This window comes from Herbiconiux ginsengi, from assembly GCF_900107435.1.
Classification (GTDB): Bacteria; Actinomycetota; Actinomycetes; order Actinomycetales; family Microbacteriaceae; genus Herbiconiux; species Herbiconiux ginsengi.
In genome coordinates this window covers 90,909-147,341 of record NZ_FNPZ01000001.1, presented here as the reverse complement: position 1 = coordinate 147,341, position 56,433 = coordinate 90,909, and the positions used below count along the sequence as shown (strand labels likewise).

General features: G+C 69.1%; 55 protein-coding genes, 1 tRNA gene and 1 riboswitch (2 of these 57 running past the window's edge). Of the genes, 31 read left to right on the top strand and 25 right to left on the bottom strand.

Features of this window, described 5'->3' with window-relative positions; all coding sequences use genetic code 11:
- From BLW00_RS00680 to BLW00_RS00645, 8 genes are all read left to right on the top strand, one after another.
- A protein-coding gene (locus BLW00_RS00680) for an ROK family transcriptional regulator (protein WP_092547801.1) crosses the window boundary here: on the top strand, positions 1-694 show its 3' portion. Its footprint begins 461 nt before the window's first position; only the last 694 of its 1,155 coding nucleotides appear in the window; its start codon lies off the left edge, out of view; its stop codon occupies positions 692-694.
- Positions 695-742: 48 nt separating this feature from the next.
- Positions 743-2,023, top strand: a complete 1,281-nt coding sequence (locus tag BLW00_RS00675; RefSeq protein WP_092547797.1) for an extracellular solute-binding protein — start codon at positions 743-745, stop codon at positions 2,021-2,023.
- Between the two features lie 127 nt (positions 2,024-2,150).
- On the top strand, positions 2,151-3,140 hold the full coding sequence (locus tag BLW00_RS00670; protein ID WP_092547794.1) for a carbohydrate ABC transporter permease: 990 nt from the start codon (positions 2,151-2,153) through the stop codon (positions 3,138-3,140).
- Positions 3,137-4,018, top strand: a complete 882-nt coding sequence (locus tag BLW00_RS00665) for a carbohydrate ABC transporter permease (RefSeq protein WP_175494070.1) — start codon at positions 3,137-3,139, stop codon at positions 4,016-4,018. Before BLW00_RS00670 ends, BLW00_RS00665 begins: the two co-directional genes overlap by 4 nt.
- On the top strand, positions 4,015-5,517 hold the full coding sequence (nagZ, locus tag BLW00_RS00660) for a beta-N-acetylhexosaminidase (protein ID WP_092547791.1): 1,503 nt from the start codon (positions 4,015-4,017) through the stop codon (positions 5,515-5,517). The genes BLW00_RS00665 and nagZ overlap by 4 nt, the downstream gene beginning before the upstream one ends.
- Complete coding sequence (locus BLW00_RS00655; RefSeq protein WP_092547788.1) at positions 5,514-6,557, top strand: ROK family protein; 1,044 nt, start codon at positions 5,514-5,516, stop codon at positions 6,555-6,557. The genes nagZ and BLW00_RS00655 overlap by 4 nt, the downstream gene beginning before the upstream one ends.
- Positions 6,545-7,333, top strand: a complete 789-nt coding sequence (locus BLW00_RS00650; RefSeq protein WP_092547786.1) for a glucosamine-6-phosphate deaminase — start codon at positions 6,545-6,547, stop codon at positions 7,331-7,333. Before BLW00_RS00655 ends, BLW00_RS00650 begins: the two co-directional genes overlap by 13 nt.
- A 38-nt stretch (positions 7,334-7,371) precedes the next feature.
- On the top strand, positions 7,372-8,595 hold the full coding sequence (locus BLW00_RS00645; protein ID WP_092547784.1) for an alpha/beta hydrolase family protein: 1,224 nt from the start codon (positions 7,372-7,374) through the stop codon (positions 8,593-8,595).
- Between the two features lie 28 nt (positions 8,596-8,623).
- On the opposite strand, the gene BLW00_RS00640 is transcribed toward BLW00_RS00645, so the two are convergent.
- Together BLW00_RS00640 and BLW00_RS00635 are read right to left on the bottom strand one after the other, a co-directional pair.
- Positions 8,624-9,493 carry a MurR/RpiR family transcriptional regulator gene (locus BLW00_RS00640; RefSeq protein ID WP_092547782.1) on the bottom strand — a complete coding sequence of 290 codons (870 nt, stop codon included), beginning with the start codon at positions 9,491-9,493 and terminating at the stop codon, positions 8,624-8,626.
- Between the two features lie 2 nt (positions 9,494-9,495).
- Complete coding sequence (locus BLW00_RS00635) at positions 9,496-10,590, bottom strand: serine hydrolase domain-containing protein (protein WP_092547780.1); 1,095 nt, start codon at positions 10,588-10,590, stop codon at positions 9,496-9,498.
- A gap of 134 nt (positions 10,591-10,724) precedes the next feature.
- Between BLW00_RS00635 and BLW00_RS00630 the strand changes: the two genes are divergently transcribed.
- The 6 genes from BLW00_RS00630 (at position 10,725) to nagB (ending at position 16,890) form a co-directional block, all read left to right on the top strand.
- On the top strand, positions 10,725-11,663 hold the full coding sequence (locus BLW00_RS00630) for an N-acetylmuramic acid 6-phosphate etherase (RefSeq protein WP_092551741.1): 939 nt from the start codon (positions 10,725-10,727) through the stop codon (positions 11,661-11,663).
- A 69-nt stretch (positions 11,664-11,732) separates the two neighbouring features.
- Positions 11,733-13,022, top strand: a complete 1,290-nt coding sequence (locus BLW00_RS00625) for an ABC transporter substrate-binding protein (RefSeq protein WP_245741173.1) — start codon at positions 11,733-11,735, stop codon at positions 13,020-13,022.
- 41 nt (positions 13,023-13,063) lie between these two features.
- Complete coding sequence (locus BLW00_RS00620; RefSeq protein ID WP_092547778.1) at positions 13,064-14,005, top strand: carbohydrate ABC transporter permease; 942 nt, start codon at positions 13,064-13,066, stop codon at positions 14,003-14,005.
- On the top strand, positions 14,005-14,856 hold the full coding sequence (locus BLW00_RS00615; protein WP_092547776.1) for a carbohydrate ABC transporter permease: 852 nt from the start codon (positions 14,005-14,007) through the stop codon (positions 14,854-14,856). Before BLW00_RS00620 ends, BLW00_RS00615 begins: the two co-directional genes overlap by 1 nt.
- A complete protein-coding gene (locus BLW00_RS00610) occupies positions 14,853-15,992 on the top strand; it encodes an N-acetylglucosamine kinase (RefSeq protein WP_175494069.1) in 1,140 nt (379 codons plus the stop codon). The genes BLW00_RS00615 and BLW00_RS00610 overlap by 4 nt, the downstream gene beginning before the upstream one ends.
- Before the next feature lie 112 nt (positions 15,993-16,104).
- Positions 16,105-16,890: a glucosamine-6-phosphate deaminase gene (gene nagB, locus BLW00_RS00605; protein WP_092547771.1), complete on the top strand. Its 786-nt coding sequence runs from the start codon at positions 16,105-16,107 to the stop codon at positions 16,888-16,890.
- A 212-nt stretch (positions 16,891-17,102) separates the two neighbouring features.
- Here nagB and purU read toward each other — a convergent pair whose 3' ends face one another.
- Entirely contained in the window at positions 17,103-17,960 is an 858-nt protein-coding gene (purU, locus tag BLW00_RS00600) for a formyltetrahydrofolate deformylase (protein WP_092547769.1), read from the bottom strand.
- A gap of 226 nt (positions 17,961-18,186) precedes the next feature.
- On the opposite strand from purU, the gene BLW00_RS00595 reads away from it, so the two are divergent.
- From BLW00_RS00595 to BLW00_RS00580, 4 genes are all read left to right on the top strand, one after another.
- Complete coding sequence (locus BLW00_RS00595) at positions 18,187-19,425, top strand: MFS transporter (protein WP_245741172.1); 1,239 nt, start codon at positions 18,187-18,189, stop codon at positions 19,423-19,425.
- Positions 19,426-19,433: 8 nt separating this feature from the next.
- Positions 19,434-19,516: riboswitch (ZMP/ZTP riboswitch) on the top strand.
- Positions 19,517-19,562: 46 nt separating this feature from the next.
- Complete coding sequence (gene glyA, locus BLW00_RS00590) at positions 19,563-20,837, top strand: serine hydroxymethyltransferase (RefSeq protein WP_092547767.1); 1,275 nt, start codon at positions 19,563-19,565, stop codon at positions 20,835-20,837.
- Positions 20,831-21,712 (top strand): bifunctional methylenetetrahydrofolate dehydrogenase/methenyltetrahydrofolate cyclohydrolase, encoded by an 882-nt coding sequence (locus tag BLW00_RS00585; RefSeq protein WP_092547765.1) that lies wholly within the window; start codon positions 20,831-20,833, stop codon positions 21,710-21,712. The genes glyA and BLW00_RS00585 overlap by 7 nt, the downstream gene beginning before the upstream one ends.
- Positions 21,713-21,849: 137 nt before the next feature.
- The gene (locus tag BLW00_RS00580; RefSeq protein ID WP_092547761.1) at positions 21,850-22,776 is read left to right on the top strand and encodes an aldose 1-epimerase family protein; all 927 of its coding nucleotides are present in this window, start codon (positions 21,850-21,852) and stop codon (positions 22,774-22,776) included.
- Positions 22,777-22,907: 131 nt separating this feature from the next.
- On the opposite strand, the gene BLW00_RS00575 is transcribed toward BLW00_RS00580, so the two are convergent.
- Genes BLW00_RS00575 through BLW00_RS00555 form a run of 5 tightly spaced genes read right to left on the bottom strand, consistent with a single transcriptional unit; the run spans position 22,908 to position 28,417 of the window.
- The gene (locus BLW00_RS00575; protein ID WP_092547758.1) at positions 22,908-23,285 is read right to left on the bottom strand and encodes a DUF4190 domain-containing protein; all 378 of its coding nucleotides are present in this window, start codon (positions 23,283-23,285) and stop codon (positions 22,908-22,910) included.
- A gap of 54 nt (positions 23,286-23,339) precedes the next feature.
- Positions 23,340-24,026, bottom strand: coding sequence for an organomercurial lyase (merB, locus tag BLW00_RS00570; protein ID WP_092547757.1), 687 nt, complete (start codon positions 24,024-24,026; stop codon positions 23,340-23,342).
- A 55-nt stretch (positions 24,027-24,081) separates the two neighbouring features.
- Positions 24,082-26,085: an ABC transporter ATP-binding protein gene (locus tag BLW00_RS00565; protein WP_092547756.1), complete on the bottom strand. Its 2,004-nt coding sequence runs from the start codon at positions 26,083-26,085 to the stop codon at positions 24,082-24,084.
- Complete coding sequence (locus BLW00_RS00560; RefSeq protein ID WP_092547755.1) at positions 26,082-27,818, bottom strand: ABC transporter ATP-binding protein; 1,737 nt, start codon at positions 27,816-27,818, stop codon at positions 26,082-26,084. The genes BLW00_RS00565 and BLW00_RS00560 overlap by 4 nt, the downstream gene beginning before the upstream one ends.
- Entirely contained in the window at positions 27,815-28,417 is a 603-nt protein-coding gene (locus BLW00_RS00555) for a TetR/AcrR family transcriptional regulator (protein WP_245741171.1), read from the bottom strand. The genes BLW00_RS00560 and BLW00_RS00555 overlap by 4 nt, the downstream gene beginning before the upstream one ends.
- A 105-nt stretch (positions 28,418-28,522) precedes the next feature.
- Between BLW00_RS00555 and BLW00_RS23225 the strand changes: the two genes are divergently transcribed.
- The 4 genes from BLW00_RS23225 (at position 28,523) to BLW00_RS00540 (ending at position 31,084) form a co-directional block, all read left to right on the top strand.
- Positions 28,523-28,708 (top strand): DUF7882 family protein, encoded by a 186-nt coding sequence (locus BLW00_RS23225; RefSeq protein WP_456077561.1) that lies wholly within the window; start codon positions 28,523-28,525, stop codon positions 28,706-28,708.
- A 44-nt stretch (positions 28,709-28,752) separates the two neighbouring features.
- Positions 28,753-29,412, top strand: coding sequence for an MSMEG_1061 family FMN-dependent PPOX-type flavoprotein (locus BLW00_RS00550; RefSeq protein WP_092547751.1), 660 nt, complete (start codon positions 28,753-28,755; stop codon positions 29,410-29,412).
- Positions 29,409-30,338, top strand: a complete 930-nt coding sequence (locus BLW00_RS00545) for a DUF4436 family protein (RefSeq protein WP_139256562.1) — start codon at positions 29,409-29,411, stop codon at positions 30,336-30,338. The genes BLW00_RS00550 and BLW00_RS00545 overlap by 4 nt, the downstream gene beginning before the upstream one ends.
- Before the next feature lie 83 nt (positions 30,339-30,421).
- Positions 30,422-31,084, top strand: coding sequence for a TetR/AcrR family transcriptional regulator (locus tag BLW00_RS00540; protein WP_092547746.1), 663 nt, complete (start codon positions 30,422-30,424; stop codon positions 31,082-31,084).
- Between the two features lie 154 nt (positions 31,085-31,238).
- Here the strand turns inward: BLW00_RS00540 and BLW00_RS24340 are convergent, their stop codons facing one another.
- The 6 genes from BLW00_RS24340 to BLW00_RS00510 form a co-directional block, all read right to left on the bottom strand.
- Positions 31,239-31,412: an alcohol dehydrogenase catalytic domain-containing protein gene (locus BLW00_RS24340; RefSeq protein ID WP_092551732.1), complete on the bottom strand. Its 174-nt coding sequence runs from the start codon at positions 31,410-31,412 to the stop codon at positions 31,239-31,241.
- A 118-nt stretch (positions 31,413-31,530) separates the two neighbouring features.
- Positions 31,531-32,469: a nucleoside hydrolase gene (locus BLW00_RS00530; protein ID WP_217634260.1), complete on the bottom strand. Its 939-nt coding sequence runs from the start codon at positions 32,467-32,469 to the stop codon at positions 31,531-31,533.
- Positions 32,470-32,569: 100 nt separating this feature from the next.
- A complete protein-coding gene (locus BLW00_RS00525; protein WP_092547741.1) occupies positions 32,570-33,673 on the bottom strand; it encodes a BMP family lipoprotein in 1,104 nt (367 codons plus the stop codon).
- Positions 33,674-33,795: 122 nt separating this feature from the next.
- On the bottom strand, positions 33,796-34,566 hold the full coding sequence (locus BLW00_RS00520) for a VOC family protein (RefSeq protein ID WP_092547739.1): 771 nt from the start codon (positions 34,564-34,566) through the stop codon (positions 33,796-33,798).
- On the bottom strand, positions 34,563-36,182 hold the full coding sequence (locus BLW00_RS00515; protein ID WP_092547737.1) for an amidohydrolase family protein: 1,620 nt from the start codon (positions 36,180-36,182) through the stop codon (positions 34,563-34,565). The genes BLW00_RS00520 and BLW00_RS00515 overlap by 4 nt, the downstream gene beginning before the upstream one ends.
- 409 nt (positions 36,183-36,591) lie before the next feature.
- Positions 36,592-36,664, bottom strand: a tRNA-Lys gene (locus BLW00_RS00510).
- 135 nt (positions 36,665-36,799) lie between these two features.
- Between BLW00_RS00510 and BLW00_RS00505 the strand changes: the two genes are divergently transcribed.
- The 3 genes from BLW00_RS00505 to BLW00_RS00495 all read left to right on the top strand — a co-directional run bounded on the left by BLW00_RS00505 (position 36,800) and on the right by BLW00_RS00495 (position 39,085).
- The gene (locus tag BLW00_RS00505; RefSeq protein WP_092547727.1) at positions 36,800-37,429 is read left to right on the top strand and encodes a DNA-directed RNA polymerase subunit beta; all 630 of its coding nucleotides are present in this window, start codon (positions 36,800-36,802) and stop codon (positions 37,427-37,429) included.
- A gap of 205 nt (positions 37,430-37,634) precedes the next feature.
- Entirely contained in the window at positions 37,635-38,222 is a 588-nt protein-coding gene (locus tag BLW00_RS00500; RefSeq protein WP_407650936.1) for a sigma-70 family RNA polymerase sigma factor, read from the top strand.
- Positions 38,219-39,085: an anti-sigma factor gene (locus tag BLW00_RS00495; RefSeq protein ID WP_092547721.1), complete on the top strand. Its 867-nt coding sequence runs from the start codon at positions 38,219-38,221 to the stop codon at positions 39,083-39,085. Before BLW00_RS00500 ends, BLW00_RS00495 begins: the two co-directional genes overlap by 4 nt.
- 81 nt (positions 39,086-39,166) lie before the next feature.
- On the opposite strand, the gene pstB is transcribed toward BLW00_RS00495, so the two are convergent.
- From pstB to BLW00_RS00450, 9 genes are all read right to left on the bottom strand, one after another.
- Entirely contained in the window at positions 39,167-39,946 is a 780-nt protein-coding gene (gene pstB, locus BLW00_RS00490) for a phosphate ABC transporter ATP-binding protein PstB (RefSeq protein WP_092547719.1), read from the bottom strand.
- Between the two features lie 30 nt (positions 39,947-39,976).
- Positions 39,977-41,080: a phosphate ABC transporter permease PstA gene (pstA, locus tag BLW00_RS00485; protein ID WP_245741170.1), complete on the bottom strand. Its 1,104-nt coding sequence runs from the start codon at positions 41,078-41,080 to the stop codon at positions 39,977-39,979.
- Positions 41,077-42,219, bottom strand: coding sequence for a phosphate ABC transporter permease subunit PstC (gene pstC, locus BLW00_RS00480; protein ID WP_092547715.1), 1,143 nt, complete (start codon positions 42,217-42,219; stop codon positions 41,077-41,079). Before pstC ends, pstA begins: the two co-directional genes overlap by 4 nt.
- 144 nt (positions 42,220-42,363) lie before the next feature.
- A complete protein-coding gene (pstS, locus tag BLW00_RS00475) occupies positions 42,364-43,491 on the bottom strand; it encodes a phosphate ABC transporter substrate-binding protein PstS (protein WP_092547713.1) in 1,128 nt (375 codons plus the stop codon).
- A gap of 184 nt (positions 43,492-43,675) precedes the next feature.
- Complete coding sequence (locus BLW00_RS00470) at positions 43,676-44,605, bottom strand: NUDIX hydrolase (RefSeq protein ID WP_092547710.1); 930 nt, start codon at positions 44,603-44,605, stop codon at positions 43,676-43,678.
- A complete protein-coding gene (locus BLW00_RS00465) occupies positions 44,602-46,782 on the bottom strand; it encodes an RNA degradosome polyphosphate kinase (protein WP_092547706.1) in 2,181 nt (726 codons plus the stop codon). Before BLW00_RS00465 ends, BLW00_RS00470 begins: the two co-directional genes overlap by 4 nt.
- 149 nt (positions 46,783-46,931) lie before the next feature.
- A complete protein-coding gene (locus BLW00_RS00460; protein WP_092547703.1) occupies positions 46,932-49,148 on the bottom strand; it encodes a glycosyl hydrolase family 8 in 2,217 nt (738 codons plus the stop codon).
- Between the two features lie 45 nt (positions 49,149-49,193).
- Positions 49,194-50,105, bottom strand: coding sequence for a mycothiol synthase (mshD, locus tag BLW00_RS00455; RefSeq protein WP_092547701.1), 912 nt, complete (start codon positions 50,103-50,105; stop codon positions 49,194-49,196).
- Entirely contained in the window at positions 50,074-50,766 is a 693-nt protein-coding gene (locus BLW00_RS00450; protein ID WP_092547699.1) for a response regulator transcription factor, read from the bottom strand. The genes mshD and BLW00_RS00450 overlap by 32 nt, the downstream gene beginning before the upstream one ends.
- 66 nt (positions 50,767-50,832) lie before the next feature.
- Here BLW00_RS00450 and BLW00_RS00445 point away from each other — a divergent pair, with 66 nt between their 5' ends.
- From BLW00_RS00445 to BLW00_RS00425, 5 genes are all read left to right on the top strand, one after another.
- Positions 50,833-51,099 (top strand): hypothetical protein, encoded by a 267-nt coding sequence (locus tag BLW00_RS00445; RefSeq protein WP_139256561.1) that lies wholly within the window; start codon positions 50,833-50,835, stop codon positions 51,097-51,099.
- A 135-nt stretch (positions 51,100-51,234) separates the two neighbouring features.
- Positions 51,235-51,837 carry a nitrobindin family protein gene (locus tag BLW00_RS00440; protein WP_092547693.1) on the top strand — a complete coding sequence of 201 codons (603 nt, stop codon included), beginning with the start codon at positions 51,235-51,237 and terminating at the stop codon, positions 51,835-51,837.
- A gap of 5 nt (positions 51,838-51,842) precedes the next feature.
- Positions 51,843-53,015, top strand: a complete 1,173-nt coding sequence (ygfZ, locus tag BLW00_RS00435) for a CAF17-like 4Fe-4S cluster assembly/insertion protein YgfZ (RefSeq protein ID WP_092551726.1) — start codon at positions 51,843-51,845, stop codon at positions 53,013-53,015.
- 6 nt (positions 53,016-53,021) lie between these two features.
- A complete protein-coding gene (locus BLW00_RS00430; protein ID WP_092547691.1) occupies positions 53,022-54,140 on the top strand; it encodes an FUSC family protein in 1,119 nt (372 codons plus the stop codon).
- A gap of 42 nt (positions 54,141-54,182) precedes the next feature.
- On the top strand, positions 54,183-54,608 hold the full coding sequence (locus BLW00_RS00425) for a hypothetical protein (protein ID WP_092547689.1): 426 nt from the start codon (positions 54,183-54,185) through the stop codon (positions 54,606-54,608).
- A gap of 6 nt (positions 54,609-54,614) precedes the next feature.
- Here BLW00_RS00425 and BLW00_RS00420 read toward each other — a convergent pair whose 3' ends face one another.
- Positions 54,615-55,439: a class I SAM-dependent methyltransferase gene (locus BLW00_RS00420; RefSeq protein WP_217634259.1), complete on the bottom strand. Its 825-nt coding sequence runs from the start codon at positions 55,437-55,439 to the stop codon at positions 54,615-54,617.
- A gap of 68 nt (positions 55,440-55,507) precedes the next feature.
- Between BLW00_RS00420 and BLW00_RS00415 the strand changes: the two genes are divergently transcribed.
- Positions 55,508-56,260 (top strand): phosphoglyceromutase, encoded by a 753-nt coding sequence (locus BLW00_RS00415; protein ID WP_092547687.1) that lies wholly within the window; start codon positions 55,508-55,510, stop codon positions 56,258-56,260.
- 83 nt (positions 56,261-56,343) lie between these two features.
- On the opposite strand, the gene phoU is transcribed toward BLW00_RS00415, so the two are convergent.
- On the bottom strand, positions 56,344-56,433 hold the 3' portion of the coding sequence (gene phoU / locus BLW00_RS00410; RefSeq protein ID WP_092547685.1) for a phosphate signaling complex protein PhoU. Its footprint extends 567 nt past the window's final position; 90 of the gene's 657 nt are visible here — the last part of the coding sequence; the start codon falls outside the window, past its right edge — the gene reads right to left on this strand; the stop codon is at positions 56,344-56,346.

Here is a 56,433-nt window from a genome sequence, read left to right as displayed (position 1 = left end):
GGCGACCGTGCCGATCCTCGGCATCGGCGTCGGCTCGCCGGGTGTGGTCGACCTCGGCGGCGTGGTCTTGAGCGCTCCGAACCTGGGCTGGAACGGGATGCCGCTGCAGAGCATCCTGAACGCCCGATTCGGAGTTCCCGTGCTGGTGGCCAACGACGCGAACGCGGCCGTGCTGGCCGAGCACAGCTTCGGCGGCGCCGACAGCGACGCGATGCTGATCAAGATCGGCCATGGCGTCGGCGCCGGACTGCTGCTCGGCGGCACACCCCTATTCGGCAGCCGCTTCGCCGCGGGCGAGATCGGCCACGTCGTGGTCGGCACCGATGGGGGAGCCGTGTGCGCCTGCGGCAAGCGCGGCTGCCTCGAGACGTGGCTGAGCATCCCGAACCTGATCGAACGACTCGAGGAGGAGGGGGACGCCGCGCGAACGGCCGTCCTCCGCGAAGCCGGCGAACGCCTCGGCATCGCCCTCGCCCCGGTGGTCGGCGCGCTCGACCTCAGCGAGGTCATCCTCGCCGGCCCCACCGAACTTCTCGACGGGCCGCTCGCGGCCGCCACCGTCGAGACGCTCCGAAACCGAACGATGGCCGAGTTCCACGGCTCCGTGACGCTTCGGATGACCACGCTCGGGCAGGACATCGTCTTGCGCGGCGCGGCCGTCATGGTCCTCTCCGGCCAACTCGGGGTCTCGTAAGAGCCCTTCGCACCCAGATATCCATCGCCCTAGGAAAGGTAGAACACAATGAGGAAGACGACACTCGCTGTCACCGCCCTCGGCCTCACGGCAGCCCTCGCGCTCGCCGGATGCGCCGGTGGAACTTCATCGGGAGGCAGCACCGACGCGGCCGACGGCGCGGACATCCGCGTCTGGCTGAACGGCACCGACACCCCGGATGCCGCGCGCGAGTACCTGAAGACGACCTTCGAGAGCGAGCATCCCGGCTCGACGCTCACCATCGAGGAGCAGAGCTGGACGGGCCTGGTCGACAAGCTCACCACGAACCTCTCGGGCTCCGACAGCCCCGACGTCGTGGAGGTGGGCAACACCCAGGCCGCGGCCTTCACCTCGGCAGGCGCCTTCCTCGACCTCAGCGACAAGTACGAGGAGCTCGGCGGCGACGACCTGCTGCCCGGCTTCGTAGAGGCCGGCAGCTATGACGGCACCTTCTATGCCGCGCCCTACTACTCGGGCGCCCGTCTGGTGTTCTACAAGAAGGACCTGCTCGCGAACGCGGGTCTGACGGTTCCGACCACCCTCGACCAGTACGTCTCCAACGGCGTCGCGCTGGCCCAGGCGAACCCGGGCGTCTCGGGCATCTACTTCCCCGGCCAGGACTGGTACAACGCCCTGCCCTACATCTGGGAGGCCGGCGGCGAGATCGCCACGCAAGACGGCGACACCTGGACCTCGACCTTCTCGAGCCCCGAGTCGATCGAAGGGCTGAAGCAGGTGCAGGAGGTCATGACCAAGGCCTCCGTGGCTCCGAAGGACGGCAACGAGACCGACCCGCAGGTGCCGTTCTGCGAGGGCACCGTCGCCAACCTGTCGGCGCCCAGCTGGGTGAAGGGATCGATCCTCGCCCCGGCCGACGCGGATGCGCCCGGCTGCCCCGATCAGGAAGCCAACCTCGGCGTCTACGCCCTCCCGGGCAAGGACGGTGGCGCGGCACACGTCTTCGCCGGTGGCTCGAACATCGCCGTGGCGGCCAAGTCGGCTCATCCCGACCTCGCCACCGACGCGCTCGAGATCATGCTGAGCGACGACTACCAGACGATCCTCGGCGAGAACGGTCTCGTTCCCGCCAAGCTCTCGCTGGCGTCCACCCTCGGCACCGACGACGTCGCGAAAGCGATCGCCGAGGCCGCGGCCAACGCCAAGCTCACCCCGGCCTCGCCGAAGTGGGCCGACGTCGAGGCCTCCGGAGCGCTCACCGACTTCTTCGTGTCGATCGCCGAGGGCGGCGACGTGGAGCAGCTCGCGAAGGCGCTCGACGAGAAGATCGACGGCATCCTGAATTCCTAGCCTCCCGGCTCCTCGGAGCCGAGAGAAACGGCGGTGGCCGCTGCGCGAACAGCGGCCACCGCCGGTCCAGACGCCCATCGCCCTAGGAAGGTGAGAGGCACACCGCAATCTTAACGGGAGGACCCCGATGAGCTCGTCCGTGACCCTGATCAGGGAGCACGAGTCGGGTGGCTTGCAGGAGCTGCCGCCCGAGCTCGGCCCGAAGAGCAGGCGGCTGCAACGACGCACCCGCCCGGGCCGCTTCACCCCCATCGTGCTGCTCGTGCCGGCGCTCGTGATCCTGGCCGTGGTGATCGGCTGGCCGCTCATCCAGCTGTTCGTGATGTCGTTCCAGGAATTCGGCCGATCGCAGGTGTTCGGTGCACCCGCTCCCTTCGTCGGATTCGACAACTACGTGCGCGTGCTCACCGATCCCCAGTTCTGGGCGGTGCTCGGCCGCAGCATCCTGTTCTGCGCGGCCAACGTGGTGACCGCGATGGTGCTGGGCACCCTGGTCGCGCTGCTGATGCACCGCGTCAACAAGTTCTTCAAGGTGCTCGTGAGTGTGGGCCTGCTGCTGGCCTGGGCGATGCCCGCGCTCACCGCCACCATCGTCTGGGGCTGGATGTTCGACACCCAGTACGGCGTGGTGAACTACCTGCTCGAAGCCGTGAGCGGCCAGGACTTCACCAACCACTCCTGGCTGATCGACCCGTTCTCGTTCTTCGTGGTGGCCACCATCATCGTCACCTGGGGTGCCGTGCCGTTCGTGGCATTCACCATCTTCGCCGGCCTCACCCAGGTTCCCGACGAGGTGCTGGAGGCTTCGCAGCTCGACGGCGCGGGCGCCTGGCAGCGCTTCCGCCTCATCGTCTTCCCGTACCTCCGGAGCATCTTCGTGGTCGTGATCATCCTGCAGGTGATCTGGGATCTGCGCGTCTTCACGCAGATCTTCGCCCTGCAGGGCATCGGCGGCATCAAGGAGCAGACCTCCACGCTCGGCGTGTACATCTATCAGATCTCGCTCGGCAAGGGCGACTACGGCACCGGCGGCGCGATCGCCGTGATCATGGTCATCCTCATGGTGGGCATCTCGATCTTCTACGTGCGCCGCAGCCTCAAGGAGGAGGAACAGTGACCGCCATCACCGCCCGGCCCGCCCGACGCCGGGTCAGTCCTCGCAAGCGCACCACCGGCATCCTGCTCGGCGTCGCCTCCGTCGTCGTGTTCCTGTTCTCGGTGTTCCCCGTCTACTGGATGGTGAACACCTCGCTGCAGCCCAACAACGAGATCCGCGGCAGCGTGCCGAACTTCGTGCCCCAGCACCTCACCACGGCGAACTACGAGACGGTGATCTTCGATCCGGGTCGGGCACCATTCCTGCCCGCGCTCGGCAATTCGCTGATGGTCACCCTCTCGACCGTGGTCATCGCCCTGGTGTTCGCCTTCCTCGCCTCGCTCGCCGTGACCCGCTACCGCTTCAAGAGTCGCAAGACGTTCATCTTCGCCATCCTCATCATCCAGATGATCCCGGCCGAGGCCATGATCGTCTCGACCTACCGGGTGCTCGACGGCTGGGGACTGCTCAACACCATCGCGGGCCTCACGCTCGTCTACGTGGCCACCGTGCTGCCGTTCACCATCTGGACCCTGCGCGGCTTCGTGAACGGCGTGCCGGTCGAACTCGAGGAGTCGGCGATGATCGACGGATGCTCGCGCACCGGTGCGTTCTGGAGGATCACGTTCCCCTTGCTCGCGCCCGGGCTGGTGGCCACCGGTGTGTTCGGGTTCATCCAGGCCTGGAACGAGTTCCTGCTCGCCCTCGTGGTGAACTCTCGGCCCGAGATGATGACCTTGCCGGTCTGGCTCCGCACCTTCCAGCAGGTCACCGGCACCACGAACTGGGCCGCCATCATGGCGGGGTCGACGCTGATGGCCATCCCGGTGATCGTGTTCTTCCTGATCGTTCAGGGACGGATGACCTCGGGGCTCGTCAGTGGGGCGGTGAAGGGATGAGCCGGCAGCACATCCTGGGCACCCTCCTGCCCGGGTTCGTCGGAACCACTCTGCCGGAATGGGTGGAACGGATGCTCCGCGAAGGACTCGGCGGAGTGTGCCTGTTCGGCGAGAACATCGTCTCGACCTCCCAGCTGCGGGCGCTGACCGACGCGATCCGCGCGGCGAACCCTGATGCCTTGATCGCGATCGACGAGGAGGGCGGCGACGTCACCCGCCTCTACTACGACCGCGGCTCGCCCTTCCCGGGCAACGCGGTGCTCGGGCGGCTCGACGACCTCGACGCCACACGCTCGGTCGCCTCGGCCGTCGGCGCCGAGCTGCGGGCGGTGGGCGTGAACCTCGACTTCGCGCCCGACGTCGACATCAACTCGAACCCGCGCAACCCGGTCATCGGCATCCGCAGCTTCGGCAGCGACCCGGCCCTCGTCGCACGGCACAGCGCCGCCTGGGTCGAGGGACTGCAGGCACAGGGTGTCGCGGCGAGCATCAAGCACTTCCCGGGGCACGGCGACACGGCGCAGGATTCACACCTCGCGCTGCCGAGCGTCAACGCCTCGATCGAGACTCTCCGCGAACGGGAGCTGCTGCCGTTCGCGGCCGCCGTGCGCGCCGGCGCTTTCACCGTGATGACGAGCCATATCGTGCTGCCTCGGCTCGACCCCGCGCAGCCGGCCACGTTCTCGGCCGCCGTGCTCGAGGGTGTGTTGCGCGGCGAGCTGGGCTTCGACGGCGTGATCGTGAGCGACGCCCTCGACATGGTGGGTGCGTCGGGCGAGATCGGCATCCCGGCCGCCGCCGTGCGGGCCCTCGCCGCCGGCTGCGATCTGCTCTGCATCGGCACGAAGAACACCGAGCAGCAGATCGACGACATCGTCGATCGGGTGTCGTCGGCGCTCGTCGACGGGGAGCTGACGGTGGCGCGTCTCGCCGAGGCGACGGTGCGGCTCCGGCAGTTGGGAGACCGCATCCGCGACGCCGAGGTGCGGGCCGGCGGGGTGCCCGGTGCGACGCCGGGCGCGGCGACGCCGGACGCGGCACTCGTGGCAGCGATGCCGGATGCCCGCCGTGTCGTCTCCTCCTTCGCACTCGACCCGGCGGCGGCGGAGACCCTTCGCGGTGCCGGCTGGGTGGTGGTGCGGGTCGACACCGTCGCCAACATCGCCGTGGGCGCCGTGCCCTGGGGGCCGTTCCGTGCGCTCGCCGAGGCCGGGATGGTGTTGCCGGTGGTGGAGGTCACCGAAGAGGACGGGGACGACCGGATCGGAGATATGCCGCTCGAGGCATCTGTTCTCGTCATCGGCAAGGACAACGAGCGCCGACCACGGGTGACCGACCTCATCGACGCCCTGCGAGCCCGGCACGAGCGGGTCGTGGTCGTCGACATGGGTTGGCCCGGCGACGATCCGCGCTACGCGGGCGTCGCGACGTTCGGCGCTTCAGCGCTCGTCGGCGACGCTCTTGCGGCCCTCCTGATCGAGAACGGGGTGCGGCCATGAGGCTCGGGCTCGACATCGGCGGAACGAAGACGGATGCGGTCGCGGTCGACGACGACGGAACGATCGTCGACCGCGTGCGGCTCGCCACCGGCTTCGGCCCGGAGGCGGTGATCCGCACCGCCATCGAGGGCGTGACCCGCATCGCCGAGATCACGGGCGTTCCGGTGAGCGCTTTCGAATCGGTGGGCATCGGCATCCCCGGTCAGGTCGATGTCGTCACCGGCACCGTCTCGCACGCCGTCAACCTCGGCTTCGACGAACTCGACGTGGGGCAGCGCCTCACCGCGGCGCTCGGCCTCGACGTGAAGGTCGAGAACGACGTGAAGGCGGCCGCGCTCGGCGCCTACCACCTGATGACCCGAGGGTCGAACGTCGGACGGGGAGACGCCGATCCGGGTGGCGCCGCGGACTTCGTGGCCGGGGGCGCTGCAGGGGCGGCGCCCAACGGCCACAGCATGGCGTATCTGAACCTGGGCACGGGTCTCGCGGCCGGACTGGTGATCGACGGCGCGCTCTGGCGTGGAGCGCGCGGCACGGCGGGGGAGATCGGCCACATCCCGGTCGACCCGAACGGCGTGCTCTGCCCGTGCGGGCAGCGTGGCTGTCTGGAGACCGTGGCCTCCGGGTCGGCCATCGCCCGCCAGTGGGCGACCGACGACCCGATTCCCGCCCGCTCGTTGCTGGCCGCCGCCGATGCCGGCGACGAGAGCGCGCTGGCCATCCTCTCCCTGCTCGTCGACAACGTGGCCGCGGCGGTGCGGGTGCTCGTGCTCACCGTCGACGTCGAGATCGTGATGATCGGCGGCGGGCTCAGCAACCTCGGAGGATGGCTGCTCGACGAGGTGCGCCGGGTTCTGACATCCTGGGCGGTGGAGTCGCCGTTCCTGGCCTCGCTCGGACTCGAGAGTCGCGTGCAGCTCGTGCCGGCCGGATTCCCGGCGGCCGCGGTCGGCGCGGCCCTGGTGGGAGCACCGGTGACCCGGGTCGAGAAGACCAGGAACACCGATCGCGGAGAGAGGGTCGCCACGTGGCAGAAGTGATCGTCGTCGGCAGCCGCGAAGCGGCCGGAGCCCTGGTGGCCGAGGCGATCGAGCGGCTCGTGACGGGGAGACCGGATGCGGTGCTCGGGCTCGCGACGGGCGACACGCCTCTGCCGGTCTACCGGGCGCTGGCCGAGCGTGTGGCGGTCGGGCTCGACCTCTCGGCGGTGCGCGGCTTCGCGCTCGACGAGTACGTGGGCATTCCGGTGACGCATCCGGAGAGCTACCACTCGGTCATCGACCGCGAGGTGGTGCGTCCGCTGCGGCTCAACCCGGCGAGCGTGCATGTGCCCGACGGCCGGCCGCTCGGCATCGAGACGGCGGGGGAGCGCTACGAGGATGCGATCCTCGCGGCCGGCGGGGTCGACCTGCAGATCCTCGGCGTGGGCACCGACGGGCACATCGGCTTCAACGAGCCCGGCTCCTCGTTCGCATCGCTCACCCGTGTGAAGACACTCACGAAGCAGACCCGGGAAGACAACGCCCGCTTCTTCGACTCGGTCGACGACGTGCCGATCCACAGCATCACGCAGGGGCTCGGCACCATCCTGCGTGCGCGCCGTCTCGTGCTGCTCGCCTTCGGTGCCGCCAAGGCGCACGCTGTCGCGGCGGCGGTCGAGGGACCACTCACGGCGAGCGTTCCGGCGTCGGCCATCCAGCTGCATCCGCGGGCCACGGTCGTGGTCGACGAAGAGGCGGCGAGCATGCTCACCGAGCTCGACTACTACCTCGACGCCTTCGCGAACAAGCCCACCTGGGATCCGGTCATCATCTGACCATTCCCTCGGAAGCGGCGGATCGGCAGAATGGCCGCATGGGGAAAGCAGCAGAGACCTTCGTCGCCGGGTTCTCGGCGAATCCCGACTTCGACTTCGAGATCCGCTGCGTGCTCGGGCTCGCCTTCGCCGGGGCGTCCGACACCGGCGAAGTACTGGCCGCGGTGAACGGCATCGGCAAGAACGACCACGAGAGCTGGTTCGCGGCCTGGGACTCGCTCGGCGACCGCGTGGCCGCGATCGGCGACGCGTCGTCGGAGGGTGGACACGACGAGAGCGCCGCCTCGGCCTATCTCCGGGCCTCCGCCTACTACGGTGTGGCGGTGAACGCGGTCTCGGCTCTCGACTCGGTCGACCGGCTGCTGCCCACGTTCACGAAGCAGCGCCGCGCCTGGGAGCGATTCATCGGCACCACCTCGGTCGACGCCCGGAGCGTCGAGATCCCCTACGAGAACACGACGCTCCCCGGCTACTACTTCCGCAGCGCGGCTCCGGGCGACGCGCATCCGGTGCTCGTCGCGGTGAACGGCAGCGACGGGTCGCTCGCCGCCCTCTGGGCGAGCGCCGTCTCGGGCGCGCTCGCCCGCGGCTACGACGCGCTGGTGTTCGACGGACCCGGGCAGCAGTCGATGCTGTTCGAGCGCGACACCACCTTCCGGTCCGATTGGGAGGCCGTGCTCACCCCGGTGCTCGACTTCGTGCTCGGCCACGCCGGGGTGGATGCCGACCGCGTCGCCGTGTACGGAATCAGCCAGGCCGGCTACTGGGTGCCCCGGGCGCTCGCCTTCGAGCACCGCTTCGCCGCCGCGATCGTCGACCCCGGCGTGGTGGATGTCTCGACCTCGTGGACCAGCCACCTCCCGAAGAGCCTGCTGAAACTCCTCGACGAGAACGAGAACGCGAAATTCGACCGCGAGATGGCGTTGGGGCTGAAGCTCGCGCCGGGCGCGGCGCGCACCTGGAACTTCCGCGCCCGGCCCTACGGCGGCCTCGGCTACGCCGAGACGATCGAGGCGGTGCGCGCCTACTCGGTGGTGGAGGAGGCGGATGCCATCACGACCCCGCTGCTCATCACCGAACCCGAAGACGAACAGTTCTGGCCCGGCCAGTCCCAGCAGCTCGCTGCGCTCACTCCGACGGTCTCGACGGTGGTGAAGTTCACGGCCGCGGAGGGAGCGAACTACCACTGCCAACCCCTCGCCCGAGCCCTGACCGAGCAGCGCATGTTCGACTGGCTCGACGCCGTTCTGGCCTCGAAGTAGCAGCACCGGGCGCGGCGGCCGACGGGAGTCAGTAGCGCAGGCGGTGGTTCTGCACCGCGTCGTACGTCAGGCGCAGGGACTCGTTGGCCTGTTCGTAGCTGCCTTGCAGCAACCGCACAGTGAGGAAGTCGACGAGTGCGAGCTGCGCGATGCGGCTCGACATCGCTCCCGAACGGTAGCGGCTCTCGCGTGAGCTCGTCGTGAGCACGAGATCGGCGAGCAGGCCGAGCGGCGACTCGGGAAAGTTCGTGATGGCCACGGTGGTTGCGCCGGCCCGCCCGGCGACGGTGAGCATGTCGTTGACCTCGACCGAGAGGCCGGAATGCGAGATGGCGATCGCGACGTTCCCCGGCCGGGTGAGTGCTACCGAGGTGAGGGCGAGGTGCGGGTCGACCCAGGAGTACGAGCTCATCCCGATGCGGTGCAGCTTCTGCTGCAGGTCCTGCGCGGTCAGCCCGCTCGATCCGACGCCGAAGATGTCGATCCGGGCGGCGTCGCGGATGGCCTCGACCACGGCGTCGAGGGCCACCAGATCGAGGGCGCGTGCCGTCTCCTCCACGGCTCGGGCCTCCTGGTAGGCGACTTTCATCACCACGTCGAGCGCGCTGTCGTCGGGCCCGATGTCGGCATCCGACACCCGGAACTGGTCGCGTGAGGCCTCTTCGCGGGTGATCGCCGACGCGATCGCCATCCGGAACGACTTGTAGCCGCTGAACCCCGCCGACTGGCACAGCCGCGCCACGCTGGCCTGGGAGACCTCGCAGAGCTCGGCGAGTTGGTTGATGGTGGAATCGACCACGATCGAGGGTTGTTCGAGCACCCGATCCGCGATGCGGCGCTCGGCCTTGCTCAGCGCGGGCAGGCGCTGGCGGAGGGCCACGAAGACATCGGTGGACATCCCTATTCCTCCAGACGGACGACAGCGTCGGCCACGCGGAGCCGGAGTTGCCGGATGTCCGAGCGATGCCGAGTCGGATGGACCCGATTGGTCAGAAATACTATCGAACGGTCGCCTCCGGGCTCGACGATCAGGCTCGTGCCGGTGAAACCGGTGTGCCCGATGGCGCCGCGCTCGGCGAAGGGCCCCATCCACTCGGCCTCGCCGATCCGCGGGCCGAGAGCCTGCCCGTATGCCGGGCGCCGCGCGGGGAGAAGGCCGAGCGGCGCGAGCTGATCGGTGGTCATGCGGGTCACCACGGCCGCGGGCAGCGCCTGACGACCCTCGTGCCGTCCGCCGTTGCGCAGCATGTCGGCGAACACGAGGAGATCGGATGCGCTGCCGAACAGGCCCGCATTGCCCGTCACCCCGCCGAGCGCCCAGGCCGTCTCGTCGTGCACCACGCCATGCACGAGACCGCGGTCGGGCACCCGCTGGTACTCGGTCGCCGCGATTCGTCCGCGCAGCTCGGGGCCGGGGGTGAACATCGTGTCGCGGAGACCGAGGGGCTCGAGCACCGTTCGCGAGACCACGGTGTCGAGGCTCTCGCCGCTCAGATTCTCGGCCAGGAGGCCCGCCCAGAGGTAGCCCACGCACGAATACCGGTGCACGCGGCCCGGTGGGTCGCTCGGGAGCGCCGAGCGGAAGTGCGACCAGGCCGTCGGGCCCGTGCGCCGGTCGGTCCACTCGGCCGGCCACCCTGCGGTGTGGCTCAGCAGGTGCGCGGCGGTGACGGTGGACAGGTCGCCGTGACGGTACTCGGCGAGGGCTTCCGCGACCGGGAGATCCGGGCCCGACCCCTGCTCGTCGAGCACCGTCAGCAGGGCGGCGGCGGTGAAGAGCTTCGTGATCGAGGCGAGGTCGAACAGGGTGTCGACGGATGTCGGCACGGTGGCGAGCTCGTGGGGCGCGCCCCGCTCATCCGCGACCCGGGCGAGGGTGCCGCGCGCCTCGGAGACGACGATCCGCCTGCCGGAGGACACCAGCACGACGGCGGCCGAGCAGGTCGGGGAGTCGCCCCCGGTCGCCTCGTCGAGGAGGGCTGCGATCTCGTCCATTCCTCGATTGTTTCACGCAGATGAAAAAAATCCACATTAACTTGACGAATTGCGGGGTTTTGTTACATGCTGCTCGATGACGCCGGAGCGCAGAGCGCCCGGGCGAACGAAACGAAAGAGCGACAACGATGGCGATGCACCACCCCGCACTCGAACCCCTTCTCGAGGGAGACGTGTACGTGCCCGAGACGGAGCAGCGGCTGACCGAGTCGCTCGAGCTCGACTCGTTGTCGACCACCGAGATCCTGGCGCTCCTCGCCTCGCAGGATCGTGTGGCGGTCGACGCGGTGGCCGCCGTCGCGCCCCAGCTGGCCGGCCTGGTCGACGTCGCCGTCGGTCGCGTGCTGCGCGGCGGATCGGTGCACTACTTCGGCGCCGGCACCTCCGGCCGCCTCGCCGTGCTCGACGCCGCGGAGCTGCTGCCCACCTTCAACATCGAGCCCGGTGTGGTCGTCGCCCACATGGCCGGCGGTGCACGCGCCCTGGTGCACGCGGTGGAGAACGCGGAGGACTCGGTCGACGACGGGCGGCGGGAAGCCGCCACCCTGGGGGCCGACGACGTCGCCATCGGGCTCACCGCATCCGGCAGCACGCCCTTCGTCGGCGGCGCACTCGCTCAGGCGCGGGAGCTCGGTGCCCACACCGCCCTCATCTCGTGCAACCCCCGGGCGGCGCTCGCCGCGCTCGCCGACACCGACATCGTGCTGCGCACCGGCCCCGAGGTGGTGACCGGCTCGACGAGGCTCAAGGCCGGCACCGCGGAGAAGCTGGCGCTCAACGGCTTCTCGACCGCGTTGATGGTGGCCCTCGGCCGCACCTGGTCGAACCTCATGGTCTCGGTCGTCGCCACCAACGAGAAACTCCGCCGCCGCACACTGCGTATCCTCATGCAGTCGGCCGGTGTCTCGCAGAGCGAGGGCGCCGAGTTGCTGACGCGGGCCGACGGAGACCTCAAGGTGGCCATCGTCACCGCCGTCGCCGCCGTGCCGGTCGACCGGGCGCGGGCCGCCCTGGCCGCCGCGAACGGCTCGGTGCGTGCCGCGCTGGCAGGGCTCGACGCCCCGTCGGCCTGACCGGCTCCCCACCTTTCCCACCCCACCGAGCACCACCAATCAGAACCACCAATCAGAAGGAGAACATCCATGATGCGCAGAGCACTCTCGCTCGCAGCGGGCGTCGCCGGCGTCGCGCTGCTGCTGGGCGGATGCGCCCCCTCGGCGCCCGTCAACGAGACGGCGGCTTCCAGCGGCGACGACGTCACGCTGAAGGTCTGGTCGTGGCGCACCGAGGACATCGACGCGTACAACACGATCTTCGACGTGTTCGAGAAGGAGCACCCCGGAATCACCGTCGACTTCGAGGCGTTCCAGAACACCGAGTACAACCAGATCCTCACCACCGGGCTCGCCGGTAGCGACGGACCCGACGTGCCGATGGTGCGGGCCTACGGGCAACTGCAGCCGAACATCGAGGCAGGCCAGCTCGACCCGATCGACGACATCGTCGACGGCCTCGACGACATCGCGCCGAGCGTGCTCGCCGGCGCGAAGGGCAAGGCAGACGGCAAGACCTACGCGGTGCCGCTGGCCACCCAGACCCTGCAGATGTTCTACAACAAGGACATCTTCAAGGAGAACGGACTCGAGGTTCCGACCACCTGGGACGAGTTCATCGCCCTCAACGACACGCTGCTGGAGAAGGGCATCACCCCGATGGCCCTCGGTGTGAAAGACGACTGGATGATGCCGATCTTCGCCGACATCGTGGGCTCGGCCCGCTACGGCGGCAGTGCCTTCGAGGGCGAGGTGCTCGACGGCAGCAAGACCTTCGAAGACCCGGATTACGTGGCGTCGCTGCAGATCGTGGCCGACATGAAGAAGTACCTCACCCCCGACGTGGTGGGCGTGAGCTACACCGACAGCCAGGTGCAGTTCACCTCGGGCCAGGCCGCGCAGTTCCCGGGCGGATCGTTCGAGATCGCGACTTTCGCCTCGCAGGCGCCTGACCTGAACATCGGGTCGTACCAGGTGCCGCTGCCGCCGGATGCGGTGTCGCCCACGCCGGTCAGCCCTGCCTACGCCGACGGCAACTTCGCCATCAACTCGAAGTCGAAGAACAAGGAGGCCGCCGCCGAGCTGCTGAACTGGCTCGCGACCCCCGAGTTCGGCCAGCTGGTCGCCGACGATCTCAACCAGTTCTCGGCGATCCCCGGGGTGACCTACTCCAACGAGGTCATGCAGGAGGCGTGGGACAACTACCAGAAGGGCGAGGCGCCCTACCTGCTGCTCGTCGACTTCCGCTACGGCGACCCGCTCGGCACCGCCGTGCTCGGCCCGCAGATCCAGAAGATCTTCATGGGGGAGCAGGATGCCGCGGGAGCAGCCACGGCCCTCCAGGACGGCATCTCGCAGTGGTTCACCCCCACGCCGTAACCCCACCGCACCCGAGCACGAGCACCTGAGGAACGAAGACCATGCCTGTCACGAAAACACGCCGGAGCCGGCACACCGGCATCACCCTGTCGCGTCGTGCGGGCATGGTCTTCGTGCTTCCCGCGCTCATCCTGTTCGTCATCTTCATCCTGTATCCCCTCGTCACGGCGCTCAGCTACTCGCTGTTCGACTGGACGGGGATCGTGCGCGGCGACTTCTCCGTGCTCGACAACTACGTGACGATCTTCACGCAGCTGCCCTACAAGGATGCGATTCCGAACGCCTTCGTGCACAACATCCTGCTGTTCGTGGGTGCGATGGTCTTCCAGAACACGATCGGCCTCGGGCTGGCGGTGCTGCTGCACCGGGTGCGCCGATTCAAGCGGTTCTTCCAGACCGTCTACACCCTTCCCTACCTGGTGTCGCCGCTCGTGGTCGGCTACCTCTGGTCGCTGATGCTGTCGCCGCTGTTCGGCCCGGTCAACGCGATCCTCAAGGGTGTCGGGCTGGACGCGCTCGCCCAGCCCTGGCTCGGCAACCCGACCACCGCGATCTGGGTCGTGGTGTTCGTCACGGCGTGGCAATGGGTCGGGTTCCCTGTGCTGCTCTACGGGGCGGCGCTCGGCGGCATTCCGGATGAGATCGACGAGGCGGCCTCGCTCGACGGCGCCTCGTCGTGGCAGCGCTTCCGCGACATCACCGGTCCGTTGCTGCTGCCGGCCATCGGCACGGTGAGCGTGCTCACCTTCATCGGGGCCATGGAGGCGTTCGCTATTCCCTACGCCCTCGGCGGCTCGGCCGGCAACCCGGCCGGGGCCACCGACGTGCTGAGCCTGCTCTTCTACCGCACGGCCTTCGAGTCGGGCTCGTCGAACGCCATCGGCACCTCCTCGGCGATCGCCACCCTGTTGTTCCTGTTCATCTTCGGAGTCGCCCTCCTCATGACCTGGCTGATGCGCCGCGCCGAAAGAAGGCTCTACTGATGACCGCCACGACCTCTCGCCCCGTGGGCAAGCGCCTCACCCTCGGTTCCTTCCTCGGCTCCGGATTCCTCTGGCTCTACGCCCTGATCGCCATCGCGCCGCTCGTGCTGATGGTGCTGAACAGCTTCCGCACCATGCCCGAGATGGCCAAGAGCCCCCTCGGCCTGCCGCTGGAGCCCTCGCTCACGAGCTATCAGAAGGCGTGGATCACCGCCGACTTCCAGACCTATTTCTTCAACTCGATCTTCGTCACCGTGGCGTCGGTGCTGCTCTCCACGGCCGTCTCGCTGCTCGCGGCCTACGCCTTCGCCCGCACCAAGTCGCGCATCTTCACCCTGCTGGAAGGCACCTTCCTGTCAGGCCTGATGCTCCCGGTGTACCTCGCGATCCTGCCGCTGTTCTTCCTGCTCGACAGCCTCGGCATGGTGAGCAACCTGTGGAGCCTGATCCTCGTCTACGCGGCCCTCGGCATCCCGTTCTCCACCTTTGTGCTCACCGGGTTCTTCCGGCAGCTGCCGATCGAACTCGACGAGGCGGCGAAGCTCGACGGCGCCGGATCATTCACCACCTTCCTCCGCGTGCATCTACCGCTCGTGCGTCCCGCGATCGCGACGGTGATCGTGTTCCGCTTCGTGCCGGTGTGGAACGACTTCTTCTACCCGCTCATCCTCATCCGCGACCAGAAGGCCTACACTCTGCCGGTGGGCATCACGCGGTTCTTCGGGGAGTACCAGACCGACTGGGCGACGTTGTTCGCGGGGCTCACACTCGCCACGATCCCGTTGGTCGTGCTCTTCCTGCTCGCCACCAAGCAGATCGTCTCGGGACTCACGGCGGGCATGAGCAAGTGACGTCGGGCGCCGCGGCGGTCCCGGGCTGGGTGCTCGGCGTCGACGTCGGTGGCAGCGGCAGCCGCGTCGCTCTGGCCCCGGTCCGAGACAGCAGCGCGACAGGCAGCCCGGATTCCGGGCACGGCGGGATGCGCGTGCTGCACGGGTCGCGGGTCGGGATCGCCTCCCGGGGGAGCAGCATTCCGGAGGTCGTCGACGCGCTGCTCGATCGCGCTGCGGCGGAATGGCCGGGGGAGTGGGCCTCCGTCGCGGCGATCGCTGTCGGCGCGACCGGAGCGTTCACGTTGATCGACGACCCGCACGCGGTGGTGCGCGCGATCGCCGCGCGCCGGCCCGGGGCCGTCGCCGCGCTCGCGACGGATGCCGTGACCGCCCACCTCGGCGCGCTCGCCGGCTCAGCGGGCGCGGTGGTGGCCGTGGGCACCGGATCGGTGGCGCTCGGCACCGACCTGGGATCGGTCTGGCGCCGGGTCGACGGATGGGGTCACCTGCTCGGCGACCGCGGCGCCGGTTCCTGGATCGGCCGGGAGGGCCTCGAGGCCGCGATGCGTCAGTTCGACGGCGTATCCACCGACGGCGGAGCGCTCCTCGCCGCGGCGGTCGAGTCGTTCGGGGCACCCGAGACCTGGCCCTCCCAGCTCTACACGCGCAACGACCGCGCGGGGGTCCTCGGCTCCTTCGCCGGCCGCGTGGACGCCCTGGCCGGGGAGGGCGACCCGGCTGCCGTGCGCATCATGACGGATGCGGGCCGGGAGGTGGCGCGCACTCTCGTGGCGGCACTCGACCCGCGGCTCCCGCGGGTCGCCTCGGCGGTCGGCGGCGTCTTCGCCGCACCCGCCGCATCCACTCCCGACCCAGGCGCGGCAGCGACAGCACATCTCGGCGCTCCATCCGCCGCGTCCATCCCCCAACCCGCTCCCGCCGCGCCTGGGGCAGGAGCGGCGTCTCGAGGGGCCACGGGAGCGTTCACCGAGGCGTTCGCGGCCGCCGTGCGGGAGGCGCATCCGCCGATCGAGCTGCGCCCACCCGCCGGCACCCCGCTCGACGGCGCCATCCGCCTCGCCCGCCTTCTCGTGTCTCCCACCCCGCCCTCCGGGCACCCCGAGCACCTTTGGCTCGCCCTTCCCGCCCTCTGAACCCCGCCGACCACCCCTGACCCCCGCCGAGACTTCACCTTCCGCGCGAAACTCCGCACACAGCGCGGAAAGTGACGTCTCGGTGAGGGGCTCGACGCACGAAAGGCACGCGATGGAGATCATCATCACCGACACACCCGACGAGGTCGCGCGGGTTGCGGCCGACATCATCGCGGGGGTGGTGCGGTCGCGGCCCGATGCCGTGCTCGGCGTGGCCACCGGGTCGTCGCCCGGAGCCACCTACCAGCGCCTCGCCGAGCTCTCGGCGCCGTCGGCACCCGGGCGCGTCGACTTCTCGGCCGTCACCGTGTTCGCGCTCGACGAGTACGTGGGCCTGCCCGCGGGCCACCCCGAGAGCTACGCGGCGGTGGTCAGCCGGGAGATCGTGCGGCCGCTCGGCATCGATCCGGCCAACGCTCACGTGCCCGACGGCGCCGCGGCCGACGCCGACGCCGCGGCGGCTGCTTACGACGCCGCGATCGCCGGTGCCGGCGGCATCGAGCTGCAGCTGCTCGGCATCGGCCGCAACGGGCATGTCGGCTTCAACGAGCCGAGCTCCTCGCTCAGCTCCCGCACCCGCGTGAAGACCCTGGCGCCGCAGACCCGTGCCGACAACGCCCGCTTCTTCGACTCTCCCGACCAGGTGCCCGTGCACTGCATCACGCAGGGCCTCGGCACCATCGGCGACGCACGGCGCCTCCTCCTCGTGGCCCAGGGGGCTGAGAAGGCGGATGCGATCGCGCACGCCGTCGAGGGACCGCTCTCGAGCCGCTGGCCGGCCTCCATCCTGCAGCTGCACCGGCACGCCACGGTCGTGGTCGACGAGGCCGCAGCCTCCGGCCTTGCCCTCGCCGACTACTACCGCTCGGTGCAGGAGTTCAAGCCCCGAGTCGCGTGAGGCGAGCTGCGTGCCACGAGATCGGTCGAAGCTCGACCTCATCCGAAAGGATCAGCCGCCGCTGCTCTCAAGCACCCCGCCCCGCTCGGCGTGACCAGTTTTTGCGCAAATAGCGAGGACCGACCCCTATAGCGCGCCGGTCCTCGCTATTTGCGCAAAAACTAGTCAGTACGCGACCGCGATGAGTCCGAACCCGAGTCGGCGCAATGGACTCAGCGGAAGATGATGGTGCGGGCGCCGTCGAGGAGCACGCGGTCTTCGGCGAACCACTTCACCGCCTGGGTGAGCGTGCGGCTCTCTTCATCCTGACCGATCGCCACCAGCTCGGCGGGCGTGCGCGTGTGGTCGACGCGCACCACGTTCTGCTCGATGATCGGGCCCTCGTCGAGGTCGCTGGTGACGAAGTGCGCCGTGGCGCCGATCAGCTTCACACCGCGGGCGTGCGCCTGCTTGTAGGGGTTCGCGCCCTTGAACCCGGGCAGGAAGGAGTGGTGGATGTTGATCAGCCGACCCGCGAGCCGCTCGCAGAGCTCGGGCGAGATGATCTGCATGTAGCGCGCCAGCACCACGAGCTCGATGTCGTGCTCGTCGACCGCGTCGATCACGCGCTGTTCGAAGGCCGCCTTGGAGGCGGCATCCGTCACCGGCAGCGACTCGAACGGCACGTCGTAGAACCCGGCCAGGTCGCGCAGCGATCCGTGGTTCGAGAGCACCAGCGGGATCTGCACCGGCAGCTGTCCGGCACGCTGACGGAACAGCAGGTCGTTGAGGCAGTGCGCCGCCGTCGACACCAGCACCAGGGTGCGGAGCGGGCGACCCACCACGTCGAGCCGCCAGGTCATGTCATAGCGCTCGACCACGGGCGCCAGCGCCGCCTCGAACTCGCCGCGGGATGCCTCCGACTCCACCTGCAGGCGCATGAAGAAGCGCCCCGTGTCGGCCGAGGAGAACTGCTGGCTCTCGGTGATGTTGCCGCCGGAGGCGACGACGGCGCCGCTCACCGCGTGCACGATCCCAGGCAGGTCGGCGCACACGAACGTGAGCACCCAGTGATTGTGCGGCAGCGCCATGCAACTCTCCTCATGTCCGGACCCCTTGCCCACGGGTTCCCCTGAGCTACACTAGTCAGTGGATGAGCGGATATCGTTCGTCCTCGGGCATGTACGAAGGCGAACCGGTTCGCGGGCTCTCTGTTCCGCCACGGTTCGTCAGGTCGTCAGGTAGGCGCGGCGTCGAAACCGCAGGGGCCTCCTCTGTCCGCCGTTTTCGAGTTGTCTTCGAATAGGTGTGCACTCCGTGACCACAACTTTGCCTCAGACGGGCGCTGCGCCCGTCGTGAAACGCTTCCCCTGGGGCGGCCTGATCGTTCTCGCAGTCGCCGTCTTCCTCTCGGTGACCGCCGAGATGATCCCGACCGGGCTGCTGCCCGAGATGAGCAGCTCGCTCGGCGTCTCCGAATCGCAGACCGGCCTGCTGATCAGCGTCTTCGCGTTCGCCGTGGTGCTCACGAGCGTTCCGCTGACCTTCCTGTTCCGCCGGATTCCGCGGCATCTGCTGCTCATGCTGGTGCTCGTGGCGATCGCGATCTCCAGCACCGTCGGCGGGCTCGCCCCGAACTTCGAGGTGCTGGTGGGCGCTCGTGTCGTCGGCGGCATGGCGCACGGCGTGTTCTGGGGCGTCGTGGGCGCCTACTCCGCGCACCTCGTGCCGCGCGACCAGATCGGCCGCGCCGTGGCCATCACCACCGGTGGCGGCACGCTCGCCTTCGTGCTGGGCGTTCCGCTCGCCACGGCCGTCGGTCACGCCTGGGGCTGGCGCGTGCCGTTCTTCGGCATCGGTGCGCTGGCGCTCCTCGGCGCCGTCTTCATCCTGTTGCTGCTGCCGCGGGTCGACCACCGCAAGCACCTCGCACCCTCGACCGACACCCGGGCGCTCCGGGTCGCCCGGCGCCACGCACCGCTCGACCCCACCATCCCCGTGGTCGCCCTCATCTGCATCCTGGTCGCGGTGATCATGATCGGCAACTACGCGTTCTACACCTACATCGCTCCCTTCATGATCGGCCAGATGGGTGTGCCCGAGGGCCAGGTAGGGCTGCTCCTGCTGGTGTACGGCGGCGCCGGTGCGATCGGCGTCTTCGCCGCCGGTGCGGTGTTCGGCCGCCGGCCCACCACGGGGCTCGTGGTCGCACTGGCCGCGACCGGTGTCTCGGTGCTGCTGCTCGCGGTGTTCGCCGCGAACCCCGTGGTGGCCATCGGCGCGTTCTTCGTCTGGGGCGTGGCGTTCGGTGTCGTGCCGACGCTGCTGCCCACGCGTCTGATGCACGCGGCGTCGCCGGAGATCCGCGACACGTCGAGCGCGTTCTATTCCTCCGCCTTCAATGCTGGCATCGGCATCGGGGCGCTGGTCGGCTCCCTCTTCCTCGACTCGCTGGGACTGACCTCGCTGCCGTGGATCTACCTGATCGCGCTCGTGCTCGCCGGCGGGCTGCTCGCCGCGACCCCGGCACTCACTCGCCGAGCACGGCGCGTCTGAGGTAAGCTGACTCGCGTCGCAACTGGCGTATCAGATGGTCACCATCGGGAAGCGACGGACAGGGATTCGGCCGCGCGCCTGGGTCGATACGGATTCCGAACTCATCATCAGTCCGTCACGCCGAAAAGGAGCCAGTCTTGTCCGACACCTTCAATTCTCCGCTGTCTGAGGTCGATCCCGAGATCGCCGAGGTGCTGCAGCTCGAGCTCGACCGCCAGCGCGGCACGCTCGAGATGATCGCCTCCGAGAACTTCGTGCCCCGCGCCGTTCTCGAGAGCCAGGGCTCCGTGCTCACCAACAAGTACGCCGAGGGCTACCCCGGCCGGCGCTACTACGGCGGCTGCGAGTTCGTCGACATCGCCGAGCAGCTCGCCATCGACCGCGCGAAGTCGCTGTTCGGCGCCGAGTACGCGAACGTGCAGCCGCACTCCGGCGCCACCGCGAACGCGGCCGTGCTGAGTGCCATCGCGACGCCGGGCGACACCATCCTGGGCCTCGAGCTGGCACACGGCGGGCACCTGACCCACGGCATGAAGCTCAACTTCTCCGGCAAGCTCTACAACGCCGTCTCCTACGGCGTCGACCCCGAGACCTTCCTGGTCGACATGAACGTGGTGCGCGACAAGGCGCTGCAGCACAAGCCGCAGGTCATCATCGCCGGCTGGTCGGCCTACCCGCGCCAGCTCGACTTCGCGGCCTTCCGTGCCATCGCCGACGAGGTCGGCGCCAAGCTCTGGGTCGACATGGCGCACTTCGCCGGTCTCGTGGCGGCGGGCCTGCATCCCTCTCCCGTGCCCTTCGCCGACGTGGTGTCGTCGACCGTGCACAAGACCATCGGCGGCCCGCGCTCCGGCTTCATCGTGAGCCGCGACATGGAGCTCGCGAAGAAGCTCAACTCCAACGTCTTCCCCGGCCAGCAGGGCGGACCGCTGATGCACGTCATCGCCGCCAAGGCCACCGCATTCAAGCTCGCCGCCACCGACGAGTTCAAGGACCGCCAGGTGCGCACCCTCTCGGGCGCCCGCATCCTGGCCGATCGCCTCACCTCCGACGACACGCGGGAGGCCGGCGTCGACGTGCTCACCGGCGGCACCGACGTGCACCTCGTGCTCGCCGACCTGCGCACCTCGGAGCTCGACGGCCAGCAGGCCGAAGACATCCTGCACGAGGTGGGCATCACCGTGAACCGCAACGCCGTGCCGTTCGACCCGCGCCCCCCGATGGTGACCTCGGGCCTGCGCATCGGCACGCCCGCCCTCGCCACCCGCGGCTTCGGCGACGTGGAGTTCACCGAGGTCGCCGACATCATCGCCACGGCCCTCAAGCCGGCTCCGGATGTCACGGCGCTCCGCACCCGCGTGCTCGAGCTCACGGCGGCCTTCCCGCTCTACCCGGGCCTCGAGCAGTGGTAGCGGTCCGTCTCGACGGCGTCGCCACGGCCACGGCCCTCAAGGCCGAGATCCGCGAGCGGGTCGCCGCGTTGCGCGAGCGCGGCGTCGTTCCGGGGCTCGGCACACTGCTCGTGGGAGACGATCCCGGGTCGATCTCTTACGTCGCGGGCAAGCACCGCGACTGCGCCGAGGTGGGCATCGAGTCGATCCGTGTCGACCTGCCGGCCACCGCGAGCGAGCCGGACGTGCGCGACGCGATCGCAGCCCTGAACGCCGACCCGTCGGTCACGGGTTACATCGTGCAGCTGCCGCTGCCGAACGGCATCGACGAGAACGCGATGCTCGAACTGATCGACCCGGCGAAGGATGCCGACGGTCTGCACCCGACGAACCTCGGCCGCCTCGTGCTGGGCGTCGAGGGCGAGCTCACCTCGCCGTTGCCGTGCACGCCGGCCGGCATCGTCGAGATGCTCACCCGCTACGGCGTGAGCCTGCCGGGCAAGCATGTCGTCGTGGTCGGTCGCGGTCTCACCGTGGGCCGCCCGCTCGGGCTGCTGCTCACCCGCAAGGGCATCGACGCCACGGTCACGCTCACCCACTCCCGCACCGTGGACCTCGCCGCCGAGGTGCGGCGAGCGGATGTCGTCGTGGCCGCGGTGGGTGTGCCCGGCCTCATCCAGCCCGACTGGGTGAAGCCCGGTGCGGCGGTGCTCGACGTGGGCATCACCCGCATCGTGAACGAGGAGACCGGCAAGGCGCGACTCGTGGGCGACGTCGATCCCGGCGTGGCGGAGGTCGCGGGGTTCTTGTCGCCGGTTCCCGGTGGGGTGGGGCCGATGACTCGGGCGATGTTGTTGGCGAACGTTGTGGAAGAGGCGGAGCGGCAGGCTCGCTGACGTTCTGGATTGCCTCTAGCGGGCAGGCGGGGCGGCGGGTTTCACCTCCCGCCTAAGGGTTGAGCGGAGCTCAAAGGCGGCGGGAGGCAAAACCCGCCGCCCCGCCTGCCCTATCGGGCGGCGGGTAGGGTTGAAGCGTGCGCGCACCCACGGGAGATCAGTACTCGCTTCGCTTCGATGGTGAAGGTCGAGTGGTGACCGCCATCGTCACCCAGGTGGCTGCGGGGATTCGTGCGCTAGAGGTGGACGGGGTGGCGCTCGTTGAGACGTTTTCCGAGGCATCCACTCCGCCGGGGGCGGCGGGGATCGTGTTGGTGCCGTGGCCGAATCGGGTGGCGGGCGGACGGTGGACGCTGGCCGGCGCGGCGCAGCAGCTCGACATCACGGAGCCGAAGCAGGGGAACGCCATTCACGGGCTGCTGCGATCGACGGGGTATCGGTTGCTCGAACGGGAGCCGCATCGGGTGTTGCAGGGAGCGACCGTCTATCCGCAGCACGGCTATCCGTTCCTGCTCGAGACCACCGTCGAGCACCGGCTCACGGCCGACGGGATGACGGTGACCCACACCATCCTCAACGAGAGCGATCAGGCGGCACCGGTCGCCGTCGGCGCGCATCCGTATCTCGCGATCGGCGACCTGCCCGTGGGGGAACTGACGCTCACGATCGACGCGAGCACGCGTTTCCTCACCGACGACAAGCAGATCCCCGTCTCCGAAGAAGACGTGGCGGGCACCGATTTCGACCTCACGCAGGGGCGCCGGGTCGCTGGCCTCACGATCGACCACGGCTTCGGTGGGGTCGCGACGCACGACGGCCGCAGCGTGCAGCGACTCGAGGCCCCCGACGGCCGCCGTGTGGAGCTCTGGGCCGACGACAGCTTCGGCTACGTGCAGGTGTTCACCCCGCAGAACTTCGCCGCTCCCGACGGCCCGCGTCCGGCGGTGGCGATCGAGCCGATGACCGCGCCGGCCGACGCCTTCAACTCGGGCCAGGGGCTGCGCTGGCTGCGACCGGGGGAGCGGTGGGAACTCGCCTGGGGCATCCGCTACGTCGCTCCCTGAGTGGGCTGAGCGAGCCCGCGCACAGAAAGACCCCCGCCCAGCCGGTGCTGACTGAGCGGGGGTCTTCAGTGGAAATCATCCCTACCTGAGCACCATTTTACGCCCGCTTCGCCCCTGTGTGAAGGGGCGTCTCAGTGCGCGACGGTGACGGCGCGGATGGTGACGACGAGCACGATCAGCGCGATCATGAACATCACGCCCACGGCGCCGAGCACGATTCCGGCGATGGCGAGTCCGCGCCCCATGCCCATCCGTCGCGCCTTGCTCAGTCCGGCGAATCCGAACGCCACCGCGAGCACGCTCGGCAGAAAGAGCACGTTGAAGCCGATCGACACGATGCCGAACACGAGCGAGGCCGTGGCGTAGCCGTTGCGGCTGTCGGCCGGGTCGACGGCTCGCGGCGCGAAGTCGTCGGTCCAGCGATAGCCGTCCCACCAGCGGAGCACATCGGTCGCTTCGGGGTCGGGGTACCAGCCCGGACCGATCCGGCCCTGCGGGAGAAGGCTCATGTCTTCGAATGTACCTCGATCAGCTGACCGTTCGATCCGGCAGGCGGCCCTGCCTCAGTCGAGTCCCCAGAACGGCCCGTCGAGGCCCACGCTGCGGAAATAGGCGGCCGCCGTCTGCGGATCGCGGCGGGTGTACGGGGTGTCCAGCCGGCCCTCGTACCAGTGCGCCGCGAGCCGCCAGAGGGTGTCGAGCGTCATCGTGTAGCCCTGCTCGAGCTTCTCGTGGGCGAGCCACTCGGCGACGCAGTCGGTGCTGCAGAAGATGCTCTGGTGCGCGCAGGTGTGCACCACGTCGTCCCAGATGTGGGCCGTGGGCACGAGGAAGTGGGCCACCTGGGTGCCGGCGGGAGGCGCATCCCGCCCCACCGTCCAGGCGTGCGCGGTGCCGCAGTTCGGGCAGGTGGTGGCCACCAGCACCTCCGGGGCGTCGGGCACGAGGTGCGGGATGGCGAAGGAGTCCCACGCGCACCCGCCCCACCAGAGCGTGTCGGGCCCCATCACCGAGAACCCGAGCGGGATCGACGCGAACGGATGCGCCATCAGGATGCGCCGCTCGGCGTCGAGCACCACGTGCCGCTCGGTCGCCAGACGGTCGAACGCCGCCGCGACGAGCGCCGGCTCCTGGCCGAGCGCCGTCGCCAGCTCGTCGACCGTGGAGGCCGCCCCGGTCGCCGCGAACCGCGTGTAGATCGCGTGCCGCACCTCCTCGGCGAACTCTGATGAGATGGTTTCTGACGACATCGTTTTTATCCTCACTACACGGCCGCGCTGCCCGTTCCCATGATGCGAGGATAGCTCATTCGTCGACCAGCGCCGAGGCGAACTGCGAGTTGTAGAGGGCGTAGTACGCGCCCTCGGCGGCCAGCAGCTCGGCGTGTGTGCCCTGCTCCACGATGCTGCCCGACTCCATCACCAGGATGAGGTCGGCGTCGCGGATGGTGGAGAGGCGGTGCGCGATCACGAAGCTCGTGCGGTCGGCCCGCAGCGCCGACATCGCCTTCTGCACCAGCTGCTCGGTGCGCGTGTCGACCGACGAGGTGGCCTCGTCGAGGATGAGCACGCTCGGCTTGGCGAGGAAGGCCCGCGCGATGGTGAGCAGCTGCTTCTCGCCGGCGGAGACGTTCGACGCCTCGTCGTCGAGCACCGTGTCGTAGCCGTCGGGCAGCGAGTGCACGAAGCGGTCGACGTAGGTGGCGCGGGCGGCGTCGAGGATCTCCTCCTCCGTGGCATCCGGCCGGCCGTAGGCGATGTTGTCGCGGATGGTGCCGCCGAAGAGCCAGGTGTCCTGCAGCACCATGCCGGTGCGGGAACGCAGGTCGCGCCGGGTCATCTGCGCGATGTCGACGCCGTCGAGCGTGATACGCCCGGCATCCAGCTCGTAGAACCGCATGATGAGGTTCACCAGCGTGGTCTTGCCGGCCCCCGTCGGGCCGACGATCGCGACGGTCTGCCCGGGTTCGGCCACCAGTGACAGGTCGGTGATGAGCGGCTTGTCCTCGGTGTAACGGAACGAGACGTTCTCGAACACCAGGCGGCCGCGCGAGTCGGCCGGGGTCTCGGCCGGGGAGGCATCCGGGGTCTGCTCCTCGGCGTCCAGCAGCTCGAAGACCCGCTCCGCCGAGGCGACGCCCGACTGCAGCAGGTTCACCATCGACCCGAGCTGGGTGAGCGGCTGGGTGAACTGACGGGAGTACTGGATGAAGGCCTGCACCGCACCGATACTCAGGGCGCCCGAGGCGACCTGCAACCCGCCGACCACGGCGATCACGACGTAGATGAGGTTTCCGACGAACATCATGGCCGGCATGATGATGCCCGACACGAACTGCGCGCCGAAGCTGGCCTTGTAGAGCTGCTCGTTCTTCTCGGTGAAGGTCTGTTCGGTCTCCCGCTGACGGCCGAACACCTTCACCAGGGCGTGACCGGTGAAGTTCTCCTCCACCTGAGCGTTGAGCGCGCCGGTGTGCGCCCACTGGGCCACGAAGAGCTTCTGCGAGCGTTTCGCGATGACCGCGGTGATGCCGATGGTGAGCGGGATGGTGACCAGCGAGATCACGGCGAGCAGCGGGGAGGTGACGAACATCATCACCAGCACGCCGACGACCGTGAGCACGGAGGTGAGCATCTGGCTGAGCGTCTGCTGCAGGCTCTGCGCCACGTTGTCCATGTCGTTCGTGACACGGCTGAGCAGTTCGCCGCGTTGCATCTTGTCGAAGTAGGCCAGCGGCAGCCGGTTGATCTTCGCCTCGACCTCCTCGCGCAGACGGTAGACGGTGCTCTGCACGATGGTGTTGAGCACGCGGCCCTGCAGCCAGGCGAAGACGGATGCCGCGACGTAGAGCACGAGCACGATGCCCAGCACCATGGCCAACGCGTCGAAATCGATGCCCTGGCCCGGGGTGAGGGCGATGCCGCTCAGCAGGTCGGCCTGCTGCGTCTGTCCACTCGCGCGCAGCTGGTCGATCAGCTGCTGCTTCGTCATGTCGGCGGGCAGCGTCTGCCCGATCGCGCCGGCGAAGATGAGGTTCGTTGCCTGGCCGAGCAGCCACGGCCCGAGCACGGTGAACACCACGCTGATGACGCCGAGGGCGATCACCGCGATCACGGCGACGCGGTGTGGGCTGAGCCGGCGGATGAGGCGCTTGGCCGACGGGCCGAAGGTCATCGACTTCTCGGTGGGCATGCCGATCCCACCGAAGGGTCCGCCACCGCGGCCTCCGGGGCCGCCGCGGCCGGGCGTGCCCGCAGGAGGACCGGCCGGGCGAGGCGCGGACTTCGGTGTGGTCTGGGTGCCGCTCATGCTGCCTCCTCCGCGGTGAGCTGCGACGACACGATCTCGTTGTAGGTCTCCGAGGTCTCGAGCAGTTCTTCATGAGTGCCGCGGCCGACGATCTCGCCGTCCTCCAGCACGATGATCTGGTCGGCGTCGATGATGGTCGACACCCGCTGGGCCACGATCACCATCGTGGCGCCCACCACCTTCGTGCGCAGCGCCTGTCTCAACCGCGCATCGGTCGCCAGGTCGAGCGCCGAGAAGGAGTCGTCGAAGACGTAGATCTCGGGCTGCTTGACGAGAGCGCGGGCGATGGCGAGCCGTTGCCGCTGGCCGCCCGACACCGTGGTGCCGCCCTGGGCGATCGGGGCGTCGAGCTGCCCTTCCATCGCCGACACGAAGTCTTTCGCCTGGGCGATCTCGAGGGCGTGCCAGAGGTCGTCGTCGGTGGCGTCGGGGTTGCCGTAGCGGAGGTTCGAGGCCACGGTGCCCGAGAAGAGGTAGGGCTTCTGCGGCACCAGGCCGATCCGCCCCCACAGCAGATCGGGATCGAGCTCCCGAACATCGACGCCGTCGATCAGCACGGAGCCGCCGGTGACGTCGAACAGGCGCGGGAGCAGGTTCACGAGAGTGGTCTTCCCCGATCCGGTGCTGCCGATCACGGCCAGGGTCTGACCGGGCTCGACGGTGATGTCGAGGTTGCGCAGCACCGGCTGTTCGGCGCCGGGATAGGTGAACGAGGCGTCGCGCAACTCGATCGTGCCGTGTCGCTTCAGCTCGCGCACGGGGTTCGCAGGCAGCACCACCGAGGAGTCCGTGTCGAGCACCTCGGTGATGCGGTCGGCGCAGACGGAGGCGCGGGGGATCATCATGGCCATGAAGGTCGCCATCATGATGGCGATCAAGATCTGCACCAGGTAGCTGAGGAAGGCGATCAGCGTGCCCACCTGCATCGATCCGGAGTCGATGCGGAACGCACCGAACCAGATCACGGCGACGCTCGAGACGTTGAGGATGAGCATGACGGTCGGGAACATCAGCGCCAGCAGACGCCCGGCGCGGAGGGCCGAATCGGTGACGTCGTGGTTCGCCTTCGCGAAGCGCGCGGTCTCGACGTCTTCGCGCACGAACGCACGCACCACGCGGATGCCGGTGAGCTGCTCGCGCAGCACACGGTTGACCGCGTCGATGCGGGTCTGCATCTTGCGGAACTGCGGCACCATGCGCACGATGATGAGGCCCAGCGAGACGAGCAGCACCGGCACGGCGACGGCGATGATCCACGACATCTGCACGTCTTGCTGGAGGGCCAGCACCACGCCGCCGATCGCGAGGATGGGCGCCGAGACGAGCAGGGTGAAGGTCATCAGGGCGAGCATCTGCACCTGTTGCACGTCGTTCGTGGAGCGGGTGATGAGCGACGGGGCGCCGAAGGCGGAGACCTCGCGCTCGCTGAACTCGCTCACGCGGTGGAAGATGGCGCCGCGGAGGTCGCGGCCGATGGCCATGGCGGCGCGGGCCCCGAAGTAGGTGGCGGTGATCGCGGCGGCGACCTGCACCAGGGTGATGAGGAGCATCCACCCGCCCGTCGACATGATGTACGCCGTGTCGCCCTTGGCGACCCCGTCGTCGATGATGTCGGCGTTCAGCGTGGGCAGGTACAGCGAGGCGATGGACTGGATGAGTTGGAACAGCACCACGGCGGCGACGAGCCAGCCGTAGGGCTTCATGAAGCGCCCGAGCAGGCGGAGGAGGGTCATTCGGATTCTTCTTTCATGATTCCGTGAACGATGATCTGGGCGAGTTCTTCGCTGGTGAACGGGGTGTCGACCTCGTTGATCTGCGGGATGGCGCTGGAGAAGCCGACGAGACGGATGAAGTGGGTGATGCGGCGGGGGGAGAGCGCGAGACGCTCGGCCTCCGGGGCGAAGATCTGGGCCATGATCTCGCCCGCCCGGTCTTCTTCGGGCCGGGGCGGTGGTTCCTGACGGCCGAGTGCGGCCATGATCCGCATCACACCGCGCAGGCGGGTGCGGAAGATGTCGATCACCTGCGCGATCTTCGACTCCAACGAGTCGTCGGGATCGATGCCCCGGAGCCCGCTGCGCACGTACTCCGGATCGAAGAACTTCTCGGCGGCCGCCCGGATGAGGGTGTCTTTGTCGCCGAAGGCGCGGAACACGGTGCCCTCGGCGATTCCGGCCGCCTCGGCGATCTGCTTCGAGGTGATGTCGGCGCCCTGCTCGAGCAGGAGCGGGATGACGGCGTCGAGGATCATCGCGCGACGGTCTTCGATCGGGAGGGCAGGGGCGCGCCGCGTCGCGTCGGCGGTTCCGGTCAGTTCATCGGTGCTGCTCACGAGGGGAGACATTACCTGAGTGAGCACTCACTCGCAAGGGATCAGTCGATCGAATTCGCCCAGATTCCCGACCTCCTTCGTCCAACCCCTTCTGCTGATTGGGGATTGGTTTCCTCTCGGTCAAGCTCCAGTCCGGGGCTCTGGATGCATCCGTCGATCCCGCTGCGCTTCCGCTTCTCCGGCAGCCGGCCCCCGGCCATCAACCGGGCCTGGATCGGCCTCATTCTCGCCGCCGCCAACCGCGGTGATCTCCGCATCATGCCGGAGTCCGGGATGATCGACGCCGACTGAGGCCTCCGCGCTGCGCGTGCGAGGATCGTAGGGCAGGAGGTCTCATGCCCTACGAACTCACATCCTCACCGATCGCCACGCACGATGCCTTGCAGGCGCTCCTCGGCCGGCCCGTCGAGCGGGTGCGCAACAAGGCGCGCTCGCGGCTCGACGAGATCGACAGGGTGTGGCTGGCCGGATCGCCGCTGTGCTTCGTGGCGACCTCCGACGCATCCGGTCGCTGCGACGTGTCGCCGAAGGGCGACCCGGCCGGGCTTGCCCACGTGCTCGACGACACCACCGTCGTGCTCCCGGAGCGGCCGGGCAACCGCCGTGCCGACAGTCTCCACAACGTGATCGACAACCCGCACGCGGGGCTGATCTTCCTCATCCCCGGGCGCGGCGACACGCTGCGCATCAACGGGCGGGCGCGGATCGCGGTCGACGAGCCGTTCTTCGACGACCTCGTCGTGAAGGGGCATCGACCGCAGCTCGCGCTCGTGGTCGACGTGAAGGAGGTCTACTACCACTGCTCGAAGGCGTTCCTGCGGTCGGCGGCGTGGGAGCCGGAGTCGTGGGACGCATCCGTCGCCCCATCGCGCGCACGGATCGCGCAGGCGCTCGAGCGGCCGGATGACTCGATCGAGGTGCTCGAGGAGTACTACGGCCCGCGCTACGCCGAGTCGATCTACGAGAGCGGTGCGCCGATAAGCTCGGAGGTGTGAGTGCTGAGCAACGGATGCCGGAACCGACGCGTCGCCGTCGGCGCTGGGTGGTGCCGGTGTTCGTCGCGGTCGCCGTGCTGCTGTACGTGGTGGTGGTGCTGCTCTACGCCCGGAGCGGCCGGGACACGACGATCGAAGCGGAACCCGGCGACCTCGACGCCGTGACCGTTCTCATGCAGCCGAGTGCCGTGAACGGCGTCGGCGAGCTCATCGTGATGAAGACGGCGGTCAACGCACCCGACCACTTGCTGGAGGACGGCGGACCGACGGTCAGCGACGATCTCGGGGTCATCATCACTCCCGTCGACGGAGACCAGACGATCGACATCGCCAAGGGCACCATCCCGCCCACGAGTACCATGTCGATCTTCAGCGAGGGAACGATCGAGGACTGGCCGCTCGACCGCTATCACACCCAATTCGCTGTGGTCGCCTTCATCACCGTGGACGGTGCGAAGAAGCTGTTGCCGACCCACGTGCAGATCGCCGGCGGTGTGCCGGGCTGGAATCTCTCCGGCTTCCTCACCGTCGTTCCCGAGGTCGGCGTCATTCCGCTCGACGACGGCACGACCGAGCCGATTCCCGTGGTCGATCTCACCGCCAGCCGTTCCGGGAGCACGCTGGCGTTCGGGGTGTTGCTGCTCGGGCTGCTGGTGGTGATGCCCACACTCGTGCTCTTCGTGGCCATCACGGCGTTCCGGGGCAAGCGCAAGGTCGAGGCGTCGTTCATGAGCTGGATGGGCGCGATGCTCTTCGCGACCATCCCGTTGCGCACCTTCCTGCCCGGCTCGCCGCCGATCGGGTCGTGGATCGACTTCCTCATCGTGCTCTGGGTCATCGTCGGCTTGATCACGGGTCTCGCCATCTACGTCGCGGCCTGGATGCGCTGGGGCACGCCGGCGACGCGCACCCCGGAGTCGAGCTGACAGGACGTGCCGCCCGTGACGCCGGTGAAGGGGTCGGGGCGGGCACCGGAGGGGGTCCTCGGCTTCCGAGGTACAGTGCATAGGTGAGTGCCAGCGAGATCGAACGGACGCGGGTTCCGCGGCGCCGCGACGCCCAGGAGCGCCGGCACAGACTCATCGTCGCGGCCCAGCGCGAGTTCGCCGCCCGAGGCGTGGATGCCTCCTTGGAGAGGATCGCTCGCGAGGCCGATGTGGCCATCGGAACGCTGTATCGCCACTTCCCGACGCGCCTGGATCTGCTTCTGGCCGCCCTGGAGCCACGAGTCCGGGAATTCCTCGACGGCTCCGAGAAGGCTTTGCAGATCGATGACCCGTGGGGCGCGTTCGTCTCCTACTTGGAGAATCTGTTCCGCGTCCAGGCCGGAGATCGAGGTTTCAACGACTTCCTCTCCCGCCGCTTCCCCGGCAGCGAGGAGACCGAGCGCATCCACGACGAGATGTGTCGGCAGATCGACGACGTGCTCACCCGGGCTCAGAAAGCCGGCGCGGTGCGGGCCGACATCACCCTGGCCGACATCGTCAACCTCATCTGGTCGAACGGCCGGATGATCGACGCCACGAGCACCACCGCGCCGAATGCGTGGCGGCGACAACTCTTCCTCATGCTCGACGCCTACCGGGCCGAGGCGGCGCATGCGATCCCGGAGCCGCCGATGAGCGAGAAACAGCTCTACGACGCGATGGTGCACCTCAGCACAGCGGACTAGGCGGCGGCAGGGTCGGAGGCATCCGGTGACCGTGCCGGAACCGGTCAATGAGGCGACCTGGATGTCGGACGTCGCCACGAACAGGGCACGCAGCCGCTCCTGCAGTGAGCCGGGCGCGTCGAGGGCCTCCAGCCACTCGCCGCGCAGGTCTCGGTCACGCCGATGGAGTTCGTATGGCCGCGGAGTCGCCGGCGGCCAGGTCGTCGACGTCGGCGCCGACCTCGGAGACCACTCCGGCGAATTCGTGCGACGGGATGATCGGGGTGCGGTCGACGCCGCCGGATTCCGAGGTCGCGAGCCAGGTCGGCTCGGCGAAGGCTAAGGCGATGGCGTGGCAGCCGCGCGCACGGCCGCGACGCCCTCGTCAGGCGACGGACGCCGCGCGCATCCGGCCGCGAATCACCTGGATTCGGACAGATCTCGAGCCACCGCGCAGCGGCGTGCGGCTAGCGGAGCCGCGCGATACGGGCGGTGAGTTCCTCGTAGAACGGATCGGCGTCGACGTCGCGGCAGTAGAAGACGTTGCGCGGCAGGTCGGTGATCTGCCAGTAGTCGGCGACGAGCATGCCCATCGTCAGCTCGCTGCCGGTCTCCACCCGGGCGTTGACGAGACGGCCGTGGAAGAACTCCGGGTGCAGCAAGTACATCGGCACCACCGGACCGTGCAGGGGCGCGCCGTCCCACCCATACTTGTCGAGGTCGAAGGTCTCCGAGAAGGTCAGCAGCTGGTCGACGGCCCGCCCGCACTCGTTGCCGATCGCCGAGAACGCGTCGAGGCGCGCCCGGGTGTTGCGCAGCTGGTGGGTCACGTCGAGCGGCAGCATCACGATGGGCACTCCGCTGCCGAGTACGATCGCGGCGGCGTGCGGGTCGACGTAGATGTTGAACTCCGCCGCCGGCGTGATGTTGCCGACCTCGAAGTAGGCCCCGGCCATCATCACGATCTCGGCGATGTGCCCGGCGATGTCGGGCGCCTCCGTGAGGGCCACCGCGAGCGTGGTCATGCTGGAGAACTGCGCGATGGTCACCGATCGCGGCGGCGCGGCGCGGAGCATCCGGATGATGGCTGCGACGCCCGGCTCGGCTTCGGGCCGGCCCAGGACGGGTGCAAAGGTGTAGCCGTCGAGTCCGGTGTCGCCGTGCACATGGGCGGCCGTGACGAGTGGACGGAGGAGGGGCTGGGGCACGCCCTTGTAGACCGGGACGCCGGTCACGCCGGCCAGCTCGAGCACTTTGAACACGTTCTCGACGGTGTTGTCGAGTGTCGTGTTGCCCGCGCTCGCCACGATGCCGAGCACCCGGAAGTCGTCGGGCGACGCGAAGATCGAGAGCAGCGCGACGGCCTGCTCCTGCCCCGGGTCGGTGATGCAGATGAGGTCGCGCACGGTGCGCCCTTTCGTCGGATGCCGAGACGTCACTTTCCGCGGATACCGGAGCATCGTGGCGCGGAAAGTGACGTCTCGGTGGAGGTGGATGAGGGTGGGGTTACGGGGCCGAGGGGGTGTCGATGGCGATGTCACCCGCGATGATGCCGGCCTGGATGTCATCGAGCTCGCCCTGCAGAGTGGGCGCCACCTTCGACTCGAAGTCGTGCAACGGGCTCATCAGCACGCCGCCGTTCTCGAGGGTTCCGACGTACTCCTCGTTCGAGAAGTCGCCGGCCGCCGCGGCCTGGATGACCTCGGAGATCGACTTCGGCATGTCACGGGCGATCGACGAGAACCAGATGTCGTCGTAGTCGGGGTCGCTGACGTACATGTCGGTGTCGACGCCGACCAGCACGACCGGACTCGCCGACTCGCGGATGGCCTGCGCGGCGCCCTTGTAGATGGGCCCGCCGACCGGCACGATCACGTCGACGCCCTGTTCGAGGATGCCCTGCGACAGCACCTTCGCGGCATTGATGTCGCTGAAGTTGCCGGTGAACTGGCCCTCCTGGGTGTCGGGGTTCCAGCCCACCACCTGCACGTCGGTGCCCTTCTGAGCATTGTGGTACTCGACCCCGCGGGCGAATCCGTCCATGTAGAGGGTCACGGGCGGGATCTGCGCCCCGCCGTACGTGCCCACCTTGCCGGTGGTCGTGTAGTCGGCGGCCGCGTAGCCCACGAGGAAGCCGGCCTGCGAGGTGTCCCACACCACGCCCTTGACGTTGTCGGCCGTGATGGTGTTGTCGTCGACCATGATGAAGTGGATGTCGGGATTCGCGGCCGCCGCATCCTTGGTGGCGGCGGCGAGCAGATAGCCCATTGTGACGATCGTGGTGCAGCCCTGATCGACGAGGCTCGCGATGTTCGGCGCGTAGTCGCTCTCGGTCTCGGATTGCACGCCGATGTGGTCGGTGCCCAGAGCCTCAGCGGCGTCGGTGACGCCCTCGAGGCCGAGCTGGTTGAACGACTGGTCGTCGAAGCCGCCCTGGTCGCTGACGATGCAGGGCAGGAAATCGGATGCCGCGGCATCCGTCGATGCGGTGCTCGCGTCGCTCGGGGCGCTCGCGCAGCTGGCGAGGGCCAGGGTGCCCACGAGGGCGAGGGCGCTCGCGGCGGCCAGGCGACGTGCCGCCCGCAGGCGGGGGGAAGGGGTGGGGGACATGGATGCTCCTTGATCGGTCGGATTCGGAATGGTGCCAGGAAGTGCGGTGGTGCTCGTGGTTCTCGTGGTGCGGGGTGGAACGATGGAGGGCGCTCGCCGCAGGCGAGGCGCGGGTGGGGAGGTCACTTCGGGTCCTCGACCCAGGCGTAGATCTCCCAGATGTAGCCGTCGGCATCGACGAAGTAGGCCGAGCGCGCACCCCACTCGTAGAGCGCGGGTGGGCCCGAGTCGGCGAGTCCGCGGGCTGTGAGGTCGGCGTGGAGGCGGTCGACGGCGTCGCCGGAGTCGAGTTCGATGGCGAGCATCACGTGCCCGCCGTTGTGGTTCCAGGAGGCGAGCTCGGTGGTGCGGATGCCGGGGCCCTCGAGCGAGGCGGCGTCGACGATGGTCAGGGTGACGTTGCCGCCGTCGAAATGGAGGCGGCCGTCGGAGACGAGGGGTGCGAAGCCGAGTCGCTCGAGGAAGTCGTAGGTGCGCACCACGTCGCTCACGCCGAGCTCGATCTCGGCGATGCGCGGACGGCCGGTGGACGACGTGGTGAGCACGCTCGTGAAGCCGTCGGGGTCGGTGACGGCATAGGCGGGTGACCCGGTGCCGCGGGCGTGGGAGAGACGCACGGCAGTCGGAACGCGCGCGACGGCCGAATCGAGGGCGGTGGCATCCGGCAGCTCGAGGGTGACGCGGAACGGCCGCCCCGGCTGCGTGGGGTAGCCCGGGCCGACCGTCTCGGCGATGCTCGGCCGCTGCCACATGGCCAGGCGCGGCCCGGTGCCGATCACGAAGTCAGCGAACCGCACGTTGCGCATGCGCCGTTCGAGGCCGACGCCCTCGCGGTAGAAGTCGTCGCTGGCGGTGACGTCGGCGTTGACGAGGCAGATGTCGTCGAGTCTCATGGGGTGTCCTCTCGGCCGGTGGGGCGGGCAGCGGGGGTCGTAGAACGCGGGGAGGAGACGCGGGCCGCCTGGGGCAGCGGCGACGGGTCGACAGCCCAGGTGCGCCGGTAGGACTCGCGCACGAACGGCTCGATGTCGTCGCGGAACGCCGTCCACTCGGGCAGGTCGACGAGGTAGCGCGCGGCCTCGGCGCGGAACTCGGCGAGCAGGGCGTCGGCGTCGATCAGGGTGCATCGGCCGTCGTCGACCACGAGCCGGCCGTCGACCCAGACCTGCCGGATCGAGCGGCCGTCTTCGGAGAAGACGAGCTGGCGGGCGGCATCGTTGAGCGGCGTGAAGTTCGTCGTCTTCGTGAGGTCGAAGACGACGAAGTCGGCCTTCAGGCCGGGTGCGATGCATCCGGTGGCGCCCGCCCAGCCGGCCGCTCGCGCACCAGCGACCGTCGCGGCCTGCAGCACCTCGCCGACCCGGGGCCATTCGTCGTAGTCGGGATCGGTGAGCGTGTGCAGCAGAGCCGCCACTTTCACGACCTCGAGCATGCGCAGCGAGTCGTTGCTCGACGCGCCGTCCGACCCGAGCGCCACGCGCACGCCCGCGTCGTGCAGGGCTCGCCACGGCAGGATGCCGGAACCGAGCTTGAGGTTCGACAGCGGGTTGTGCACGATCGTCGCACCCGACTGTGCGAGCAGGTCGAGGTCGCCCGTGGTCAGCCAGATGCCGTGGGCGAGGGTCACGTTTTCGCCGAGGATGCCGAGGTCGTCGAGGTGCTGCACGATCGTGCGGCCGTCGTAGCGGGTGCGCGCGAGCTCGGCCTGCAGTTTCGTCTCGAGTAGGTGCAGGTGCAGCACCTCCCCGTTCTCGCGGGCGACGGCGGCGGCGCGGCGCAGCAGTCCGTCGGTGGCGCGCTGCGGTGCGCTGGGGGCGACGGCGTACCGGATGCGGCCGGTGCCCCCCGCATGACGCGCGGCCAGTTCTCGTGCAGCTTCGGAGAACGCGAAGTAGTCGCGCTGAACCACCTCAGGCGCCGGCATCGACTCGCGACTCGCGACTCGCATCTCGGCGGGCAGCACCTCCTCGGCGAACGGCAGACGGTCGGCCATGGGCACGTCGACGACCGTGCCGGTGCAGGTGGCGCGGAGCCCGGCGTCGTCGTAGGCGGCGAACACCGGGCCGATGGTCTCGAGTGTCTGGCGAGGCAGTTCGCCGATGTCGTCGAGCACGGTGGTGACGCCGCCGAGCAGGGACTCGATCGCGGCGACCATCGTGCGCAGGTAGACCAGGCGGGGCGGAAGCGGGGCGACACCGGCGGGTGGGTAGCTCAGCAGGGTCCACACTTCGAGCGGCACGCGGTCGCTCGTTCCGCGGAAGAGGATCTCCCACGAGTGGGTGTGCGCGTTGACCAGGCCCGGGATGAGCAGGAGGTCGGTCGCGTCGACGACGGAGACGTCGGCGTGCGTCGAATGCTCCCCGGCCGTGTCGGGTGTTGCCGCCCGCTCGCCGGCCGGGCGCACCGACACGAACCGGTCGCGGTCGACGAGCACGTCGGCGCGGAACGGCACCGCGCCGTGGGCGTCGTCCATCGCGATGACGAGGGCGTTCTGCCATTCAGTGGCCACGAGGGTCTTTCTGTAGAGGGGTTCGAGGGCGCGCCGAAGCGCGGGAGGCCGGCGCGGAGAGGTCGCCGGAGGAACGCGGATGCCGCGGCCCACGTCGGGGCGGAACAGGGCGTGATGGCCCGCGGAACCGCGCGGTGGCGAACGAGAAGAGCCGTGACGACGAGTGAGAGACCGAGGCGCTCAACCGCGCAGTTGTTCACGCGGGAGCGGGCAGACTCGTCCCCTGGCGCGGGGCGCGACTACGAGTTGAAGGAGAAGACAGAGGTGTTGTGGTGGCCGCTCTGGCGGCGCAGGCAGAACCACTGGCAAAAGCCACTGGATTCGTGCGACAACCTCATGACGACGACGCTACGCGAAGTGTGTGACGCCGATGTTTCAGACTCCGAACATCCGCGTGACGCGATAGGAGTGGGCCCGGAGGGGCTCGAACCCTCGACCCGCGGATTAAAAGTCCGATGCTCTGCCAACTGAGCTACAGGCCCTCCCCACCAATCTATCGCTAAACGGGCCCGCCCGAGTGCGGGTACGTTCGCTCTGCGCGTGACCGCCAGCGGTAAGGGAGGCGGGCGCGTAGCGTTGAGGAGTCAGACGGCCCCGACGGGGCAGGATGGGGTGGCATGAGCAACGATTTCCACAAGCCGGCACTCTTCGACGGCTCGGCCTTCGAAGCGTTCCAGGGCGGCGAGGATCCCGCGCACATCAACCGGGTGGCCCATGAGACCGCGGGCGCGCTGCTCAACCGCGTTCGAGAAGACCCGCACCCCGAGGTGATCGACCGGCTGCTCACGTTCACCGACGACCACGGGATCGATGCCATCGCCGAGCTGTGGGCCCGAGCGAACCCGCGCACGCTGCCCGGCAGCCTGTGGCGCATCTATCTGCTGCGTGCCCTCATCCGGCAGAATCCGGAGCAGACCGCCTACTTCTTCGAGCGCGGCACCGAGGTCATCCCGAGCATCGACCCGGTGGTGGCCGGCGCCGAGTCGCCCACCGGACCACGGGAGATCACCGAACTCGCCGATCAGATCCTGCGCGGCCTCTTCACAGGAGATTTTGCGATCGCTCTCGATCGCGCCTCCGCGTTCTGCCGCATCATGGCCCAGGGATGCGCCAGCATCGCCGACGACGCGGAGATCGGCGCCCCTGAGACGGCGTCGACCCTCACCACCCGTGCCCTCCGTTTCGAGACCATCGGAGCGGATCTCACGCAATCGGCCGGTCTCTGGCGCAGCGACAACCTCGACTGATTGCGTAAACTAGACCGGGTCGGGTCGCGGTAACCCCGGGCTCCAATATTCGCCGCTACGAGCGGCCTCTCGCCGAGAGGCGTTCCGCGACCCGGCTCTTCTTCTCCAATCCACTCGTTCTGCTGCTCCGAATACCGATCGTGAACCCGATCCGACGTTCAGCCCCCGAGTCCGATTGCGAGCGTGTCCTGCCATGCTTGAACTCGTGACCACCGACAGAGGGTCGGACGCGGGGAATTCCGAGACCGCTGTGACCTTCGAACGACTGCTCGACCTCATCTCGCGAGGAGACCGAGAAGCCTTCTCCGAGCTCTACGACCGCACGGCACCGCGCGTGTTGGGACTCGTGAAGCGCGTGCTGGTCGATCACGCGCAATCCGAAGAAGTGGCGCAGGAGGTCTTTCTCGAGATCTGGCGCACCGCCTCACGGTTCGAGTCGCAGCGGGGCAGCGCGATGTCGTGGATCCTCACGATGTCGCACCGCCGGGCCGTCGACCGGGTGCGTTCCTCGCAATCCGGCCACGATCGCGATGAACGCATCGGGCTGCGCGACATCGAACCCGACTACGACGAGGTCAGCGAGACCGTCGAGATCCGCATCGAACACGAGAGGGTGAAGAGAGCCATGGCGCAGTTGACGGCGCTGCAACGCGAGGCGATCTCCCTCGCGTACTACGGCGGCTACAGCCATTCCGAGATCGCGGGCATCCTCTCCATTCCAGTGGGTACCGTGAAGACGAGACTCCGCGACGGCATGATCCGACTTCGAGACGAATTGGGGGTGACCTCGTGAACGACCGCCATGACGACGACGATCCGCGTCTGTCGACGGGTGCCTACTCCCTCGACGCGGTCTCTCCCGACGAGGCCGAGGCCTTCGAACGGGCCACGGATGCGTCGGAGAGCCTTCGCGAGGAGACCGACGGCCTCGTCGAGACGGCTGGGCTCCTCGGCCTCGCCATCACGCCGGTGACGCCCTCCGAGCGCATGAAGGCCGAGCTGATGGCGAAGCTCGCCACGACCGCGCAGCTTCCCCGGCAGGAGCCGGTGGCGGCGGTGCCGGATGCGTCGGCCGAGCCCGAGAGTGCAGCTCCGGCTGCGCCGACCCCGGTCGAGACGCCGGCTCCGGATGCTCGCACCGCTTCCACAGCGCCCCGCGCCGAATCCCGCGCCCGCTCCCGCTGGTTCGCACGCCCCGCAACCCTCGTTGCCGGCATCGCCGCCGCGGCTGCCCTGTTCGTCGGCGGCGGTGTGGTCGGCACGGCCGTCAGCGGCGGCTTCGGGACATCCTCGGTGACGGATGCCTCGGCCGCGGGACTCGCCGAGATCACGGCCGCCGAAGACTCCCAGCGCTCGACGGTTCCCGTCGAGGGCGGCGGAACCGCCACGCTGGTGTGGTCGAACACCCTCGGCCGTTCGGCGATCGTGGTCGACGGGCTCACGCCCCTGCCCGACGGCAAGGTCTACGAGGCCTGGTACATCGACGCGGAGGGCGCCGCTCCGGCGGGAACCTTCACGGCGTCGGGGGAGGGCACGTCGTGGCACGTGCTCGCGGGAGCCATGAACCCCGGCGACGCCATCGGCGTCACGGTCGAACCGGCCGGCGGCTCCACGACCCCCACCACCGACCCCATCATCGTGGGCCAGACCGCATGACTCCGCCCCCGAGACGCCAAAAAACGCCCTGAAGCGCAGGCTTTTGGGGCGTTTTTTGGCGTCTCGCGAGGAGGGGAGGGGCTACCCGAAACGGCCGGAGACGTAGTCTTCGGTGGCCTGCACCGTGGGGTTGCTGAAGATCGTCGTGGTCTCGTCGAACTCGATGAGCTTGCCCGGCTTGCCGGTGCCCGCGATGTTGAAGAACGCGGTCTTGTCGGAGACGCGCGACGCCTGCTGCATGTTGTGGGTCACGATCACGATCGTGTACTCCTGCTTGAGCTCCTCGATCAGGTCTTCGATGGCGAGGGTGGAGATCGGGTCGAGGGCGGAGCACGGCTCGTCCATCAGCAGCACGTCGGGGGAGACCGCGATGGCGCGGGCGATGCACAGACGCTGCTGCTGACCACCCGAGAGGCCCGAGCCGGGGAGGTTCAGGCGGTCCTTCACCTCTTCCCAGAGGTTCGCGCCCTTCAGCGACTTCTCCACCAGGTCGTCGCCGTCCGACTTCGACAGGCGCTTGTTGTTGAGGCGCACGCCGGCCAGCACGTTGTCGCGGATCGACATCGTGGGGAACGGGTTCGCCCGCTGGAACACCATGCCGACCTGCCGGCGCACGAGCACCGGGTCGACGCCGGGGCCGTAGAGGTCGTTGCCGTCGATCATCACTTCACCCTTGACGTAGGCGCCGGGGATGACTTCGTGCATGCGGTTGAGCGTGCGCAGGAAGGTCGACTTCCCGCATCCCGATGGACCGATGAACGCGGTCACGGTGCGGGGCTCGATGTTGATGTTGACGCCTTCGACGGCGAGGAAGTCACCGTAGTAGACGTTGAGGTCGTTGACTTCGATGCGCTTGGACACGACAGTTCCTTTTTCGGTTGGTGGTTCGGGTTACCGCGAGCCCTTGGGCGCGAAGACCTTGGCGACGACACGGGCGATGAGGTTGAGGATGACGACGAGGATCACGAGCAGGAGCGCCGCGCCCCAGGCCGAAGCGTTCGAGGCGGCGATGTCCTGGCCCGGGAACTTGTAGCCGGTGTACGCCATCACGGGGAGGGTCTGCATCGGGCCGTCGAAGGGGTTCGCGTTGAAGTTGTCGGTGAAGCTCGCGGCCATAAAGATCGGCGCGGTCTCGCCGATGACTCGGGCGATGGCGAGCATGACACCTGTCACGATGCCGGCGATGGCCGTCGGCAGCACGATCTTCGTGATGGTGGAGAACTTCGAGACTCCGAGGGCGTAGGAGGCCTCGCGCAAGTCCATCGGCACGAGCCGCAACATCTCCTCGCAGGAGCGGACGACGATCGGGATCATCAGCACCGACAGGGCGATCGATGCGGAGAAGCCGCTGAAGGCCTTCGGCCCGACGATGAGGGAGAACAGCGAGAACGCGAACAGACCGGCGACGATCGAGGGGATGCCCGTCATCACGTCGACCAGGAAGGTCACGGTACGCGCCATCCAGTGCTTCGGCTGTGCGTATTCGACCAGGTAGATCGAGGTCAGGATGCCGATCGGGATCGAGATGAGGGCGGCGATGCCGGTGATGATGAGCGTGCCGACGATGGCCTGCCAGGCGCCGACCTTCGTGGTCACCTCGAGGGTGTCGGGGTCGAAGACCGACTGGGAGGTCTGGGTCACGAAGTCCCAGTTGATCGACCCGATGCCGTTCGCCACCACGGTGATGAGCGTGGAGATGAGGGGAGCCAGCGCGAGCAGGAACGCGACCGTGACCAGTCCGCGCACGACGCGGTCAGTCGCCTTGCGGCGGTTCTCCACCGCGGAGGACAGGATGCCGAGGCCGATCAGGTAGATCACGGCGGCCAGCACGAGCCAGCCGGCCACGTTGAAGCCCATGAGCAGCAGGATCACCGCGCTGAGCGCCAGCGATCCGGCGAGCATGTACCACTCGATGAAGCGGGGCAGCTGACCGGAGGTCAGGGAGTTCGCGATGCGCCCAGAGGGCTGCCGGCTGGGGCTGATGGTGGCGCTCACGCGTCTTTTCCCTCTCGCTCTTCCCGGTCGATCTCGGGTTCGGGGTCGTCGGCCCCCTCGGTGTGCACCGCGGGGGACTTGCGGGCCAGCACGTCATCGACGGCGAGCACCGTGCTCGGGTCGCTCGGCGGCAGCTGGGCCAGCATCTTCTTGCGCTTGCGGAGCGCGCCCTTGCCGGCACGGCCGGCGATGATCCGGGCCACCATGTTGACGGCCAGCGAGATCACGAACAGCAGCAGGCCGGTGCCGATCAGCGCCTCACGCTGGAGCGTGGTGGCGATCGGGAAGTTGAGGGCGATGTTCGCGGCGATGGTCTGCGAGTTCTCACCCTCGGTGAGCATCCGTACCGACACCAGGATGGCGGGCGAGATGATCAGCGCGATCGCCATCGTCTCGCCGAGGGCCCGGCCGAGGCCGAGCAGGGTGGCGCTGATGACGCCGGAGCGGCCGTAGGGGAAGACGGCCATCTTGATCATCTCCCACTTGGTGGCGCCGAGCGCCAACGCCGCCTCTTCGTGCAGGCGCGGGGTCTGCAGGAAGATCTCGCGGGAGATCGAGGTGATGATCGGCAGGATCATGACGGCCAGCACGACCGCGCCGGCGAGGATGGTCGATCCGGTGGTGGAGACCTGACCGCCGAAGAGCGGGATCCAGCCGAGGTAGGTGTTGAGCCAGTCGGACAGCGGCAGCAGGAAGGGGCGGATGACGATGATGCCCCAGAGGCCGAAGACGATGGAGGGCACTGCAGCCAGCAGGTCGACCAGGTAGCCGAGGATGCCGGCGAGGCGACGCGGCGCGTAGTGCGAGATGAACAGCGCGATGCCGATGGCGATCGGGGCGCCGACGACCAAGGCGATCGCGGAGGCGAACAGCGTTCCCCAGATGAGGGGGCCGACGTAGGTCCAGAAGTTGGCGTAGCCGCCGGTGGGGCCGCTGGTCAGATCAGGGTTCGTCTGCCAGTCGGCCATGATGGCCGGAACGGCCTGGATGATGAGGAACAGCGCGACACCGGCCAGGATCACCATGATCGAGGCGGCGGAGCCGGTGCTCAGGCCGAGGAAGATGCGGTCGGCGGGCCGCGACTTGGCGCGAACGCCTTTGGTGGACCGCTGGGGGCCGCGGGAGCCGGGTTCGCTCATGGTTTCCTTACCGGTCGCCGTCTGGTCGTCTCCGCCGGGTTTCCTCGTAGCGGATCGGACAGCTGTGTTTTCGCTCACTGCACTCTTTCTCAAGGGTATTGGCGTAGACGAGCCAGACGGCAACCGGTTTTTATTCAGGGGGTGTTACTTGACGAGCTCGAGGCTCGTGGCGATCTGCGACAGCATGTCGGCCGGGATCGGTGCGGAGCCGGCGTTCTTTGCGGCGACTTCCTGGCCGACCTCGCTCGCGATGAACGAGATGTAGGCCTTGGTGAGCGTCGACTGAGCCTCGTCGGGGAACGTGGTGCAGAGGATCGCGTAGGAGATCAGCGGGATCGGGTAGGCGTCGGCGTCGGTGATCTTCGTGTAGTCGATCTTCTGAGCGAGGTCGCCCTCGACACCGGTGTCCACTGTGGCGGCTGCCTCGGTGAAGGCGTTCGAGGCGCCCTCGGCCGAGAAGGGAACGAAGTCGGTGCCGGTGCCGACCTGGATGTTGGCCGAGGACAGCTCGCCGATGGCGCTGTGGTCGGCGTAGCCGATGGTGCCCTCGCCGGCCTTGACGGTGTTGACGACACCCGAACCGCCCTGCTGAGCGCTCGAGCCGGCGATCGGCCAGGCGTTGCTCGGCGGGTTGGTCCAGATCGACGGCTGCGTCTGGCTCAGGTAGTTGGTGAAGTTGGTCGTGGTGCCGGAGCCGTCCGAACGGGTCACCGTGGTGATCTGCGTGGCCGGAAGGGTCGCGTCGGGGTTCTCGGCGGCGATGGCCGGGTCGTTCCAGGTGGTGATCTGGAGCGAGAAGATCTTCGCGATCGTGGCCGAGGAGAGGTTCAGCTCCTTGACACCCGGGAGGTTGTAGATGACCGCGACACCGTCGAGGTAGATCGGGAGGTTGATGCCACCACCGGGGCCGCAGAGGGTCTGCGCGGTAGCCGCCTGGTCCTCCTTGAGGGGCGAGTCGGAGCCCGCGAAGTCGTAGCTGCCGGCGAGCCAGTTGGTGACGCCGCCGCCCGAGCCCTGCGACTTGTCGTAGTTGATGGTGACGCCCTTCGCCTGCGCGGTGAAGGCCGAAGTCCAAGCTGCCTGGGCGTTCGCCTGGGCGCTGGAACCGCCGGCGGTGATGGTGCCGGTGAGCGTGCTGTCGACCGCCGCGGTGGTCGGAGTCGCCGAAGCGGCCGGAGTCTCGCTGCTGCCGCTGCCGCTTGCGCAGGCCGAAAGCGCCAGGGCGGTCACGAGGGCGAGGCTGCCCACCGCTGCCACGTTCTTGAGCTTCACTGTGTTCCCTTCGAATTGGGTTTCTCCGCTGCGGCCGCAGTGAAATTCGAGTCTTCGATACAGGCGCGCACGGTTGGGGTCGGTGCTGACCCGACTGAGACACTAAGCGCGACGTTTAACGAGTGACCCGCACCAAGATGAACGGAAGGTTAACGGAGCCCGTCGATCGACGAACTGTGGAAGGTCACGGGTTCGGTACGTGGGTCTCGATCGCGATGATCCCGGAGCCGGGTCGATCGACCGAAAGGTGAAGAACCGAGAAACCGGCGACGGGCAGGTCACCGGCCCGGGAGACGGTGGCCGCCGGAGCGGTGCCGGTGGCCAGAGCGACCTCCCGCACGATGTCGGGAAGCACCGGTCCGTGACTGCAGACCACCGAGGTGACGCGTTTGCGCACGCGCTTGCCCATCATCTCGCGCACCGCGCTCTCGCCGCTCTCGTAGGCATCCTGGCTGATCGCATCCGTCGTCTTCACCGGGAGCGCCAGCGACTTCGAGAGTGGTTCGAGGGTCTGGCGGCAGCGTCGGGCCGTGCTGCTGTAGAGCTTCTCCGGCCCGAACGCGGTGACGCTCGGCACGATCGACCGCGCTTCGCCGCGGCCGCGCTCGGTGAGGGGCCGATCGGCGTCAGGGCCGACGAACTGGTAGGGCGGCGTGGCTTTGGCATGGCGGAGCGCGATGATCGCGAAGGTGCGGGTGACGCCTTCGTCGACGAGCATCCGGAAGCGTTCCACGATCTCGGCGTCGCGTTCGTAGCTGAGGGCGGCCAGAGCCTTCTTGACGGGCAACCACTCGAGCGCGGCCACTTCGCCGTTGGGCAGGAAGGTGGAGGCGAGGATGGCGCCGTCGGTCGCCTCGGCGGCCCAGTAGTGCACCACCTTCTCGCGGCCGTTGGGCATGGTGTAGTTCGTGACGCCGAGCGGCACGCCGAGCGTCACGGCCAGACCGGTCTCCTCGGCGATCTCGCGCACGGCCGTCTCGGGCAGCGTCTCACCCGGGTCGACCTTGCCCTTGGGCAGGGAGATGTCACGGTGCGCCGTGCGGTGGATGACCAGCACGTTCACCTTGCCGTCGACGAACCGCCAGCAGACGGCGCCGGCTGCGAAGACGGTCACCGCGTGGTGCCCGGTCGCTTGCGGCGGCTGATCTGCTGCATCAGCTCGTCCTGCAGGTCGATCAGGTGCACGCCCTCGGCGTCGACGACGCTGCGGATCCAGTCGCCGGCCTCGTCGAGAGCCCAGGAGGTGACCGCGTCGGACATCGCGAGCTCGAACAGGCCGTCGATCTCGCGCAGATGATCGGGGTCGACCAGCCGCACCAGTGCCTCGACACGGCGGTCGAGGTTGCGGTGCATCATGTCGGCCGATCCGATGAACACCTGCGGGTCGCCGTTGTTGTGGAAGGAGAAGATGCGCGAGTGCTCCAGGTAGCGACCGAGGATGGAGCGCACACGGATGGTCTCGGAGAGCCCCTCCTGCCCCGGTTTCAGGGAGCAGATGCCGCGCACCCAGATGTCGATCGGCACGCCGGCCTGACTGGCCCGGTAGAGGCCGTCGATGATCGCCTCGTCGACGATCGAGTTCAGCTTGATGCGGATGCCGGAGGGGAGACCCTTGCGGGCGTTCTCGGCCTCGTCGGCGATGCGCTTCAGCAGACCCTTGCGCAGGTGCAGCGGAGCCACCAGCAGGCGCTTGAACTTCTTCTCGATGGCGTAGCCGGAGAGCTCGTTGAAGAGCCGGGTGAGGTCTTTGCCCACCTGGTCGTCGGCCGTCAGGAGGCCCAGGTCTTCGTAGATGCGCGAGGTCTTGGGGTTGTAGTTGCCGGTGCCGATGTGGCTGTAGCTCTTCAGCCGCCCCTTCTCCTGGCGGATGACGAGGGCGAGCTTGCAGTGGGTCTTGAGGCCCACCAGCCCGTAGACCACGTGCACGCCGGCCTTCTCGAGCTTGCGCGCCCAGGAGATGTTCGCCTGCTCGTCGAAGCGGGCCTTGATCTCCACCAGGGCGAGCACCTGCTTGCCCGCTTCGGCGGCATCGATCAGGGCCTCGACGATGGGGCTGTCACCGCTCGTGCGGTAGAGCGTCTGCTTGATGGCCAGCACGTGCGGATCGGCCGCGGCCTGCTCGAGAAAGGCCTGGACACTGGTGGCGAACGATTCGTAGGGGTGGTGCAGCAGGATGTCGCCGCGCGAGATCGCCTTGAAGATGTCGGGCTTGGCGTTCGGCTCGGGCGGCAGCAGCGCCACCGAGGTGGTGGGCACGTGCTTCGGGTACTTCAGGTCGGGACGCGGGATGCGGGTGAGGTCGAACAGGCCGCCGAGGTCGAGCGGCCACGGCAGCCGGTAGACCTCCTGCTCGGTGATGTCGAGCTCGCGCACCAGCAACTCGAGGGTCACGGCATCCATGTCGTCGGTGATCTCCAGCCGGATCGGCGGCCCGAAGCGGCGGCGCAGCAGCTCCTTCTCGAGCGCCTGCAGCAGGTTCTCGGTCTCGTCTTCCTCCACCTCGACGTCTTCGTTGCGGGTGACGCGGAACACGTGGTGCTCCACGACCTCCATGCCCGGGAAGAGGTCGCCCAGGTGGTTGGCGATGAGGTCTTCGAGCGGGATGAACCGCAGTTCGTTCACCGACTCGCGCTGGTCGACCCGGATGAAGCGATTGAGCACCTGCGGCACCTTGAGCCGGGCGAACTCCTCCTTGCCGGTCTTGGAGTTGCGCACGCGCACCGAGAGATTGAGCGAGAGGCCCGAGATGTAGGGGAAGGGATGCGCGGGGTCGACCGCGAGCGGCATCAGCACCGGGAAGATCTGCTGCGAGAAGATCTCGCGCAGGTTCTCCCGGTCGGCCTCGTCGAGTTCGCTGTAGGCGACGATGCGGATGCCCTCGTCGGCGAGAGCGGGGCTCACCAGGTTCCGCCAGGCGGCGGAGTGGCGGGCCTGCAGTTCGTGGGCTTTGACGGAGATGTCTTCGAGCACATCCGTCGGCCGGCGCCCGACGTTCGTGGGAACGGCGAGGTCGGTGAGGATGCGGCGCTTCAGCCCCGCGACCCGCACCATGAAGAACTCGTCGAGGTTGGAGGCGAAGATGGCCAGGAAGTTGGCCCGCTCGAGCACCGGGAGCGAGGGATCTTCGGCGAGTTCGAGCACCCGGTTGTTGAAGGCCAGCCAGCTGAGCTCGCGGTCGAGGTAACGGCCCTCGGGCAACGGCGGACCGTCGGTGGTCACGGCCAGTTCGTCGTAGTCGTCGTCGAAGTCGGTGACGACTCCGGCGTCGAGCGAGATCATGTCGTCGTCCATCAGAACATCATGTCACCCAGGCGTGACCGCGGGCAGCGCGCTTCGTAAACGGCACGTGACGCTTCCGATGGTGTCCACTCGTCCAAGATCGGGCAGTTTTCGCGAACGTGGCCCGATGTAGGACGAGTGGGCGCGCACGAGGAGCGCTGTCAGGGGGAGAGGTGGGTGGCGAGGGCGGTCGCGACGGCGCCGGAGACCGAGTCGGGGCCGCCGAGGAGCACGATGCGCTGCGGGGCGAGCCGGTCGAGCTCGGAGGCGACGGAGCCCGGCAGGGTGTCGCGGGCGACCAGGAGCACCGGAGCGGCCCGGCCGATGGCCGCGGCGGCACCGGAGAGGGCGTCGGGGAAGGTCTGGCCGGATGCGACGAAGACGGTTCCGTGGGCCGCCGCCGGGAAGGCCCGGGCGGAGACCGCGGCGGCCACCGTGTAGCGGTCGGCCCCGGTGACCCGGGTGACCGGACCGAACGCGGCCAGCGCGCTCGCCGTGGCCGCGGACACCGAATTCGTGCCACCCAGCAGCACGATGCCCCCGGGGTCGAGTCGGCGGAGCTCCGCATCGATGGCGGGCGGGATGCCGTCCTTGCCCACCAGGAGCACGGGCGCGCCCGCATGGCCGGCTGCGGCGGAGCCCGAGAGGGCGTCGGGGAAGACCTCGCCCGACGCGACGTAGACGCGCTCCAGCCCGGGGTCGAAGGCGTCGGCCGACACGGCCGCCGAGACTGCGAAGCGGTCGGCGCCACCGATTCGCCGCACGTCGCCGGCATACCCGCGCAGTGCATCGACGACGGCGGCGCTCACCGTGTTCGGCCCGCCGAGCACGACGATGTGCTGCGGGCCGAGGCGGGTGAGCTCGGCGGCGACCGGTGCCGGGATGCCGTTCTTCAGCACGAGAAGCACCGGGCCGCCGGCAGCCCCCGCCGCTGCTGACGCCGAGAGGGCGTCGGGGAAGACCTCGCCGGAGGCCACGTAGACGGTGTCGGTAGCAGGCGCGAAGTTCGCCGCCGAGACCGCGGCCGACACCGCGAAGCGGTCCGCGCCGCCGATGCGGTCGACGCCGGTCACGGGCTCGGCCGACGGCAGCCAGGAGTTGCCCGACACGAGCAGCATCACCTGCAGGCGGATCGAGTCGGCGTAGTAGCCGCCGCTCGGCGCGCTGCGGAGCGTGCTCCAGGCGCGATCGACCCAGGCCTGGCGGTCGAGGTGGGGCGCTGCGACAGCGGCCATCGGCGCCAGGAAGGCCTGGTCGCCGTAGGCGACCAGAGGCGTGCCGTCGAGACGGTAGCCGGCGCGGACGGCGGCCGGATCTCCCGTGGTCGCCTGCACGACCCAGTCGCGCATCCGGTCGGCTGCGGCCAGCGACACCGCATCGCCGGCGATCATCGCGGCAGACGCAAGGCGCCAGGGCGTGCGGCAGGCGTTCCAGGAGAAGTCGCCGTCGGTGGCCGCTTCGAGGAACTGCGGGGGAGCCGGTGCCGGCGTCGCCGTGTCGGTGCCGACCACGAAGTCGGGCAGGAGTCCGGTGGCGGGCGCGTGCGTCGCCTGCATCGTGGTGATGAGCGATCCGGCCGCAGCGATCGCGTCGCTCCAGAACGGGTCGCCGGTGGCGTCTCCGAAGGCGCGGAAGTGGTCGATCATGAGGTCGGAGGTGCGCGTGGCGAACCAGTATCCGTCGCCCGGGGCCGGCCAGTCGCCGAGCAGGGGCAGGTGCGTGCTGGGGTTGAACTCGCTGCGCTCGATCGCGGCGATGAGCGTCGCTGCCTCGGCGGCGTAGTCGACCGCGCCGGCGGAGCCCCACTGGGTGTCGGCGAGCAGCAGCGCGAACGCGATGTCGAGATCGCCGTCGGTGGCGGATCCGGCGTCGCCCGGGATGCTCGTGCAATCGGGCTTCTGGTGCCAGGCCATGAGCTCGGGGTCGACCTCACTCGGGTGGTCGTCGACGTAGCGGAAGAGCCCGTCGAACACGGCGCGGGCGGACGGGTCGTGGCCGGCCAGCAAGGCGGTGACCACCATGCCGTAACCCTGGCCCTCCGACACCACCATCGAACCGGTGGAGCTGGAGGCGTCGACGTAGTAGCGACCCGTGCCGCAACCGGCCTTGACGTACTTCGCCTTCCACGCGGTGTATGCGGCAGCCGTGTCCGCATCGGCGGCCGCGACGCCGCCCGGCGGGAGCGCGGCTCCTGCGGCGAGCTCGACGAGGTGCGACCCGAACGGCCGCGTCGGGCCGGCCTCCGTCGTCGACGTCGGTGTCGGCGCCGTCGCGGCCTCGTGGGCGGAGGCCGGTGCGGCGATCACCGGGGAGAGCACGGCGGTCAGCAGCACGACGATCGCGCCGACCGTCGCACCCCGGTTGAGCCGAGCGAGCATCCTGAACTCCCATCGCTCCCGCACGGGAGTGGTTTCGAGGATACCTCAGCGGCGCTGCGGACGGAGCGGGAGACGCTGCTGGTACTGCACGTCGATGGTGTGGTCGGTGAAACCGAGCGACCGGTAGAGGGCGACGGCGCGGGTGTTGTCGGCGTCGACGAACAAGGCGGCCTGCGAGCATCCGCGTTCCACCAGGCGGGCGAGACCGCGGTTCATCAGGAAGCGGCCGAGGCCTTGCCCGGCGTGCCCCTCCTCGATGCCGATCACGTAGATCTCGCCCACCCGCTCGTCGTCGGGCTCGATCTTGAGCCAGTTGTAGCCCACGAGGCGCCCGGATGCGTCGCGCAGCAGCAAGAAGTCGTCGGGCTCGAACCATGACTCCGAGCGGCGGAAGCTCAGGTCTTCGGCTGTGAGTCCGCCCTGCTCGGCATGCTCGGCGAAGACCCGGGCGTTCAGGTCGACCCAGTCGTCGACGTCGCGGCCGCCGCGGAAGGTCGACAGCGTGAAGCCGGCCGGCGCATCCGGCGCCGTCAGCGTGGCGGGCAGCTCGCGCCGCAATTGCAGGAGGGTGCGCACCGCGTCGAAGCGATGGCTGGCGGCCAGGCGTCGCGACGCCGGATGGTCGCCGTGCGCCCAGGCCCGCAGCCCCTCGTCATCCGGGCCCGGCACCCCTTGGTTGCGCAACAGGATGTCGAGGAACTGCCGCCCCAGCCCCTCCTCGCGCCATTCGGGATCGATCACGAACTCCAGCTCGCCCTGCCCCACGATCGCGGCCCCCACGACGGTGCCGCTGCGCTGGGCCAGCAGGAGCGAGCGCGAGCCCTTGCCCGCATCCACCAGGGCCTGATCGTTGAACGGCTGCTGACCGTCGACCAGGGCCGCTCGGGCTACCAGGCGCAGGAATGGCTCGCGTGCGTCGTCGGGGCTACTGATTGAGAGTGTGAGCGAGTCGCTCATTGTCGTCCTCGAAGAAGTTGAAGCGGTACCCCACGTTGCGCACGGTGCCGATCAGCGATTCGAGGTCGCCCAGTTTCGCCCGTAGCCGCCGCACGTGCACGTCGACCGTTCGGGTGCCGCCGAAGTAGTCGTAGCCCCAGACCTCGCTGAGCAACTGCTCGCGCGTGAACACCCGCGACGGGTGCATCGCGAAGAAGCGCAGCAGCTCGAACTCCTTGAAGGTGAGGTCGAGCGGGCGGCCGTGCACGCGGGCCGAGTAGCTCGCCTCGTCGATCACGACACCGGAGGCCTGGATCTTCGAGGTCGACTGGTCTTGCACCTGCCGGCCGATGGCGAGACGGATGCGCGTGTCGACTTCAGCGGGCCCGGCCGTCTCGAGCACGACATCCGCCGCGCCCCATTCGGCGCTGACCGCGGTGAGCCCGCCCTCGGTGAGGATGAGCACGACCGGAACGCCGATGCCGGTGCTCGACAGGATCTTGCAGAGCGAGCGGGCGCTGGCGAGATCGTGGCGGGCGTCGACGAAGATGAGATCGCTGTTCGGGGTGTTGACCAGCTGCGATGCTTCGGCGGGGATCTGGCGGGTGCGATGGCTCAGGAGCGAGAGCGCGGGTAACACCTCGCGGTCGACCGCAGAGGTCAGGATCAACAACTGCGCCACGTAAGATCCTCCAGAGAACGCCTGCGGTACATACTATCGGGCAGAATGACGGGTATGAGTCTGCTCATGAGAAGCGTAGTCCCGGTGTGGATCCTGACGATCCTCGCCGTGGCGGCCGTCGGGGTGTTCGTGACTCCGGGGGAATTCCTCGTGTTCATGCCCGTGGTGCTGGGCCTCGCGCTGCTCGTGACCTTCGGCGTCCAGCTGCTCGTGCGCGAACGCAAGGGCTTCGTGAACCGCGTCTCGGCGAGCGTCGGCGGTGCGGTCGTCATCCTCGCCCTGGCCACCGTGGTGCTGGGTCCCTTGGCCTTCGCGGCGGGCGCTAAGCTTTAGACATGTCCTACGTCGCGCTAGAACTCCTGTTCATCGGGCTTCTCGGGCTCGCGAGCCTCGCCATCGCCTGGACGGCGGGAGTCGTCGTCTACAAGCTGTTCCGCGGCCAGCGCTGAAAGCTGCGGTGCTGAGCCTGTGATCGAGATCCCCACCGGCCTGCCCGCCGAGCTGGTGCCCCTGTCGTGGTTGATCGGGGTCTGGGAAGGCACGGGCGTCATCGACTACGCCGTGGGAGACGAGAACGTCTCGCAGGAGTTCGGTCAGCGCATCAGCTTCAGCCACGACGGGCTGCCCTTTCTGAACTACAGCTCCTACACCTGGCTGCTCGGCGATGACGTCGAAGGCCAGCCGCTCACCTCCGAGACCGGCTACTGGCGGCTCGCCCGCCTGCACATCGAGGGCGACGCGGGTCCGGGCATGCTCCCGGGCGTCGGTCCCCGCCCGTTCAACACCGCCCAGTCGGTCGAGACGCTCCGCAACTCGGCCGAGGGCTTCGACATCGAGGTGTCGATCGTGCACCCCACCGGCGTCAGCGAGCTCTACCTCGGCCAGGTCAAGGGTCCGCGCATCGATCTCGCCACCGACGCCGTGGTGCGCACCCAGTCGGCCAAGGAGTACGCGGCCGCCACCCGCATCTACGGTCTCGTCGACAACCACCTGCTCTGGGCGTGGGACATCGCGGCCCTCGGTCAAGACCTGCGCACTCACGCCTCGGCGCGACTCGCGAAGGCGGATTGAGCGCCGTGACGGCCTCGCCGTTCCTCGATCTCCCGGGTGCCGTCGCGGCATCCGTTCCCGACGAGGGCATCGCCGCGCACTACGGCAACCCGATCGTCGAACAGCGGATGCTCGCGGGCGGCTCGGGTGCGCCCGTCGGCTCCGGCGCATCCGTCGTCGTCGACCTGTCGAACCGCGGTGTCATCTCGGTCTCCGGCCCCGATCGGCTGAGCTGGCTCGACTCGGTGACGAGCCAGAGCATCCGCGAGCTCGCCCCCGGCGCTTCGGCCGAGACGCTGCTGCTCAGTGCCAACGGCCGCATCGAGCACGCCATCCGCCTCTTCGACGACGGCGAGACCGCCTGGCTGCTGGTCGACGCCGCCGAGACCGCGCCGCTCGAACAGTGGCTGCAGCGGATGCGCTTCATGCTCCGCGTCGAGATCGCCGATCGCAGCGACGAGTTCGCGACCATCGGATGGCTCGCCGACGGGCCCGACACCGCCGCTCCGGCGGCCCTCGCGGCCCTGGCGCACACCGGCAACGGGCATCCCCTCACCTGGGCCGACCCGTGGCCCGAGGTCGTGGCCGGCGGAGTGCAGTACGCCGTGGTTGATGAGCATCCGGGTGCGAGCTGGTTCTGGCGCGAGACGCTCGTGCCGCGATCCGCGCTCCCGCAGCTGGTGGAGGCCGTGCGGTCTGGGGAGCTCGGTGTGGCAGGGCTGCTCGCCGCCGAGGCGCTCCGCATCGCTGCCTGGCGGCCGCGCCTGTCGACCGAGGTCGACGAGCGCTCCATCCCGCACGAGCTCGACTGGATGCGGTCGGCGGTGCACCTGAGCAAGGGCTGCTACCGCGGGCAGGAGACCGTGGCGAAGGTGCACAACCTCGGGCACCCGCCGCGCCGCCTGGTGCTGCTGAACCTCGACGGCTCGGATGCCGTGCTCCCTGTCGCGGGCGACGAGGTGTTCGCCTCCGGTGCGGAGGATGCCGCCGGGCACGTGACCTCGGTCGCCATCCACCACGAGTGGGGGCCGATCGCGCTCGCTGTGGTGAAGCGCCAGCTGCCGGTCGACGCCCCGGTGGTCGTGCGCACCGCCGACGGTGACGTCGCCGCCACGGCGGAAGAGATCGTCTCGCCCGAGGCTGGTGCCACGGTGGGTCGCGTGCCGCGCCTGCCCCGGCTGGGCGCCCGCTCCCGCTAGACGCGCATGACCGACGCGACGCCGGCCGACGACGAGACACCCGTCATGCTCCGGCGCCGCTGGGAGGCCACCGCGCGCGGCGGCGTCGACCGCACTTGGGCGAGCGCGGCGGCGATCCTGCAACTCGTCGTCGCCGTGACGGTCGCGTACGCGCTCGCGCGCTACGTGCTGGGCCACGAGTTCCCGATCGCCGCGGTGACCGTGAGTCTGTCGAGTCTCGGTCTGGTGCTCGACGCCCGGCCGCGCCGCGTGCTCGAGACGGCCATCGCGATGACGATCGGCATCACCCTCAGCGAGCTGATCCTGCTCGCCTTCGGCCAAGGGCTGTGGCAGTTCGCGCTGACCATGCTGGCGGTGCTCGCCGTCACCCGTGCGCTGTCACCGCTGCCGGGCATCCCGATCGTGGCGGCGGTGCAGGCGGCCTTGGTGGCGCTCACCCCGGTGCCGCCCGGCGGACCGTTCACCCGCACGGCCGACGCGGTGGTCGGTGGCCTGGTCGGGCTCGCCTGCACGGCGCTGCTGCCGCGCGACCCGCGTCGGGCGGCGCGGCGGGAGGCCCTGAAGTTCTTCGCCGTCTTCAACGGTCTCACCTCATCGCTCGTCACCGTGCTGCGACTCGGCGACCAGCACACGGCCGAGGTCGTGCTGGGTCGCGCGCGCGAGACGCAGGGCCTGCTCGACCAGTGGAAGGCGTCGATCGACTCCGCCGTGGCGATCGCGCGCATCTCGCCCTTCCTCCGCAAGCACCGGGGCGAGCTCGCCGACCTGCAGGTGATGCAGCTGAACCTGGATCGGGGCGCCCGCAATCTGCGGGTGGTGAGCCGCCGCCTGGCCGTGCTGCCCGCCGGGCGGCCGCGGCCCGAGATCGCGGAGGTCTTCGCCGGTCTGCAGAGCGCCGGGTCGATGCTGGCGCAGAGCATCGACCGGCCCGAGCTCCGCCCGATCGTGCGGCAGAGCCTGGTCCTCATCGCCATCACTCTCGATCCGCGCACCCTCGTTCCCGACGAGCCGGTCTCGGAGGCGGCCCTGGTGCTCTCCATCCGCCCGCTCGTGCTCGACCTCCTGGGCGCCAGCGGCATGCCCGCCGACGAAGCCTTCCGCACCCTCCCCGACATCAGTCAGTGAAAAGTGCTCGCGCGGCCCTCAGTGTTCGATACCGTTAGCAGCATGAAGATGCGCACCTCCGCCCTGATCGCTCTGCCCGTTCTCGCCGCGTCGCTGCTGCTGGCCGGCTGCACGGTCACCGGGCCCACCGAGAACTTCTCCGGGCTGCCCGACGAGGAGCACGTCGCCCAGGAGTCCGAGGGCGGCGACGACGGCCTGCAGGCCTTCTGGATCGGCGAGGGCGACAGCATCGCCATCGCCATCTCCGGTAGCTCCACCTGCCCGGTGATCGGCTCGCACATCAGCGTGGTCGAGCCCGCCGGTGAGGGCAACACGGTCGCCATCACCACCATGCCGGTGTCCGACGGGCCGTGCACCATGGACTTCGTGCCGCACACCTCGGTCTTCTGGACGCCGTCGAAAGTCACTCCCGCCGAGCCCCTGACCGTCCAGGTCGACGGCCGTGAGGTCGTGCTGCCCGTCAAGTAGCGCGGGCTACCCCCAGGAGTAGCCGCGGGGCTCGACCTGCGCCCAGGGCACGGTGAGTTCGCCGAGCCGGAGGCGCTTGCGGGGCGTGCGCACGTCCCATCCGGCGCCCGTCATCGCCGCGGCGATCGCGATCCAGCGTTGAGCCGGCCCGTAGGTGCCGAGCCCGGCGTTGTGCTGCCAGAACCGGTCGAGGTCGGCCAGAAACCGGTGCACGGGCTCGCCGGGCACGTTGCGGTGGATGAGCACCTTCGGCAATCGCTCCGCGACGATCGACGGGTGCTCGAGCTCCGTCAGGCGCAGCGACACACTGAACGACTCGGGGCCGCCCTGCCCCACCGCCACCCAGCTGCTCACCCGGCCCACCTCGTTGCAGGTGCCCTCCACCAGCAGCCCGGCCGGCTGCAGCCGCGAGACCATCAGGCGCCAGGCATCCGGCACCGCCGTCTCGTCGTACTGCCGCAGCACGTTGAAGGCACGGATGACGGCAGCCCGCCTGCCCGCGGGCAAGGGCACCTCGAACCCGCCCACCGCGAAGGCGACGCGTGCATCCCGGGCGAACGAGGTGCGTCCGTCGCGCACGTCCTTCAACTGGGCCACCGCGGTTGCCACCCGCTCCGGGGCGATCTCGAGACCCGTGACCTGCACGTCGGGCCGCACCCTCGCGAGCCGCGCCTGCAATTCGAATGCGGTGACCCCGCTGGCGCCGTAGCCCAGGTCGACCACGAGCGGGTCGTCGGTGCGCTGCAGGACGCCGAGTGTGCTTATCCAGCGGTCGACGCGGCGGAGGCGATTGGTGTTGGTGGTTCCCCGCGTGACGGCCCCGATCGGCATGGCTCCATCCAACCATGCGGCGATGGCCCGGCCCCCGCGCATCCGCGTCGCTCCCATAGGATTGGGGCATGCCAACTGAGCCCTACACCCTGATCCTGCTGCGCCACGGCAACAGCGAGTGGAACCAGAAGAACCTGTTCACCGGCTGGGTCGACGTGCCGCTCTCCGAGCTCGGCGTCGGCGAGGCCAAGCGCGCCGGTGAACTGCTGGCCGAGTCGGGCCTGCTGCCCGACGTGCTCTACACGTCACGGCTGACCCGGGCCATCCAGACCGCGAACCTCGCTCTCGAGGTGGCCGACCGCCTGTGGATCGACGTGAAGCGCTCCTGGCGCCTCAACGAGCGCCACTACGGCGCCCTGCAGGGCAAAGACAAGGCGCAGACGCTCGCCGAGTACGGCCCCGAGCAGTTCCAGACCTGGCGCCGCTCCTTCGATGTGCCGCCGCCCCCCATCTCCGACGACGACCCGTACTCGCAGGTCGGCGACCCCCGTTACGCCGACCTCGGCGACGACGTGCCGCGCACCGAATGCCTGAAAGACGTGATCGAGCGGATGCTGCCCTACTGGGAGTCCGACATCACCGGCGACCTGGCGCTCGGCAAGACGGTGCTCGTCACCGCCCACGGCAACTCGTTGCGCGCGTTGGTGAAGCACCTCGACGGCATCTCCGACGACGAGATCGCCGAGCTGAACATCCCCACCGGCATCCCGCTCGTCTACAAGCTGGATGCCTCGTTCGCGCCCCTCGGGCCGGGCGAGTACCTCGACCCCGAGGCCGCCGCCGCCGGAGCCGCAGCGGTCGCGGCCCAAGGCAAGAAGTAGCCCCGAAAAGGTCACGAACACGAAGAAGCCCCGGCACCTCGTAGGAGGTCCGGGGCTTCTTCGGTGAACGGAGGGTGTCTCCGTCAGGAGGCCGTGGCGCCTTGCCACTCGCCGGTGGCCAGGTACTGCACCTTCTTGGCGATGCTCACGGCGTGGTCGGCGAAGCGCTCGTG

Excerpts from the sequence above, each read along its gene's own strand:
- nagB (WP_092547771.1), top strand. The coding sequence starts at position 16,105 with ATGGAGATCATCATCACCGACACACCCGACGAGGTCGCGCGGGTTGCG.
- BLW00_RS00625 (WP_245741173.1), top strand. The coding sequence starts at position 11,733 with ATGATGCGCAGAGCACTCTCGCTCGCAGCGGGCGTCGCCGGCGTCGCG.
- BLW00_RS00420 (WP_217634259.1), bottom strand. The coding sequence starts at position 55,439 with ATGCCGATCGGGGCCGTCACGCGGGGAACCACCAACACCAATCGCCTC.
- BLW00_RS00445 (WP_139256561.1), top strand. The coding sequence starts at position 50,833 with ATGAGAAGCGTAGTCCCGGTGTGGATCCTGACGATCCTCGCCGTGGCG.
- BLW00_RS00430 (WP_092547691.1), top strand. The coding sequence starts at position 53,022 with ATGACCGACGCGACGCCGGCCGACGACGAGACACCCGTCATGCTCCGG.
- BLW00_RS00560 (WP_092547755.1), bottom strand. The coding sequence starts at position 27,818 with ATGACCCTCCTCCGCCTGCTCGGGCGCTTCATGAAGCCCTACGGCTGG.
- pstC (WP_092547715.1), bottom strand. The coding sequence starts at position 42,219 with ATGAGCGAACCCGGCTCCCGCGGCCCCCAGCGGTCCACCAAAGGCGTT.
- BLW00_RS00655 (WP_092547788.1), top strand. The coding sequence starts at position 5,514 with ATGAGGCTCGGGCTCGACATCGGCGGAACGAAGACGGATGCGGTCGCG.
- BLW00_RS00575 (WP_092547758.1), bottom strand. The coding sequence starts at position 23,285 with ATGAGCCTTCTCCCGCAGGGCCGGATCGGTCCGGGCTGGTACCCCGAC.
- BLW00_RS00640 (WP_092547782.1), bottom strand. The coding sequence starts at position 9,493 with ATGTCCACCGATGTCTTCGTGGCCCTCCGCCAGCGCCTGCCCGCGCTG.
- BLW00_RS00460 (WP_092547703.1), bottom strand. The coding sequence starts at position 49,148 with ATGCTCGCTCGGCTCAACCGGGGTGCGACGGTCGGCGCGATCGTCGTG.
- BLW00_RS00630 (WP_092551741.1), top strand. The coding sequence starts at position 10,725 with ATGCACCACCCCGCACTCGAACCCCTTCTCGAGGGAGACGTGTACGTG.
- nagZ (WP_092547791.1), top strand. The coding sequence starts at position 4,015 with ATGAGCCGGCAGCACATCCTGGGCACCCTCCTGCCCGGGTTCGTCGGA.
- BLW00_RS00620 (WP_092547778.1), top strand. The coding sequence starts at position 13,064 with ATGCCTGTCACGAAAACACGCCGGAGCCGGCACACCGGCATCACCCTG.
- BLW00_RS00415 (WP_092547687.1), top strand. The coding sequence starts at position 55,508 with ATGCCAACTGAGCCCTACACCCTGATCCTGCTGCGCCACGGCAACAGC.
- BLW00_RS00635 (WP_092547780.1), bottom strand. The coding sequence starts at position 10,590 with ATGGACGAGATCGCAGCCCTCCTCGACGAGGCGACCGGGGGCGACTCC.
- BLW00_RS00645 (WP_092547784.1), top strand. The coding sequence starts at position 7,372 with ATGGGGAAAGCAGCAGAGACCTTCGTCGCCGGGTTCTCGGCGAATCCC.
- BLW00_RS00465 (WP_092547706.1), bottom strand. The coding sequence starts at position 46,782 with ATGGACGACGACATGATCTCGCTCGACGCCGGAGTCGTCACCGACTTC.
- BLW00_RS00670 (WP_092547794.1), top strand. The coding sequence starts at position 2,151 with ATGAGCTCGTCCGTGACCCTGATCAGGGAGCACGAGTCGGGTGGCTTG.
- BLW00_RS00525 (WP_092547741.1), bottom strand. The coding sequence starts at position 33,673 with ATGTCCCCCACCCCTTCCCCCCGCCTGCGGGCGGCACGTCGCCTGGCC.
- merB (WP_092547757.1), bottom strand. The coding sequence starts at position 24,026 with ATGTCGTCAGAAACCATCTCATCAGAGTTCGCCGAGGAGGTGCGGCAC.
- BLW00_RS00425 (WP_092547689.1), top strand. The coding sequence starts at position 54,183 with ATGAAGATGCGCACCTCCGCCCTGATCGCTCTGCCCGTTCTCGCCGCG.
- purU (WP_092547769.1), bottom strand. The coding sequence starts at position 17,960 with ATGGCGCTGCCGCACAATCACTGGGTGCTCACGTTCGTGTGCGCCGAC.
- BLW00_RS00615 (WP_092547776.1), top strand. The coding sequence starts at position 14,005 with ATGACCGCCACGACCTCTCGCCCCGTGGGCAAGCGCCTCACCCTCGGT.
- mshD (WP_092547701.1), bottom strand. The coding sequence starts at position 50,105 with ATGAGCGACTCGCTCACACTCTCAATCAGTAGCCCCGACGACGCACGC.
- BLW00_RS00675 (WP_092547797.1), top strand. The coding sequence starts at position 743 with ATGAGGAAGACGACACTCGCTGTCACCGCCCTCGGCCTCACGGCAGCC.
- BLW00_RS00520 (WP_092547739.1), bottom strand. The coding sequence starts at position 34,566 with ATGAGACTCGACGACATCTGCCTCGTCAACGCCGACGTCACCGCCAGC.
- BLW00_RS00565 (WP_092547756.1), bottom strand. The coding sequence starts at position 26,085 with ATGAGCGGCACCCAGACCACACCGAAGTCCGCGCCTCGCCCGGCCGGT.
- BLW00_RS00505 (WP_092547727.1), top strand. The coding sequence starts at position 36,800 with ATGAGCAACGATTTCCACAAGCCGGCACTCTTCGACGGCTCGGCCTTC.
- BLW00_RS00550 (WP_092547751.1), top strand. The coding sequence starts at position 28,753 with ATGCCCTACGAACTCACATCCTCACCGATCGCCACGCACGATGCCTTG.